Origin of the sequence: Ketobacter sp. MCCC 1A13808 (genome assembly GCF_009746715.1) — a bacterium.
Lineage (GTDB): Bacteria > Pseudomonadota > Gammaproteobacteria > Pseudomonadales > Ketobacteraceae > Ketobacter.
In genome coordinates this window covers 403701-461371 of sequence record NZ_VRKW01000002.1, presented here as the reverse complement: position 1 = coordinate 461371, position 57671 = coordinate 403701, and the positions used below count along the sequence as shown (strand labels likewise).

General features: G+C 50.9%; 51 protein-coding genes (2 of these 51 cut by a window edge). 26 read left to right on the top strand and 25 right to left on the bottom strand.

Features of this window, described 5'->3' with window-relative positions:
• From FT643_RS05950 to sufB, 9 genes are all read right to left on the bottom strand, one after another.
• Positions 1–341, bottom strand: the 5' portion of a protein-coding gene (locus FT643_RS05950; RefSeq protein WP_198043351.1) for an EAL domain-containing protein. The gene continues 2287 nt to the left of window position 1, outside the view; 341 of the gene's 2628 nt are visible here — the first part of the coding sequence; its start codon is at positions 339–341; the stop codon falls past the left edge of the window.
• Between the two features lie 265 nt (positions 342–606).
• Entirely contained in the window at positions 607–1152 is a 546-nt protein-coding gene (locus FT643_RS05945) for a hypothetical protein (protein WP_156870162.1), read from the bottom strand.
• Between the two features lie 172 nt (positions 1153–1324).
• Complete coding sequence (locus FT643_RS05940) at positions 1325–1759, bottom strand: SufE family protein (RefSeq protein ID WP_156870160.1); 435 nt, start codon at positions 1757–1759, stop codon at positions 1325–1327.
• A 2-nt stretch (positions 1760–1761) separates the two neighbouring features.
• The gene (gene sufT, locus FT643_RS05935) at positions 1762–2313 is read right to left on the bottom strand and encodes a putative Fe-S cluster assembly protein SufT (RefSeq protein ID WP_156870158.1); all 552 of its coding nucleotides are present in this window, start codon (positions 2311–2313) and stop codon (positions 1762–1764) included.
• Positions 2313–2672, bottom strand: coding sequence for a HesB/IscA family protein (locus FT643_RS05930; protein ID WP_156870156.1), 360 nt, complete (start codon positions 2670–2672; stop codon positions 2313–2315). Before FT643_RS05930 ends, sufT begins: the two co-directional genes overlap by 1 nt.
• 18 nt (positions 2673–2690) lie before the next feature.
• Positions 2691–3941: an aminotransferase class V-fold PLP-dependent enzyme gene (locus FT643_RS05925; protein ID WP_156870154.1), complete on the bottom strand. Its 1251-nt coding sequence runs from the start codon at positions 3939–3941 to the stop codon at positions 2691–2693.
• Between the two features lie 5 nt (positions 3942–3946).
• Positions 3947–5275, bottom strand: a complete 1329-nt coding sequence (gene sufD / locus FT643_RS05920) for a Fe-S cluster assembly protein SufD (protein WP_156870152.1) — start codon at positions 5273–5275, stop codon at positions 3947–3949.
• 12 nt (positions 5276–5287) lie between these two features.
• Positions 5288–6025 (bottom strand): Fe-S cluster assembly ATPase SufC, encoded by a 738-nt coding sequence (gene sufC, locus FT643_RS05915; protein WP_156870574.1) that lies wholly within the window; start codon positions 6023–6025, stop codon positions 5288–5290.
• Positions 6026–6045: 20 nt separating this feature from the next.
• Positions 6046–7491 carry a Fe-S cluster assembly protein SufB gene (sufB, locus tag FT643_RS05910; protein ID WP_156870150.1) on the bottom strand — a complete coding sequence of 482 codons (1446 nt, stop codon included), beginning with the start codon at positions 7489–7491 and terminating at the stop codon, positions 6046–6048.
• Between the two features lie 115 nt (positions 7492–7606).
• Here sufB and FT643_RS05905 point away from each other — a divergent pair, with 115 nt between their 5' ends.
• Positions 7607–8164 carry an SUF system Fe-S cluster assembly regulator gene (locus FT643_RS05905; protein WP_156870148.1) on the top strand — a complete coding sequence of 186 codons (558 nt, stop codon included), beginning with the start codon at positions 7607–7609 and terminating at the stop codon, positions 8162–8164.
• 164 nt (positions 8165–8328) lie between these two features.
• Positions 8329–9081 (top strand): M48 family metallopeptidase, encoded by a 753-nt coding sequence (locus FT643_RS05900; protein ID WP_156870146.1) that lies wholly within the window; start codon positions 8329–8331, stop codon positions 9079–9081.
• Positions 9082–9163: 82 nt separating this feature from the next.
• Here the strand turns inward: FT643_RS05900 and FT643_RS05895 are convergent, their stop codons facing one another.
• Positions 9164–9463 (bottom strand): hypothetical protein, encoded by a 300-nt coding sequence (locus tag FT643_RS05895; RefSeq protein ID WP_156870144.1) that lies wholly within the window; start codon positions 9461–9463, stop codon positions 9164–9166.
• Positions 9464–9677: 214 nt separating this feature from the next.
• Here FT643_RS05895 and FT643_RS05890 point away from each other — a divergent pair, with 214 nt between their 5' ends.
• The 6 genes from FT643_RS05890 to FT643_RS05865 all read left to right on the top strand — a co-directional run bounded on the left by FT643_RS05890 (position 9678) and on the right by FT643_RS05865 (position 18138).
• Positions 9678–10217, top strand: coding sequence for a YfiR family protein (locus FT643_RS05890; RefSeq protein ID WP_156870142.1), 540 nt, complete (start codon positions 9678–9680; stop codon positions 10215–10217).
• 2 nt (positions 10218–10219) lie between these two features.
• Complete coding sequence (locus FT643_RS05885) at positions 10220–11653, top strand: sensor histidine kinase (protein ID WP_156870140.1); 1434 nt, start codon at positions 10220–10222, stop codon at positions 11651–11653.
• A 129-nt stretch (positions 11654–11782) separates the two neighbouring features.
• Positions 11783–12223, top strand: coding sequence for a response regulator (locus tag FT643_RS05880; protein ID WP_156870138.1), 441 nt, complete (start codon positions 11783–11785; stop codon positions 12221–12223).
• Between the two features lie 23 nt (positions 12224–12246).
• Complete coding sequence (locus FT643_RS05875) at positions 12247–13941, top strand: GGDEF domain-containing response regulator (protein ID WP_317621952.1); 1695 nt, start codon at positions 12247–12249, stop codon at positions 13939–13941.
• An 80-nt stretch (positions 13942–14021) separates the two neighbouring features.
• Positions 14022–15122 (top strand): hypothetical protein, encoded by a 1101-nt coding sequence (locus FT643_RS05870; RefSeq protein ID WP_156870136.1) that lies wholly within the window; start codon positions 14022–14024, stop codon positions 15120–15122.
• A gap of 154 nt (positions 15123–15276) precedes the next feature.
• On the top strand, positions 15277–18138 hold the full coding sequence (locus tag FT643_RS05865; RefSeq protein WP_156870134.1) for an EAL domain-containing protein: 2862 nt from the start codon (positions 15277–15279) through the stop codon (positions 18136–18138).
• Between the two features lie 14 nt (positions 18139–18152).
• Here the strand turns inward: FT643_RS05865 and FT643_RS05860 are convergent, their stop codons facing one another.
• From FT643_RS05860 to FT643_RS05850, 3 genes are all read right to left on the bottom strand, one after another.
• Positions 18153–18905 (bottom strand): DUF4126 family protein, encoded by a 753-nt coding sequence (locus tag FT643_RS05860; RefSeq protein WP_317621951.1) that lies wholly within the window; start codon positions 18903–18905, stop codon positions 18153–18155.
• A 93-nt stretch (positions 18906–18998) separates the two neighbouring features.
• On the bottom strand, positions 18999–20042 hold the full coding sequence (locus tag FT643_RS05855; protein WP_156870132.1) for a M14 family metallopeptidase: 1044 nt from the start codon (positions 20040–20042) through the stop codon (positions 18999–19001).
• Complete coding sequence (locus tag FT643_RS05850) at positions 20039–21523, bottom strand: hypothetical protein (protein WP_156870130.1); 1485 nt, start codon at positions 21521–21523, stop codon at positions 20039–20041. Before FT643_RS05850 ends, FT643_RS05855 begins: the two co-directional genes overlap by 4 nt.
• Before the next feature lie 197 nt (positions 21524–21720).
• Between FT643_RS05850 and FT643_RS05845 the strand changes: the two genes are divergently transcribed.
• Both FT643_RS05845 and FT643_RS05840 read left to right on the top strand, forming a co-directional pair.
• Positions 21721–23766, top strand: coding sequence for a neutral/alkaline non-lysosomal ceramidase N-terminal domain-containing protein (locus FT643_RS05845; RefSeq protein WP_156870128.1), 2046 nt, complete (start codon positions 21721–21723; stop codon positions 23764–23766).
• Between the two features lie 73 nt (positions 23767–23839).
• Positions 23840–24709 (top strand): DMT family transporter, encoded by an 870-nt coding sequence (locus tag FT643_RS05840; protein WP_156870568.1) that lies wholly within the window; start codon positions 23840–23842, stop codon positions 24707–24709.
• Here FT643_RS05840 and FT643_RS05835 read toward each other — a convergent pair whose 3' ends face one another.
• Both FT643_RS05835 and FT643_RS05830 read right to left on the bottom strand, forming a co-directional pair.
• Entirely contained in the window at positions 24710–25624 is a 915-nt protein-coding gene (locus FT643_RS05835) for a bile acid:sodium symporter family protein (protein WP_156870126.1), read from the bottom strand. It abuts the gene before it with no gap.
• A 135-nt stretch (positions 25625–25759) separates the two neighbouring features.
• A complete protein-coding gene (locus tag FT643_RS05830; protein WP_156870124.1) occupies positions 25760–26956 on the bottom strand; it encodes a flavin-containing monooxygenase in 1197 nt (398 codons plus the stop codon).
• A 240-nt stretch (positions 26957–27196) separates the two neighbouring features.
• On the opposite strand from FT643_RS05830, the gene FT643_RS05825 reads away from it, so the two are divergent.
• The 3 genes from FT643_RS05825 (at position 27197) to FT643_RS05815 (ending at position 30497) form a co-directional block, all read left to right on the top strand.
• Positions 27197–27748 carry an MliC family protein gene (locus FT643_RS05825; RefSeq protein WP_198043349.1) on the top strand — a complete coding sequence of 184 codons (552 nt, stop codon included), beginning with the start codon at positions 27197–27199 and terminating at the stop codon, positions 27746–27748.
• An 87-nt stretch (positions 27749–27835) separates the two neighbouring features.
• Positions 27836–30079, top strand: a complete 2244-nt coding sequence (gene parC, locus FT643_RS05820) for a DNA topoisomerase IV subunit A (protein ID WP_156870120.1) — start codon at positions 27836–27838, stop codon at positions 30077–30079.
• A 25-nt stretch (positions 30080–30104) separates the two neighbouring features.
• Positions 30105–30497, top strand: coding sequence for a putative signal transducing protein (locus FT643_RS05815; protein ID WP_198043348.1), 393 nt, complete (start codon positions 30105–30107; stop codon positions 30495–30497).
• 1 nt (position 30498) lies between these two features.
• On the opposite strand, the gene FT643_RS05810 is transcribed toward FT643_RS05815, so the two are convergent.
• From FT643_RS05810 to FT643_RS05800, 3 genes are all read right to left on the bottom strand, one after another.
• Positions 30499–30792: a PA4642 family protein gene (locus FT643_RS05810; protein ID WP_156870118.1), complete on the bottom strand. Its 294-nt coding sequence runs from the start codon at positions 30790–30792 to the stop codon at positions 30499–30501.
• Positions 30793–30875: 83 nt separating this feature from the next.
• The gene (locus tag FT643_RS05805) at positions 30876–31898 is read right to left on the bottom strand and encodes an AI-2E family transporter (RefSeq protein WP_156870116.1); all 1023 of its coding nucleotides are present in this window, start codon (positions 31896–31898) and stop codon (positions 30876–30878) included.
• A 12-nt stretch (positions 31899–31910) separates the two neighbouring features.
• Positions 31911–32876: a glucosaminidase domain-containing protein gene (locus FT643_RS05800; RefSeq protein ID WP_156870114.1), complete on the bottom strand. Its 966-nt coding sequence runs from the start codon at positions 32874–32876 to the stop codon at positions 31911–31913.
• Between the two features lie 151 nt (positions 32877–33027).
• Here FT643_RS05800 and serB point away from each other — a divergent pair, with 151 nt between their 5' ends.
• On the top strand, positions 33028–34257 hold the full coding sequence (serB, locus tag FT643_RS05795) for a phosphoserine phosphatase SerB (protein WP_317621950.1): 1230 nt from the start codon (positions 33028–33030) through the stop codon (positions 34255–34257).
• Between the two features lie 92 nt (positions 34258–34349).
• Here the strand turns inward: serB and FT643_RS05790 are convergent, their stop codons facing one another.
• Both FT643_RS05790 and FT643_RS05785 read right to left on the bottom strand, forming a co-directional pair.
• A complete protein-coding gene (locus FT643_RS05790) occupies positions 34350–35312 on the bottom strand; it encodes a glycosyltransferase (protein WP_156870112.1) in 963 nt (320 codons plus the stop codon).
• A complete protein-coding gene (locus FT643_RS05785; RefSeq protein ID WP_156870110.1) occupies positions 35296–36282 on the bottom strand; it encodes a glycosyltransferase family 2 protein in 987 nt (328 codons plus the stop codon). Before FT643_RS05785 ends, FT643_RS05790 begins: the two co-directional genes overlap by 17 nt.
• Positions 36283–36827: 545 nt before the next feature.
• Between FT643_RS05785 and FT643_RS05780 the strand changes: the two genes are divergently transcribed.
• From FT643_RS05780 to FT643_RS05765, 4 genes are all read left to right on the top strand, one after another.
• The gene (locus FT643_RS05780) at positions 36828–38489 is read left to right on the top strand and encodes a glycerol-3-phosphate dehydrogenase/oxidase (protein WP_156870108.1); all 1662 of its coding nucleotides are present in this window, start codon (positions 36828–36830) and stop codon (positions 38487–38489) included.
• Between the two features lie 12 nt (positions 38490–38501).
• Positions 38502–39476 (top strand): NAD-dependent epimerase/dehydratase family protein, encoded by a 975-nt coding sequence (locus FT643_RS05775; protein ID WP_156870106.1) that lies wholly within the window; start codon positions 38502–38504, stop codon positions 39474–39476.
• On the top strand, positions 39476–40084 hold the full coding sequence (locus tag FT643_RS23775) for an acyltransferase (RefSeq protein ID WP_156870104.1): 609 nt from the start codon (positions 39476–39478) through the stop codon (positions 40082–40084). The genes FT643_RS05775 and FT643_RS23775 overlap by 1 nt, the downstream gene beginning before the upstream one ends.
• 119 nt (positions 40085–40203) lie before the next feature.
• The gene (locus FT643_RS05765; protein ID WP_156870102.1) at positions 40204–41157 is read left to right on the top strand and encodes a lysylphosphatidylglycerol synthase transmembrane domain-containing protein; all 954 of its coding nucleotides are present in this window, start codon (positions 40204–40206) and stop codon (positions 41155–41157) included.
• A gap of 61 nt (positions 41158–41218) precedes the next feature.
• On the opposite strand, the gene FT643_RS05760 is transcribed toward FT643_RS05765, so the two are convergent.
• Positions 41219–42400, bottom strand: coding sequence for a glycosyltransferase family 4 protein (locus FT643_RS05760; protein ID WP_156870100.1), 1182 nt, complete (start codon positions 42398–42400; stop codon positions 41219–41221).
• A gap of 369 nt (positions 42401–42769) precedes the next feature.
• On the opposite strand from FT643_RS05760, the gene FT643_RS05755 reads away from it, so the two are divergent.
• The gene (locus tag FT643_RS05755; protein WP_156870098.1) at positions 42770–43507 is read left to right on the top strand and encodes a class I SAM-dependent methyltransferase; all 738 of its coding nucleotides are present in this window, start codon (positions 42770–42772) and stop codon (positions 43505–43507) included.
• A 135-nt stretch (positions 43508–43642) separates the two neighbouring features.
• Here the strand turns inward: FT643_RS05755 and FT643_RS05750 are convergent, their stop codons facing one another.
• Positions 43643–45169 carry an immunoglobulin domain-containing protein gene (locus tag FT643_RS05750; protein WP_156870096.1) on the bottom strand — a complete coding sequence of 509 codons (1527 nt, stop codon included), beginning with the start codon at positions 45167–45169 and terminating at the stop codon, positions 43643–43645.
• Positions 45170–45884: 715 nt separating this feature from the next.
• Here FT643_RS05750 and FT643_RS05745 point away from each other — a divergent pair.
• Positions 45885–46865, top strand: a complete 981-nt coding sequence (locus FT643_RS05745) for an immunoglobulin domain-containing protein (RefSeq protein ID WP_156870094.1) — start codon at positions 45885–45887, stop codon at positions 46863–46865.
• Here the strand turns inward: FT643_RS05745 and epmA are convergent.
• Positions 46862–47821 carry an EF-P lysine aminoacylase EpmA gene (epmA, locus tag FT643_RS05740; protein ID WP_156870092.1) on the bottom strand — a complete coding sequence of 320 codons (960 nt, stop codon included), beginning with the start codon at positions 47819–47821 and terminating at the stop codon, positions 46862–46864. The genes FT643_RS05745 and epmA overlap by 4 nt on opposite strands.
• A 97-nt stretch (positions 47822–47918) precedes the next feature.
• Positions 47919–48482, bottom strand: a complete 564-nt coding sequence (gene efp, locus FT643_RS05735; RefSeq protein WP_156870090.1) for an elongation factor P — start codon at positions 48480–48482, stop codon at positions 47919–47921.
• 52 nt (positions 48483–48534) lie between these two features.
• Here efp and epmB point away from each other — a divergent pair, with 52 nt between their 5' ends.
• The 6 genes from epmB (at position 48535) to FT643_RS05705 (ending at position 56821) form a co-directional block, all read left to right on the top strand.
• Positions 48535–49560: an EF-P beta-lysylation protein EpmB gene (gene epmB / locus FT643_RS05730; RefSeq protein ID WP_156870088.1), complete on the top strand. Its 1026-nt coding sequence runs from the start codon at positions 48535–48537 to the stop codon at positions 49558–49560.
• 143 nt (positions 49561–49703) lie between these two features.
• Complete coding sequence (locus FT643_RS05725) at positions 49704–51551, top strand: hypothetical protein (protein ID WP_156870086.1); 1848 nt, start codon at positions 49704–49706, stop codon at positions 51549–51551.
• A gap of 55 nt (positions 51552–51606) precedes the next feature.
• On the top strand, positions 51607–53685 hold the full coding sequence (locus FT643_RS05720) for an EAL domain-containing response regulator (RefSeq protein WP_156870084.1): 2079 nt from the start codon (positions 51607–51609) through the stop codon (positions 53683–53685).
• A gap of 193 nt (positions 53686–53878) precedes the next feature.
• Positions 53879–54952 (top strand): hypothetical protein, encoded by a 1074-nt coding sequence (locus FT643_RS05715; RefSeq protein ID WP_156870082.1) that lies wholly within the window; start codon positions 53879–53881, stop codon positions 54950–54952.
• 91 nt (positions 54953–55043) lie between these two features.
• Complete coding sequence (locus FT643_RS05710; protein ID WP_156870080.1) at positions 55044–55355, top strand: hypothetical protein; 312 nt, start codon at positions 55044–55046, stop codon at positions 55353–55355.
• A gap of 128 nt (positions 55356–55483) precedes the next feature.
• Entirely contained in the window at positions 55484–56821 is a 1338-nt protein-coding gene (locus FT643_RS05705; RefSeq protein ID WP_156870078.1) for a UDP-glucose dehydrogenase family protein, read from the top strand.
• A gap of 102 nt (positions 56822–56923) precedes the next feature.
• Here FT643_RS05705 and asd read toward each other — a convergent pair whose 3' ends face one another.
• Positions 56924–57671, bottom strand: the 3' portion of a protein-coding gene (asd, locus tag FT643_RS05700; RefSeq protein ID WP_156870076.1) for an archaetidylserine decarboxylase. Its footprint extends 113 nt past the window's final position; only the last 748 of its 861 coding nucleotides appear in the window; its start codon lies beyond the right edge, outside the window — the gene reads right to left on this strand; it ends in the stop codon at positions 56924–56926.

Below are 57671 nucleotides of genomic sequence, written 5' to 3'. Positions count from 1 at the left end.
AGTAGCGGGAAAGCCGATTCCAGCATCCAGGTTGAATCGTTAGCATCGACGCTTTTGTCAACAAGCCGGAAGCGAATCCAGATGGAATCGGCAGTGTGACCGAAGTTCAGAATATTCTGGTCCGCATCTGTAAACGAGCTATGGCTATTTGTAGTTATTTCGTTAATGGTTAACTGATCCGGAGAATCACGCAGGACTTGCAGCTGATCCTGCCCCAAATGAAACTCGTTGACCTGATCGTCCAGGACTACTGTAGACGCCGCCCGGACCGGTTGTCCGGTAAGCAGCAATAAACCGATAATGATCGGATAAAGCGATCTATATCTCTGAAAAATGACCAAATTATTTTCCAATTCTCAGTAAGCCGGATCTACCGATCCGTCTGTTAAACAACGAATAAAAGTGCAACAGCTCTCTGAAACCCTGCACAGAAAATGAGCATACACTGAAGTATAGATCACGGTTTAGTGAGAGCTTGGAAGAGAAGTGTGAGTGTGTCGCAAGAAGGGAAAGGGAAGCAAAAACAGTGTCAAATGGTTGACATTAACGGCCGCCGTTATGGGCCACCGTTAATTATTGACGGGATTGTTGACAGATGCAACGGCGCTATTTAATGTCGAACGCTTTTTCAAGCAGAGCACGGTTACGTTTTACTGCTGCTTTGTCTGAGTCGGGCACACCCGAAGCGCTTTCCATGGCCTGGGTACTTTGTTTCAGCATGCCTTCCATCATGGCGCGTTGTTCCGGGGGTAAATCCTTCATCATGTTTTTGGCTTCTTGCAGCTGCTTCTGGATGTCCACCTTGCTGGTATCCATTTCATTCGCCATAAAGGCCATCAGAATACGATCGCCCTGTTGCCCCCAGAGTTGCTCATCGCTATATCCATTCTTTTTAAGAATAGCGGCCAAGTCTTTATAGAAGTCCTCGCCTTTGCTGGTTTCCAGCATCTGGGAATAGACTTTGCTTATATCCATATTTTCTTTGTTGATTTTGGGTGGGTTCTTGAATTCCGTTTTTTCTGACCACTCAACCACGGCTTGGTAGGCTGTCGCCCATTTTTTTATGTCAGCATCCGACAATGTTTCCCCCGCGAAAGAAAGCGAAGAAAACAGATAGAGTAGGCAAAAGCCAAAAAGTCGAGCAGATCGCATGGTGGAATCCTTTTACGAAAGAACGGTTTGTTAATAAGGGTTGATTATTGTGCCGATTATGGCGCATCCCGCCGGGCACGCAAAGTGACAAAATAACCAATCAGTTTGTGATTGTTTCTTCGGCCGGCAGCGGTACATAGGCGGCTGAATACCCGGGTTGCGGCACGGACGTCTATCGGTGTGCGCTGGCAGCTTCGCGGATTTTGTTGACCATGGATTTCAAACCATTGCCTCTGGTCGGGCTCAGATGCTGAATCAGCTGGGTTTTCCCGAAGTACCCCTCAATGTCGAAATCAAGAATGTCTCGGGGTGGTTTTTGATTAAAAGCGGCCATCACCATAGCCGCCAGACCACGAACAATATGAGCGTCGCTATCCACCAGGAAGTGCAGAGTATTGCTGTCCGGTTGAAATTGATGACTGATCCAAACCTGGCTCTGACAACCGTGAACAAAGTTGAGGTCGGTTTTTAGTTCGTCGGGCATGGTGGGGAGCTTTTTACCCAGATCGATTATATAACGATAGCGATCTTCCCAATCGTCGAAGAACTCCAGGTCTTCCAGAATGTCTGTCCCGGTAATTTCACTGCCAAACGGGTTGCTGCTCATAATTAGAAAATCCCCAATTCTAATTGCGCTTCTTCCGAGATATTGTCGCGGTTCCAGGGTGGATCAAATACAATGTCCACAAAGACTTCATCGACATTAGGCACTTTTTGCAGGCGATAACGCACGTCACCAGCCAGCACCTGGCCCATTCCGCAAGTAGGGGAGGTCAGCGTCATGGTGACTTTTACAACGTCGTGACCGCGGGATTTTTCCTCTATCGCTACTCCGTAGACCAAACCCAGATCAACGATATTGACCGGAATTTCCGGGTCGTAAATGGTGCGCAGCGTTGCCCAGACATGTTCTTCCAGGGGCGCGCCTTCAGCAATGTCTCCAAACTCCAGCTCTTCCGTTTCCAGCCCCAGGGCATCGGCGTCGGTGCCGTCAACGCGAGCCAGATTGCCGCGATGACTGATGGTGTAATTTCCGCCGCGGGCCTGGGTAATGGTAACAAACGTATTCTTGGGTATGGTCATGGGCGTACCGGAAGGCACGGCGCGTGCGGGGCAATCACGTACCACGGCCACCATGCGTTGTTCGGCGCTAATAGCCATTATTTGGTGACCGAGAAGCTTTCGCCGCATCCGCATTCGGAGGTGGCGTTCGGGTTGCGGAATTGCAACACCGAATTAAGTCCCTGGGTAACGTAGTCCAGTTCCGTGCCTTGCAGGACTTCCAGGCTATCTTTAGCCAGGTATACCGTCAGGTTTTGTCCGGCGTTTAATTCAATGTCGTCTGCTTCGGGGGCAGAAACCAATTCCATTTCATACATATAACCGGAGCATCCGCTGGGCTTGACCGCGATACGTACAGCGGTAGCATCCTCACGCTTGGCGATTTCGGATGCCATATGTTTGATTGCGGAAGCCGTCAGGCTTATGGCTTGGTCGGGAACGAATGTTTGAACAGTCATATTGCTCTCACTGTATTCCTACAATAAAAATGTTTTTGCTTTTTCTAACGCAACAAAGAAGCGATCCACTTCCTGCAATGTATTATAGAAAGCAAAGGAGGCACGCACTGTACCGGGAATCGCGAACTGATCCATAATGGGCATCGCACAATGGTGGCCGGTGCGAACCGCAACGCCTTGCTGATCGAGCAGCGTACCGAGATCGTGGGGGTGTGCGCCTTTCAGTAAAAAAGAGAACACCCCGGCCTTGTCGCGGGCTTTACCGATTAATTGGATGGTGGGGTCAGCGGCGGCGCGTTCAAGGGTGGCCTGCAATAAATTTTGTTCGTGGGCAACCAGGAGATTACGGTCAAACTGTTTGAGGTAATCAATCGCAGAGGCCAGCGCGATGGCGCCGCCAATGTTGGGTGTGCCGGCTTCAAACTTATAGGGCAGCGTATTGAACGTGGTTTTTTCAAATGTAACCCGCTCAATCATTTCACCACCGCCTTGATACGGTGTCATTTTTTCGAGCAAGGTTGTTTTGCCATAGAGCACGCCGATGCCGGTGGGGCCAAATACTTTATGCCCGGAGAAGGCATAAAAATCGCAATCCAGATCCTGAACATCGACATCCCAGTGTGGTGTCGCTTGGGCGCCGTCAAGTAATACCACGGCACCGGCCTGATGCGCTTTTTGGGTGATTGTCTTGACCGGGTTGATGGTACCCAACGCGTTGGAAACGTGTACAACGGAAACTAATTTAGTATTTTCACTCAGGCGTTTTTCGAAGGCATCCATATCCAGTTCAGCATCGCTGGTGACCGGAATGACTTTTAAGGTGGCGCCGGTTTGCTGTGCCAATAACTGCCAGGGCACAATATTGGAATGGTGCTCCATGGCGGTAATCAGAATCTCATCGCCTTTTCCCAGTTGGCTCAGTCCAAAACTGTGTGCGACCAGATTGATGCTTTCGGTGGTGCCACGGGTCCAGATGATTTCGTGACTGTGGGCCGCATTAAGAAACCGTTGCACTGTCTCACGCGCACTTTCAAATTCCCGTGTAGCCAGATCACTCAGGGTGTGGGCTCCGCGATGCACATTGGAATTGATGGTGCTGTAGTATCGATTGAGCGTTTCAATGACGCAGCGCGGTTTCTGAGTGGTGGCGGCATTGTCCAGATAAACCAGAGGCTTGCTTTTGACTTGTTGATGCAGAATAGGAAAATCCGCCCGCACCTCGGCCAGATCGAAACGTCGTTGGTTGATTGCCGCTTTGCGCTCATCCATCTGAATTACTCCATCGACCACAGGCTATTTAGTTTATCGACATCATTAAAAAAGCCTGCCAGACGTTCAGTGATCACCGAACGCACTTGTTCGTTCGGAAATAAATCCACCATCTCGTTCACGAAACCCAGACACAGCATGGCTTCGGCAACAGTTCGATCGATACCTCGGGACTGGAAGTAGAATAGCGATTTCTCATCCAATTGACCGATGCTGGCCCCGTGAGAACATTTCACATCATCGGCGTAAATTTCCAACTCCGGCTTCGCATTCAATTCGGCTTGATTGGAGAGCAGTAAATTATTGGTATTCAGATGAGCTTCGGTTTTCTGGGCATCTTTATGGATGTGGATGCGACCGTTAAAAACCGCCCGGCTCTTGTCGGTGATAAAGCCTTTGTATACCGTGTCGCTGTTGCAATGGGGGCTGCCATGCTCCAGATTCAGGTGATTATCAATATGTTGTTGGTGCTTACTCAGAAACACACCGTTTAATCGGCTGTAGGAATTGCTGCCGTTAAAGTTGATGCAGACGTCGTTGCGTTTCAGCTTGCTGCCCAGGGCAATGGCATGCTGCTCGTAATGGCTGCCTTCCGCGAGTTGTACGTGCAAGCCGTTAACGTGGGCGGCGTCTTCCTGCTGCATCTGCATGCGCTGGTGGACCAGCTTTGCGTTACCTGCCAACACCATTTCAGACATATGATTATGGAATATATTGCTGATACCCATGCTCTCATGCTGTTCTATCAGTTGGGTGCTTGAGCCTGAATCGGCGAGCAATAGTAATCGCGACTGGCCAAAACCGGGTGCGCTCTCTTCAGTGCTGATATAAACCACATGAATGGGTTGTTCTACTTTGTATTCTTTCGGAACATGAATCAACACGCCTTCATTGATATCGCTGTAATTCAGTGTGGCGAATATGTGTTGCTCGGGTTCGAAAGTGCTACCCAGGTGTCGGTTGATGATTTCCCGCTGCGCGTCATTGGCATTGCTGAATAAAGTAATGATGCCCTGGTTCTCCAGGTCACTGAAGTTCGACAGGTCGTGATGAAAGCCGCCGTTCACGAACACCAGCCTGCTTACCTCTTCGATGGGTTCGAATAAGGCGCGCGCTTTTGATTCATCAATCTGTGTCGAGGCAACCCGATTGAAATAGTCCTGGGTAAAGAGCGTTGTTAGTGGCGTGTATTTCCAGCTTTCGGTTTTGCGGGTGGGGATATCCAGTTCAGCAAAGGTGGCCTGTGCTTTTTCCGGCAGGGTCAACCATTCCAGCAATGTACTTTGCTGGAGTTGTGATTGCGCCTGTAATTTAAATTCGTTAGGTGTAATCATGACTGCCTGCCGTTATTGAATCCAGCTATAACCTTTGTCTTCCAATTCCAGCGCTAATTCGCGACCACCGGATTTTACAATTTTGCCTTCCGACAGAACATGAACAAAGTCGGGCACAATGTAGTTCAGAAGGCGTTGATAATGGGTGACGACAATAAAGCTGCGTTCACCGTTGCGAAGTGCGTTAACCCCTTCTGCGGCAACTTGTAACGCATCGATATCCAGACCGGAATCGGTTTCGTCCAGTAGTGCCAGTTTGGGTTCCAGTAACGCCATCTGCAGTATTTCATTCCGCTTCTTTTCGCCGCCGGAAAAGCCCTCATTAACACCGCGCTTTAAAAACTCAGTTTTCAATTTAAGCTCTTTGCACTTTTCACGTGCCAGCTTCATAAAGGTTGGTGCGTCCAGTTCCTCTTGTTCGCGGTGTTTCCGGATCGCGTCTACTGACGCTTTAAGGAACTGCATATTGCTGACGCCGGGTATCTCTACAGGATATTGGAACGCCAGAAATAGCCCTGCTCGGGCGCGCTCTTCCGGTGCCAGTTCCAGCAAGTCCTGGCCCTGGAAAGTGACGCTGCCGCTCAGGACCTCATAACCTTCACGACCCGATAACACGTTGGCCAGTGTGCTTTTGCCGGAGCCATTGGGGCCCATGATGGCGTGCACCTCGCCCGGGCGTACGGTCAATGTAATGCCATTTAAAATGGTTTTGCCGTCGATTTCAGCGACCAGATCTTTCACTTCTAACATGGGTTGTGCTTCGCTCATAATTAACCTACTGCGCCTTCCAAACTGACTTCCAGCAACTTGCCGGCTTCCACCGCAAATTCCATGGGTAACTCTTTAAATACTTCCCGGCAGAATCCATTCACAATCATGGATACCGCCTTTTCCTCATCAATGCCGCGCTGACGGCACAAGAACAGTTGATCGTCACTGACCTTGGAGGTTGTTGCCTCGTGTTCCAGGATGCTGTCCGGATTTTTGGTTTCGATATAGGGGAAAGTATGCGCACCACAATGGGAGCCAATCAGCAGCGAGTCGCATTGTGTGTGATTGCGGGCGCCGCTGGCGCGCGGCGAGATCCGGACCAGACCCCGATAGGCGTTTTGGCTTTTACCGGCAGAGATTCCCTTGGACACGATGGTGCTCTTCGTGTTTTTGCCCAGGTGAATCATTTTCGTGCCGGTGTCCGCTTGTTGATGTCCGTTAGTCAGGGCAACCGAATAGAATTCGCCGACGCTGTTGTCGCCGCGCAAGATTACGCTGGGGTATTTCCAGGTGATTGCGGAGCCGGTCTCTACCTGCGTCCAGGAAATCTTGGAGTTGGCACCATCACACACACCACGTTTGGTGACGAAGTTATATATGCCGCCCTTGCCGTTTTCGTCACCGGGGTACCAGTTCTGTACAGTAGAATATTTGATGTTTGCATCGCCCAGAGCCACCAGTTCAACCACGGCGGCGTGCAATTGGTTTTCATCGCGCATGGGGGCAGTGCAACCTTCCAGATAGGACACGGAACTGCCTTCGTCGGCTACGATCAAGGTGCGCTCGAATTGTCCGGTGTTGAGTTCATTGATACGGAAATAGGTGGATAACTCCATTGGGCAGCGTGTGTTTTTCGGTATGTATACAAATGACCCGTCGCTGAACACCGCTGAGTTCAACGCGGCGTAAAAGTTATCTTGCTGCGGTACTACACTGCCCAGATACTTGCGGATCAGATCCGGGTGATCCTGAATTGCTTCGGATATGGAACAGAAAATGACACCGGCCTTTGCCAGTTCGTCTTTGAATGTAGTGCCGATGGAAACGCTGTCGAACACGGCATCCACAGCGACCCCGGCCAGTTTGGCGCGTTCATGCAGGGGAATACCTAATTTTTCAAAGGTTTCCAGAATCTCGGGATCGACTTCATCCAGGCTCTTGGGGCCGTCTTTTTTTGATTTGGGGGAGGAGTAATAGCTAATGGTATTGAAGTCCACGGGCGGATGCTTCACATGAGCCCAGGTTGGCACACTCATTTCCTTCCATTTCCGGTACGACTGCAGGCGCCATTCCAGCATCCACTCAGGTTCATTCTTTTTGCCTGAAATGATGCGGACAACGTCTTCGCTGAGGCCCGGGGGAATGGTTTCCGACTCGATATTAGTGACGAATCCCGCTTCGTACTCGCGACGAATTAAAGCATCGATGTCATTAGCGTTGCTCATGGCGTTAATTCTCTTGCGCTTCTAGCGCCTACAGGAGCGCCTAGCCCTTTTAGGCCTGGCGATGGTGAATGATTCTTGGCTCTCTCTACTGCGCAACAGACTAAAATAATCCGCTATGAAAATCAATACCAATTTGGTATTCTTTCCCATCGCTGCAGCTCTGCAGCCCTCTCAAGTTGGGCAAAACGGTCGGCATTGTATGTTACGAATAGGAAAAATGACAGATTACGCGCTGGTGATTATGAATCGTATGGCGAAGCACCCGGCCGGGCTACAGCGTATGGAAGATTTGTCCGGTGCCACACAGCTGGCATTACCCACGGTACGCAAACTGATGAGGCAGTTGGTCGCAGCGGGCTTAGTGCGTTCAGAGCGCGGCGCCAAGGGCGGTTATCAGCTGGCCCGGCTGCCGGATATGATCAGTATCGCGCAAATTGTTTCGGCTGTGGAAGGGCCGCTTGCAATCACCGAATGTTGTGTAGATAACGGCGGTTGCGAATTATCAGGGGATTGCGAAGTGGAATCCCATATGCCCACTCTAAACGAGCTGATTGTGCAGATTCTCAGTACCATCTCTCTCACCGATATGCGAAACCTGGGCTCCGGAGTGGACCACAATATGGAGACCATTATCTCCCGCCTGACAGAGCGTACCGCTGTTCATCGCCTCTGATCAGGGTGTTTATTTAGGAATCGTTATCCTTTACCCTTCCGGTTCATATTTCTTGTTTCAATAGTTAGTAGCACTTAAGGGGGTTGTGTTGAACCTGGGCTCGGTTCGGATCACAGCCTTCAGATTCCCGTTTATCAGATACCAAGTGGTAGAGAGGCCGTAGTATGAAACTGAGTGCAAAGCTGGTGGTTTTGCTGTTGTCGTTAACCCTGTTTTCCTGTGCCAGCGATGGCAGCTTCGACGCCGGCAAGGCGGTAGCTGTGGGGGCGGGTGTAGCGCAGGCTGTCACACTGGATGAAAACAGTGTCAAACAGGCAGCGTCCCTGGCCGCCAAAGAGATGGACAGTAAGACTCAGGTGGCGGCGGACAGTAGCCCCTATGCCCAGCGATTGAACAAGCTTGTTGCAGGCGTACAGAGCTATCGTGGGCTGCAGCTGGATTTCAAAGTGTATATTGCACCGGACGTGAATGCTTTTGCCATGGCCGACGGTACCGTGCGGGTCTACTCGGGCTTGATGGACGCCATGCCGGACGATCAGGTATTGGCGGTGATTGGTCATGAAATTGGCCACGTTTATAATAAACACAGTTACGAGCAGATGCAGAAGCGGATTTTGACTGATTCCGCTTTTCAGGCGGTGGTTTCAGTGGGTGGAACCGTGGGCGATTTGACTGAGGGCCAGCTAGGGCAGATCGCATATACTGCGGTGAACGCCCAGTTCTCCCAGCGTGATGAGTTGGAGTCCGATACATTTGCCGTGCGCATGCTGCATGATCTGGGCAAAGACCCCTATGCTATGAAGCGTGCCATCGAAACGCTGCAGGCCAAATTTGGTTCCGGCGGCAGTTTCCTCAGCTCGCACCCCTCCAACGCCGCCCGCGTGGAGCGCATCCAATCCGCGATCAACAAGCTGTAATCCAGGCTTGCTGGCTCCTCTGAGCCCGCTTTTACAACGAAGACCGGGCAAAGGGCGTATGGGAAGCCTCACCGTAAGTTGGTTAAAAGGCGAATCGGGATTTTGCTTTTAGTAGAGGGCTGGCAATGGCTTTAGGTGCTTTCGCCAGCCATTCGTCGGCCTGTAGGCTCACATCATCACGCAGTTGTTCCAGTTGGTGTTTGCGGATCTTGGTTTTCATTTCCAGGCGTGACAGTTCCGCCATGAGGTGTTGCTTTTCAGTGACGGCGATGGCAATCAGGTTGTGGCGGTTGACATCGTGACTGATACCGTAACGGCTTAGGTAATAACCTGCATTATCCAGTTGTTTGAGTGCAAAGTCGGTGACTTGTTGCAATTTCATAAGGTGCCTCCTTCGTTATCAATTAGGCTGGGTTGTGCCGCGAAGTTTTACTATCCGGAATGGGTAAACTTATCCGGGAAATCGGTCTATTGAGCAGAATCGTAATCAGGATTATTAGAGTAAACAACCTAACGCTTGAAGTGGCGAAGCAGATTAGGGAAAAGTCACTATACTGGTTTAATTGAGCATAGGGACATGGGGCGGGTGAACACCATTGAAACGAAGTATCTCAAAAGGAATTGTTAACAGTCTTGGCTGGCTTTTATTGCTAGCGACAGGGCTCAGTTACGCTGCCGTCACGATCGCCAGCGATGATACAAAATTGAAGGCTGCATTCATATTCAATTTCACCAAATACGTGACCTGGCCCCCGGAGGTGGAGCAATCGAATGCGGGGCTGAAGATTTGCTTTCTGGGAGCGGACGGTATTGACGAGGACTTGGGGAGACTGAGCCAACGGCAGGTGCGGTCGATGAATTTATCGCTCATTGAATTGAAGTCGACCCATGAGATTGACCGTTGTCAGCTGGTTTATGTGATGTCGCCGGAACTGGCAAAAGGTGTCATCAATCTGGCAGAGAAAAAGGCCATCCTGACCATAGGGGACGGCGAGGAATTTGCTGATAGGGGAGGGGTCATCGCCTTGGTGCGGGAGGGCGACCGGATACGGTTCGATATCAATCTAACCCGGGCCAAACAGTCTCGCCTTCAGATCAGTTCAAAATTGTTACAGCTTGGTAGAAAGGTATTGTAACGATGCCGCTTTCGCTGCGCACGCTTAACATCAAACAAAAACTAACCCTCGTTATGATGCTCACCATTTGTGCCGTGGTGGTGTTGATCGGCGTGTTTTTCCTGGCCTACGAGCGCATACAGACCCGTGATCAAATGGAACATGAAATCAAAGTGGTCACCAAGGTAGCTTATTCTCAAATTGTGGCTGCTCTGGATTTTAATGATCTGAGTACCCTAAGTGAAAGCGCAAACAGCCTGGATTACGATGACACCATCGACATGGTGTGCTTGTATAGCGCCAGTATGGCGTTAATCGTTCGTTCTCGGCCTTCGGAGTTGGACTTGGAGCCCTGTCCTGAGCAACCCGGTGCTGTCGAGCGCGGCTTTCATGGTGATAAGTATTATTTTATGGATGAGGTCGTATCGGATGCGTCGCAGGTAGGAGTGATTTTTATCCGAGCTAATACGGATTACATGGAAAGCTTGATTCAGCAATATTTTTATATGATGTTAACGGCGCTGGTTGTCATTGCCGTAGCGTCAATCGGGATCGCAATGATTCTGCAAAAAGCCGTGACGAGACCTATCTCGGAGCTGGCTGATACGGCTGCGAACATAACCGCCAATAGTGATTATTCAGTGCGTGCAGCCAAGCACAGCGACGATGAGTTAGGTCAGATGGTGGATGGTTTTAATGCCATGCTGAATGCTATTGAACTGCGTGATCTTGAACTCCGTAACCATAAAGCACACCTTGAAACCAAGGTGGAAGAGCGTACTGCAGAATTAAAATCGGCGAACCAGGAACTGGAAGCGTTCAGTTATTCGGTGTCTCATGACCTGCGTTCCCCGTTACGGGCAATCGATGGATTTAGCCAGGCTTTGCTTGAGGATTACGCCGAGTCATTGGATCCCATGGCCATGAGTTATCTTGAGCGGGTTCGCATGGCGAGTCAGCGAATGGGGGGGTTGATTGACAGTATGCTGCGCTTGTCCAGAGTCTCGCGCCACGAATTAGTGTTACAACCAACGGATATAGCAAAACAGTGTCTTGAAATTATTGAAGAGTTGCGGGAAAGAGATCCGGCGCGCAAGGTCACGGTAGAGGTTCAGGACGATATGCTGGCTCAATGTGATTCCACTCTGATGCGGATCGTGCTGACCAACTTGATCGATAATGCCTGGAAATATTCGCATAAACATTCAGCTCCGGAAATAGCCATAGGTAAAAAGCAGAACGCGTTTTTTGTAAGGGATAATGGGGCTGGTTTTGATATGCGGTATGCCGATAAATTGTTCGGTGCTTTTCAGCGCCTGCACGGCAAAGATGAATTTGAAGGAACCGGAATCGGATTGGCAACCGTCGCCAGAATTATACACCGTCACGGAGGCGATATCTGGGCTGAAAGTGCGGTAGATCATGGCGCCACGTTTTATTTCACCCTGCCAGTTTGATATACAGAGCAAGCAGATTTAAGTTTTTGTTTTATCGTGATTTCTTGATGGTTTGACTGTTAAATGATCTAGCGGTAATGTCAACGTACACACCACCTTTCTGATATAGCCTGTCGGAATAAAGATAGCATGGATAATATGACTATTTTATTGGTAGAAGATAACCCTGATGATGAGTTGCTTGCGCTGCGTGCGCTGAAGAAATCCAGTGTGCCAAACCAGGTTGTCGTGGTAAAAGACGGCCAGGAGGCGCTTGATTATGTTTTCGGAACCGGAAAATACCAGGATCGTGACGTTCGTGCACTGCCCAAAGTGGTGTTTCTGGACCTGCAGTTACCCAAGTTGAATGGCATTGAAGTATTGCGCTCAATTCGCGGAGATGAACGTACCAAGCGGATCCCGGTGGTGCTGCTGACGTCGTCGGATGAAATACAGGATATGGTTGATTGTTATGAAAGCGGAGCTAATAGTTATATAAATAAACCGGTCGATTTTAACGAATTTGTTGATCAGGTGAGGTTGCTTGGTCAATATTGGCTAGGTGTGAACCGGACTCCCGCTCTATACTGACAAAAAACAATACAGAGGTGGGTGTGGATCGTGATCTTAACGTTTTGATTGCAGATGACTCGGAAGATGATGCGTTATTGTTGATAAGAGAACTCAGAAAAGGCGGTTTGCTGTGCCAGTTCGAACGCGTTGACGACCCCGAGGCGATGCGCAGGGCCCTGAATTTGAGTAAGTGGGACCTGGTAGTGACCGATCATAACATGCCTTCTTTCAGTTCAGCTGATGCACTGCAGTTGGTGAAGCTGGCTCAGCCTGAAACGCCCGTGATTGTGGTGTCCGGCACGATTAGCGATGACGTGGCGGTACACTCCATGAAATCGGGGGCTCAGGATTACATTATGAAAGACAACCTGTCGCGCCTGGTCCCCGTAGTGGAACGGGAACTTCGGGAAGTAGCGCAACGCGATGCTCATCTGCAGGCGCAACAGAAAATAGCCTATCTTTCCCATCACGACACCCTTACAAACTTAATTAATCGGGAACAATTCAAGAACTACCTTCAGACCGCACTGGATAGTGCGCACCAGACCCAGGCTCAGCATGCATTGCTGTACGTAGACCTGGATCAATTCAAGATTATTAACGACGCCTGTGGGCATCAGGCGGGGGATGAACTATTAAAACAAATCGGTGAGTTGATCAAAGGGGTGATAGGTGAGCGGGATTGTGTGTCGCGCATGGGGGGGGACGAGTTCGGCGTATTGTTGACAGACTGTAACCCCCAAGAAGCCTGTGCGATGGCGGCGAAGCTGCACAAGTCCATTGAGCAGCATCGTTTTGTCTGGAGTGAGCAACCGTTTATGGTATCAGCGTGTACCGGAATTGTACTCATCGATAACAGCAGTATGGACGTTGAAGAAGTCTTGTCCAGTGCTGATATGGCCAGTTATGCAGCCAAAGACAAGGGGCAAAGTTTCATTCAGGTGTATGATCTGAACAATCAGGATCTGACTTTGCGTAAGGAGCAAATGCGTTGGGCATCCAAAATCAGACGTGCTCTGGACGAAAACGCGTTCGTACTATACAAGCAGCCTATCGTCGGTCTGAAAAGCGATGCAGTGCACTATGAGTTTTTGGTGCGTATGCTGGATGAAGGGGAGTTGGTGGCACCGGGATTATTTATTCCGGCTGCGGAACGTTTTAACCTGATGACCTCTATTGATCGCTGGGTGGTGGACAGTGCGTTCTCTTTTGTACGCCGCTGTATCGACAAAAAAGCCAATTTTAAGGGCGTGTACTTCATTAATCTGTCCGGCTCTTCGCTCAATGACGAAACATTTTTCGAAAGCGTTAGGGAGTGCAAGCGTCGTTACGATATCCCCGCCAATCAAATATGTTTTGAAATTACGGAAACTACGGCGATTTCAAACATTGAAGCCACCTCGGCCTTTATTTCCGATATTCGGGAGCTGGGCTTCTTGTTTGCATTGGACGATTTTGGGGTGGGTATGAGTTCCTTTGCTTATTTGAAAGCGATTCCGGTCGATGTGTTGAAAATAGACGGGGGTTTTGTTCGCAGTATGCTAAGTGATCCTATGGATCTGGCGATAGTAGACGCTTGTAATACCATAGCGCATTCCGCTGGCTTGAAAACGGTAGCGGAATTTGTGGAAAATAGCGAAATAGAAGATAAATTGAGAATACTTGGAGTTGACTTTGCCCAGGGATACGGAATATCCAAACCAGGACCCATAGAAGACGAGTTGCTAGAAAACTAACACACTTTCCCTATTCAGTAACTGATCTCGCAGCATTAATGACAATTAAAAAAAGAGTATGCATAGCATTACCTATGGTGATGAGTTCTGTTGTAATGGCGGAAGACCAATCGTTGCTGCAAGGCGCCGATCCTGCAGCCGGATTACCCTATCTCGCTGCAGTATTGGAACCACATCAGGGCAAGTTGAACGTTTATCCGAAGCAATTTGATCCCCCCTTCGAAGAGCGAACTATACCTGACGCAAGCCAGAATCCATTTGTAGATTATCCCAGCCTGGAAGATTTTTATGTTCCTTATGATGAACCTGGGTATGTGGATCGCAGTGTTGAGTATTTGGTCGAATCCCGGGAAAAACTATCGGATGCTCTGGAAAATATGGGGCGCAGAATGGACGCCTATTTTGCAGGTGAGAAATTCCAGACGTATAACAATGATTCCTATGCCATTTTACGATTGGGGGGAAAATGGTACGAGGGGGCAGAATTCGATCCGGATTTCAACGTGAAGTTCAGGTTGGATATGCCGGGTACCAAAGAGCGGTATAGGTTGGTTCTGCAGTATGGCGATGATAATGACCGGTCACTGGAAGAACGTAACCGGCCGAGTGAAGCTGCATCAACTTCCGATCAAAATTCCTTGTTTGCCGGTTTGTTAAGAACGTTGGATGGCGGCACCGGGGAATGGGAAACGAAGCTGTCGGCCGGGGTCAAAGTCAAGGCTCCGCCGGATCCGTTCGTGAGAAGTACCGGATTGCGCCAATTTAAACTGTCACCGGACTGGAATCTTCAATTGCGGGGTCAGGCTGAATGGTTTAACTCGGACGGCTTTCATGGCGACGTTGATATTATTCTGGACAACCTGGTGGCAGAAAATTTCCTTTTCCGTTCGAATACCCTTCTGGATTGGAGGGAAGAATTGGACACACTGGAATTCGGACAGGTGTTCAGTTTGTACCAGCAATTACCCGGCACCCGGGCTATTGAATATCAACTGGGGGCATTCGGCACCGGCTATGATTACTCCGAAGTGGATATCGTGTATTTGAGTGCGGCCTATCGCAGTCAGCCTTATAAAGATTGGTTATATCTCAGTGTGATTCCCGAGGTGGCTTTCCCCCGGGAGGAAAATTTTCATCAAACTTTCTCTATCACCGTGTTACTTGAAGTCCATTTCCGCTGAATCGCCCCCTCCTGGATGTACATCCCTTTGATTTCCGGCATTTTGCAGACTTCGTTGCTATAGTGAAACTATCTGAAACATAAAGAATTGCCCCAACTGATTTAGCTTTTAACCCGCTACTGATTCAGAATTGTGATTCAAGGAAGTCCCCTCAGTGATACGCGCTAAAGCCTCGTTGTCTCTTGTTATTGCCCTGGTCGCACTGGTGTTGTGCGGGTTGGCAGGCTTTTACGCGTATTATCACTATTCGAATCAGGTGAACCGGCAGCTGGAAGTCAGCTCCACGCATTTGCGTCAGGTTTTGAGTTTAGCCAGTGCGCGCATTGAGAGTGATGTTGGTAAACAAAACGAGCACGGTGTTGAGCGTGAAATTTTGAACCTGAAACAGTTTAGCGAGGTAGAACTGAGCGCCCTGATTGGAGCTGACGGCATGGTACGATACAGCTCCAGCTATATCGTTTGGAATTTGCCGGCATTTGCTCATTTGCCGATGCTGGATCAGGCCACTTTTATTCGCGCACAGGCCGCGCGGCAGCCGGTACTCATGACGAATCCACAGCATGATGTGTTGCATGCCTATTTCCCTGTTGTTATGCATCGGTCGGCTGGGCCATCCGCGGTGGAGGAAACCGGTGTATTGTTCGTAGAATGGGATATAAAACCCCGGATCGACCAACTGCGACATTCGGCCATCGCAGATATGCTGGCGATGTGGTTGATGGTGTTGCTCACACTCACGCTGATTTGGTTCGTACTGCATCAGCAGTTACTCCAGCCCCTGGCCAAACTACGTAAAAAAGTAGTTGCGGCCAGCCGCGGTCGCGAACCGGTGAAGTTCGAAAGTAATGGTGATGCGTCTTTGGTAGCCCTGGCAGACAGTCTCAATAAAATGGTTTCCCGCCAAAATAAAAGTCTGGCTGATAGTCAGCGCGATAAGCAACGCTGGCAATTTGCGTTGGAGAGTGGGGGGGACTGCGTGTTGGATTGGAATATCACCAACGGTGAGTGTTTTTTCTCACCCGGCTTTGGTGCTCTGCTGGGTCTGGCTGCAGACCAGAAACCGGATCTTACTATCTGGAAAGAAAAAATCGATGAAGACTGGGACTTTGTAGATCGGAAAATAAAGCGGCACCTGCAAGGCTTGTCGGATTTATGTCAGGTGGAATATGCCATTCGTCTACCGGGCGGGCGTAAGCGTTTTATTATTATGCGCGGGAAGGTGGTGGAACGGAATGCGCAAGGTGACGCACTTCGAATGGTGTCGACCCATAGGGACATTACCCCACGACGTCGTATGGAGGATGCGCTGCGAGGCAGTGAGGAACGTTACCGGAAACTTTTTGAAATGGCCCAGGAGGGGATCTGGCAAATTGATAGAGAGGGCAAAACTATATTAGTCAATGAATCCATGGCCACAATCCTTGGCTACCATAGTCAGGAGTTGCTGGATTGTCCGATAGTGGACTTTATGGCGGAGACTAGCCGAGTGCATGCCCTGGAGAAATTAAGCAGGAAAGGTCAGGGTGCTGATAGCAGGCAGGAATACGAGTTTGTTTCCAAGGCCGGCTTGCGCATATTCACCACAATGCATTGGACGCCGATCTATGACCTTGAGGGTGATTTTAACGGCATGATAGCCGGTGTGATGGATATTAGTGAGCGCAAGCGGGCAGAGGAACGCATCCGGCAACAGGCGTTATTCGATGATTTAACCAAATTACCGAATCGCCGCATGCTGAATGAGACGCTCACCCAGGAGCAGGCCCGCGCATTGCGCCACGGTCATACGGGCGCGTTACTGTTTATAGATTTGGATCATTTTAAAAACGTAAACGATTCGCTGGGGCATCCGGTAGGGGATAGTTTACTCATCACCATCGCCAGCCGGTTAAATCAGGTATTGCGTTCTGAAGATACGTTGGCAAGGCTGGGAGGGGATGAGTTTGTCGTGTTACTGCCGGAGCTAAATGATGACGCTGCCCAGGCGGCTACGCTGGCACGTAATGTGGCATTAAAAATTCAGGACAGCCTAAGTGAAACCCTTGAAGTCTATGGTCATCGCTTGAATATTGGCTGCAGTATCGGCATTGCATTGTATCCACTGGACCAGGACTCCATTCACGATATTGTGAAACAGGCCGATGCCGCTATGTATCGTGCGAAAGAAGATGGCCGCAATGCGGTGTGTCTATTTAGTAAAGATATGCATCAAAAAATCGAGGACAACTTGCGTCTGCAAATGTTATTGCCCGGTGCAATGGAAGATGAACAGTTTATGTTGTATTTTCAGCCTCAATTTGATCAACACCGGAATTTGATTGGCGCTGAGGTACTGTTGCGGTGGGAGGAGCCGCAGCAAGGGTTTGTCTCCCCGGATTTATTTATCCGGGCAGCGGAGGAATCCGGCCAGATCGTGCCGTTGGGTGATTGGGTTTTGCGGAAAGCTTGTGCGCAGTTAAGTAAATGGCGTCAGCAGGGATTACCCACCAGTTTCGAGCGTCTGGCTATTAATATCAGCGCGCGGCAGTTTTCCCTGGATGATTTTCCCTTTCGGGTTAAAGCGTTTGTGGAAGAAGCCGGTTTGCAGCCTGCTGATATTGAGTTAGAAATTACTGAAAGTATGTTGCTTAATAAACGGGACCAAGTGATCGAAAAAATGCACCTGCTGCACGATATGGGCTTTCATATCGCGTTAGACGATTTTGGTACGGGGTATTCTTCGCTGTCGTATTTGCACACCCTGCCCTTGGATAAACTTAAGATTGATCAGGCGTTTATCCGGGATGTTGGCGAAGATAAAGCAGACAGGGCGATCGTGGAGACCATTATTACAATGGCGAATTTGATGGAGCTGGATGTCATCGCCGAAGGGGTGGAAGAAGAGTACCAGCTTAAATATTTGATCAGTAAGGGGTGTATAAAATATCAGGGATATTATTTCGCTAAACCGATGCCTGCGGATGTATTCGCCTCTAGCTATATATACGACGCTGCCGAAAGTAGAAGCGCAAAATAAGCGATGGTATTTTTTCAGCTAATACCGGGCTTAAGCAGCAGTTTTTTTTCTCGCCGGAATTCTTCTTCTGTCAATGCGCCTTGATCCAAAAGTTGTTTGAGCCGAGCCAGCTTGTCCAGATAGTGCTCTTGGCCTGATCTGTCCGGGGTTTCCGGTTGGGCAAGAATACCCAGCCACTGGCCGATTTTTGTGATCATCAATTTTAATGCACGATATATTTTGGGTAATAGCCAGATCACCATCAGGACAAAGCACAGAAGAAATACTAAGAAAGCAACGGGGTGATTTAGCGCGGTCCACAGCCCTGCGATGACCAGAAAATCCTCGCTGAAAGACGCGATCCAGTTGGTGACCGGTTCAGGGGATGTATTAATCAACAGCCGGGTGCCGGCTTTGGTTGCGTGGGAGGTAGCGGCTATGCCACCGCCCATTATACCGGCTGCAATTTCCAGTCCGGGGGTGACGTCACCTACGGCACCTGCTGCGAGCATGGCGCCTGCGGGTATGCGGATAAAGGTATGCAAAGTATCCCACCCTGAATCGACCCCGGGCGTTTTGTCGGCGAAGAATTCCACAGCGTACATAGCGCCCGCTGCCATAATCACTAAGGGATCCTGCAACACTTGCAGGTCGGCTGGCAGGTCTATATTACCGGTGGAACCGCCGAGGCCCAGCACCAGCAAGGCAGCGTAAAGGTTGATGCCGCTGGCCCAGGATAAGCCCATGGTTAGGGCAAGGGTGCTTAGCAGGGTCTGGTATTCTTCCACAGGCAGGTCTCAAATCTCGGGCGATTAATGACGATTAGACCGGTTCATTATCCTAAGACCAAACTTAACCCAGGCTGAATGTGCAAGCCTCTACTAATCGATATCGCTGCCACTATCCCTTACGGCATAGAATACACAATCGCTCAGGGCGATCGCCGGATTGGTGGTGATCATAAACAGCTTTAGTGCCTGTGCCGGGAACAAGCTGCGACCTTCCAGACGCAGCAATTTATCTTTCACGTCCTTGCCGTCAGGCGCATTCATCTTCAGCTTGTGCCAGCTTAGCGGGTTAACCCAGCCGAGCTGCACTTCCCGGCTGACCCGGCCAAAATTGTGATTTTCAACATCCGGCGGCAGTGTGATGTCCGCCTGTGCGTCTTCCTGGTTGCCATAACTGATGCGGGTATCGCCTGTCAGTTCCAGCCTCACCGGTTCAAGTAGCACTTCCAGATCCCAATCTGCCGGTTTAGGGTCAAGTACGTCTTCCTCGGTCACAAAGCGCATTATTCCCTGATAGGCGATCTGGTCTGCTCTCGGGTCCTGTGAACCGCCACATTCTATGGTGACCGTGGCGACATTGCGTTCGCTGTATTCAAAAAGGGCACCCAATTTTAATCCGGTCACCAGCATACGCTTTGTGAACAAACCCGCCAATGCTTTGTGGGTGCGGTCCTGGTTCATGGATACCGCAAAGGAGGGCCCCATCCCGGACGTATTATGAATATCAATCAAAGCTTCGGGATGCATCTCGATCAGCGTGTCCAATATTGCTTTTGCGGTAGAACCCTGATGAGTGTCGAACGGCGGCTTGAAACAGCGATTCAGGTCCGGTTCGCCGGGCAGCTGGCGGTAGTGAAACAGGGGCTCGGTGAGCGCGGTTTTGACTGAGCCGAAAAAACATAAGACGTCAACGGCGGGTGCAACGGCTTGCTTTAACCAGCGCAGGATTGCCCGGGTGCCGGACGGTTCGTTTCCATGCAGTAGGGTGCAGATGGCACGGTTACGGCTGCGGTCTTTACCCGGAATATGCAGTACCGCGGGGCCACCCAGTGCACGCAAAAACTGCTCCTCGGATTCTCCCAAATCAGCCGGCGCCGGGTTGAACCAATAGCGAATGTGCGGGTTGCCGAAACTCATAACTGGGTATCCCATTGGCTGATGGATTTTCCGGAGTAAAAATGCTGCCGGTAGCGTTGAAACATGCTGCTGAGAGCGTCTTGTTGTGAACATCCCTGTTGCCGAAATTGGCGGGTGATGTTTTTTTGCCAGCGTGCACCGTTGACTTTCATGTCAATGCGCTGCTGTATATTTTCGATCATGCGCTGACATTCTGCGGTCTCCAACCCGGCTTCGAGCAAGCTGTCTCTTGCCAGCGGCAGCAGACGCCGGGCCAATTTCAGTAGATCGTATTCAACGACTTTGACCTGGCTGGAAGAGGGCCAAAGCAAGCTGGTATCCAGTCCTAGTTGCGCGGCCCGATAGAAATTGTGTTCGGCGTATTTAAAGGGCAACAGGTTAATGCGCTGTGGCATGGAATCCTGTAATGCCATGGCGCTCCCTAATAGGAACGCACTGTTGGCACTCATGTCTTCAAGGCTGGGACCGGCGGGCAATGCTCGCATTTCAATGCGGATATGGCCGTCGTTATGGTGGTCGTAGATAACCCGGTTCCAGGGCCAGGTGCTCCCCTGATGCAGTTGCAGTTCATGCAGGTGTGGCAGTTCTTGTCTGGCTATTTTGGCCAGCGGGTCTTCATCACTGACCACCGGCATGATTGGAGGGAAGAGCGCAACAGTGGAGGCAAATAACTCCTCCGCTCCCTGTCGTATCCAGCCGTTACCGAAATAGACTCTGGCGGGGTACTTTGCGTGGTCTGAATCACGGCAATCAATTGATTGTTTAAATAACGCAATCCGGGTTTCTTCCCATAACTCGTGCCCGAACAGATAGGGTGAGTTAGCGGCCAGCCCCAATACCACGGGGGTTACTAATTGCACGGCATTAAACGCATTTGAAAATTGCTGCGGGGTCACCCGCCAATGGAGCTGGAAAGAAGTGTTGGCACCCTCCAGAGTAACGTCGTTCCAGGTTAAGTCCAAGGGCGGGTTACCATCGATGTTTATTTTGAACGGGCCGCCGCGGAGGGTGCGCAAAGCATTGTCCATGGCACGGTAGCGGGGCAGGTCTGTCATCATCTGCGGGCCGAAGTGATCAATGGTCAAGGTCGGTAAAATGCCGATTGGAACCAATTCTGTCTGGTATTGCTGAGCCAGTTGATTGACGTGTTGAATAGCATTGAGGAGTTCATGTTCAAACGCGGCAAACGGAGCCCCTTTGAATGGCTGTGGGGATAAATTGTATTCCAGGTTAAAGCGGTTCAGTTCCGGTGTCAGTTGCGGGAGATTTGCCGCCTTGAGCAAGCGTTGATTGCAGGGGGAGGGGTTGCCCTGAGGGTCCACAAGATAAAATTCCAGTTCTGCACCCAAAGTGGTCTCCCCGATCCCGAAACCCGGAGTGACTAGCAATTGATTCACTGCCTTCAGATTGTCACGGATTTTCTGATTGAAACGTTCGTAATCAGCCTGACTGAAGGTATCCTGTTCTATGTCCTTGCCCATGGTGCAATGTCCGCAGGGAGTTTTTTTTAAGATGAAGCGATTTAGGTGATTAGTCCAGTTTTAGTGTACTTATTTTGCGGCGTTATTGGCGCGTTATTATAGCGGGCTGAGTGCATAATCCGGCAACCGCCGGTGGGGATTCGGGGCGCTATCTTTAGTACCCTCGTGCATGGCATGGGGCGGGAGTCGTTGGCTTTATGAAGAAACCGATAAAAATAATCATCTGGGGGCTGTCAGCCGGTTTGGTGTTGGCGTTGGCTGCGGGTCTGGGAGTGATGTGGCCATTTCTCACCTATCCCCAGACTACCGTTAGTATTGATCGGTTAGCACCGTTGCAAGTACCCGCCCAGGAGCAATTTATGGCGGGCATAGGGGTGCGGGACATCACCACCCCCATCGGGATTCCTAAAATGGGGTATTCAGCCTGGGCCCGACAGGCTGATGGTTTTCGTACCCGCCTGAAAGCCCGTGCGTTTTACTTAAAGCCGGTGGCGGGGGAGCCGATGGTGGTGATCCAGGCGGATTTACCGGCCAGTTCGTTATTGCTGCTGCGTAAAGTATCCGAAGCCGTTGCCCGGCAAACCGATGTCGCCTTCCATAACATCAGCTTGCATGCCACTCATACTCACAGCGGCCCAGGACAGTATTTGTCCAGCGATTTTTACAACATCTTCGGTTCCGACAATCCGGGTTTTGATCCGGATGTGTTTGAGTTTCTGGTGTCGCAAATAGCCGATGCGGTGATCGCCGCTTTTCAGCAGCAGCGGCCAGCGAAAGTGGCTATCGGCACCCAGTCTATTTACGGCGTTACCAAAAACAGGGCTATGGGGGCGTACGTAAAGAATAATAATGTGGCTGGTAAGCAGCAGAATGACGCCGCTGCCTTACGCGCAGTGAATCCGCAACTAACCTTGGTGCGGATAGACGGCCAGACTGATTCTGGTGAATTCAAACCTATGGGTGCGTTTTCCACTTTCGCCATTCATGGTACCGGTATACCCCCGTTTACCCATCCCTATCACGGTGATGTCTGGGCCTTCTTCGAGCGGGATCTGGAACAGCGTATAGCGAGCCATTATCAACCACCTTGGCAACCGGTACACGGTCCGTTCGAAGCCAACCATGCAGATAATAATCCTAATTACCGGAAGGGAATGCGCGGTGACAGTGAAACCCGCCGTATTGGCTTGGCGTTGTCAGACCAGGCCTGGCAGATTTTTTCGAGTCTGGATTCGCAGCTCACAGATCAGGTGCGGATCACAACGGCTCAGCGCGAGCTGGACTTGCTTGATCCGGTTTCCGATCCGGATAAACTGTTGTGCGAGCGGGCCATTGCCGGCACTGCAATTGTGGGGGCTGCCAAAGACGATGAAGTGTTCCCGGTTTCTTATATTCCATGGTTTCAGCGCGGCTGGCCGGACAGTGGTGAACGGGATTGTCACCGTGAGAAACGCTGGATGTTATCCGGGCTGCAGCAATGGGCATTGGCACCGTCCCGTTATCCGCATAAATTGGTTTTGCATGTGTTTCAGTTGAACGAATTACTGCTGGTGGGGTTGCCCTTTGAAATCACCCTGGAGGCCGGAAACCGAATCGGGAAGGCCGTCACGAAGGTGGCACCGGAGTCGGTCGAACAGGTGGTGGTGAGCAGCCATAGTAACGGCTTTTTCGGATATAGCGTGACAGATGAGGAATATTCAGCGCAGTGGTACGAGGGTGGCCATACCTTGTATGGGCCTCGAACTACGGAGTTTTTAGCCCGACAATCGGCGCGCTTAGTGAAGGATATGTCGTTACAGCCGGGCTTGTCAGAAATGCCGGAAAGCTGGGCCTTTAGTCTGGTCAGTCGCCATTTTTTTCCCCAAGAGCGCAAACCGGAGGGCCAGCGAATGCAGGTGCGGGTACCCCGATTTGTGGCAGGGACTGTGGATACTGAACCCTACTGGCAGTGGGATTATGTGGATGTGGCAACCTCGGATATGGAGTTGCACCAGCCGTTGATGCAGATCGAAGCCAGTGCCGACGGCGAGCACTTTACGCCGCTCATGAGCGGTGCGTTTCAGCCGGTCAGTGATGAAGGTTATGATATGCAAATTCGTTATCTGGAAGATTTGCAGCACGGCATGTCCCGCTATCAGTTACGCTGGTACAACCCTCAGGTTGCCATTCCCGGTCAATGGTTCCGCTTTCAGGTGGCACCGCGCAGCGGATTGGCAGAGATTACTTCTTCTGCCTTCCGGTAGCCATTTATTCTCAACAAGGTGATGTATCCGGTTGGATTCCGAACGTTCGTTTTCGCGTACTTTACTGCTGACGATGTTGGCCATGCTGGCGTTTGCGGGTAATTCCGTCATCGGCCGTTTAGCATTGCGCGATGGGGCCCTGGACGCCACTTCTTTCACCGTTCTGCGGCTGTTGGCGGGCGCAGTTGTGTTGACGGCGCTGGTGGGCTTGCGCTCCTCCGGGCGGCGCGGGCGTGCATTCGCATGGATCCGGCAGGGTGGTTGGATGCCTGCTTTGGCGTTATTTATCTACGCGATAACCTTTTCTTTCGCTTATCGAAACCTGACTGCAGCCACCGGGGCATTATTGTTGTTCGGTGCCGTGCAGGTCAGTATGATTTTGATTGGACTCCGGCGGGGCGAGCGATTGAGGCCGGTCGCCGTTGCCGGGTTTTTGCTGGCAGTAGCCGGGCTGATTGCTTTGTTGTTGCCGGGGTTGGCAGCGCCTCCGGTGGTGCCGGCCGCTCTCATGCTGATCTCCGGAACTGCGTGGGGTGTGTATTCTATTTTAGGGCGGGGTGTCGCGGATCCTTTGGTAGCAACCGCCGCCAATTTCCTGCGGGCGTTTCCCCTTTCTGTATTGATATTAATGGTGGTGTTGGTCGCGCCGGCCGATTTTAGCGGAGACACTCGCTTTTTGCGCATTTCAGACCTGAATTGGAACAGTTTCGCGACAGTCTACGCGATATTATCCGGCGGCCTGACTTCCGGGTTGGGGTATGCGATCTGGTATGCGGCGTTGCCGGGATTGAAATCGGCCCAAGCTGCGAGCGTCCAGCTCAGTGTGCCAGTGATTACGGCGCTGGCGGGTGTAGTGTTGCTGGGCGAAGCGATTAGTCTGCGTTTGCTCATTTGCAGCGTGGTCATACTCGGAGGCATCGGTCTGATTATTTCGGACCGCTAACTAACGGGTGAGATCAGAGCTCACTGCCCGAGCCGTTTGCACGGAATTCTCGCGCCGTCCGATTAGGATCATCACGATAGCGGGGCCATACATGATCAACCCGTAGACTGCGCAAGGCACCAGCATCAGTTCGCCACTTAAACCATTGACACCATCCAGCATCGCGGCCACGGCCATTCCCAATACGGTATTCTGGATTCCGATTTCGATGGCCAGCGTAATCGCCTGTTGCTTTGGCATCGCCAATAAGTGGGCTAACAGAAACCCGATTCCGGTCATCACCAGGCTCAGGGTGATGGTTATGCCGCCGACCATTGGCAAAATGGTCATCAGGCTGTCCTGGCTGCTCCATACAATCAACAGGACAATCAGGGTAAATGCAATCGCAGCTATTTTGTCGTAAAAGGGGCCGACGCCGCGGGCGAACCCGGGTGCCAAGCGCCGCACCAGCATACCCAGGCTCACGGGAATCACGGTATAAGCGAACACACTGAACATCAATTGGGCGGTGGGAATTTTAATGGTGGTGTCGGTTGCGCCGGCAAAATACTGTATCGCCAAGGCCGTGTATAAGGGGATGGTAAAAACCACAACGAAACTATTCACTGCGGTTAATGTGATGGAAAGTGGCCGGTCCCCCTTGGCAAGAAAGGACACCACGTTGGAGGTGGTGCCACCGGGGCAGGCCGCCAGAATAACCATGCCAATGGCAAACTCGGGTGTCAGTCCCCAGAATACGGCCAGGAATCCGCCCATCAGGGGCAATAACAGCAGCTGCCCACCGAGCCCGGCGGCGATGGCGTTGGGGTATTCTTTCAGACGAACGAAGTCGGCGATTGTGAGCGTCATGCCCATCCCGAACATAATGAATATCAACGTCAGGGGTAACGCGGTGGACAGCAGCAAGTCAGACATGGGGAATCTCCCGTAGACAGATTCCGGCACTTCATCATGATGATTTGCTCAATTCAATTTAATAAATAACCGAATGAGCAGTTGAACGTGCTTTTTTGCCGATTGAACTGAAAAGCTGATTAAGGGCAAAAAATACTAATGTTGTATTGCCGGTTCCAGACGGGGACTGCTTTGGTCTTTACGGATTTGGCGGGCCATTTTACGTGCCTCTTTCTGGCGGGCCAGAAAATTGCCTTCCACTTTATTTTGCATGCCGAATAACCATAAACCCGGGTTGCTGGCGTCCGCCTCCGGTGCATGCACCAGCGGCCGGCCCTCGCTATCGACTGCATCAAAGGGTTTGAGCAAGCTTTCCAACCCCGAGCGGTAGCCGGTGGCAAAGATAACGTTATCAAACGCCTGGGTTTCACCGTTGGTGAACTGCACATCCTGCTGATTAAATTGTTCAATACCTGGCAGAATTTTTATCTCACCGGATTTTATCGCGGCTACGCAGCCTTCATCGAACCCCGGGGTCAACCCCTGTCGGGCCAGTCGCGAACAGACTCCCTCAAGCGGGGAATTGAAGTTCCACTTTGTCAGGTCGCCTAAACAGAAGGTGGAAATCAGGCTAACCAGACGATCCTGCATTTTCAGCGGCAAGCGAACTAACAGCGGTGTCATCAGCTGCAGTGGAAAACCGAGAAACCGGGTGGGTAGAATATGGCCTCCGCTGCGGGTGGATACAGAAATAGATTTGCACTGCCCGGAGCGAACCAGATGGTTGGCGATATCCATCGCAGAGTTGCCAGCGCCGACAATAAGCACTCTTCGATCACGGTACTGTGCCACCGAACCGAAATCCGCTGCATGTTTATGCTCGTTCAGATAGCCGGAAAGCCCGGGCCAATGTGGTGTATAAGGAATTCGATCGGCTCCGGTAGCGATCACCAGGTTCTGCGCAAGCCAGGTGCCATTGTTGGTGTCCACCTGCCATGCGTCTGTGGTGCGCCGGACACGTTGCACCCGGGTGTTAAATTGAATATCAATATCCTGCTCTTGTTGTAGCCAGTCACTGTAGCGTTCCAGGTATCGAGCATAATGGTCGCGCTTGATAAACCCGCCATGGCGTAGTGACAAGGATTTGCCCGGTAAAGAAGACAACAAACGGTGGGTGTTGAGTGCCAGTTGAGGATGGCGCTCACGCCAGGAGGTGGCGACCTGATCACGGGCTTCCAAAACAACGGGGGCGATACCCTGCTGATTAAGGTAGAAGGCGGCGGTCAATCCGGAAGTGCCGCCACCGATGACTAACGCATCGAGAATGTGGGCTGCAGTTCGGTGCTTGATCATGATAGGTCCATGTCTTTTGTTGGCTCTGTTTGTTGAAGCAGCTGGGTAAGGTGGCCATGATACAGCGCTAATAGTCCGAATTCTTGTCTCTGTTCACCAAAGGAATGTGCATTTGTACCGTTTGTGGAAATTGGTTGTCATAGAAATCGGCTGGGCTTGCCTATTCCCATGTCCATCCGGTTTGTGGCATGGTTGGCAGCTCTGATTCCATCCGGAACGCGCCACCAAGGATTTGTCACCATGACCAACCAGATGAAATGGGTTTTGCTGTTGTGCGGCTGTTGCATCATGGCTGCCTGTGCGCTCAAGCAGCCTGAACCAGGGGCACAAACCGCGCTACCGACGGCCCCGGCCTCTGATGTTCTGTACGATGCCAGCAGTTGGAAGGCGCTCATTGCAGACAGTTGCCGGCATTTCACGGATGGTTGTAATACCTGTACTCGCGCGACTTCTGTAGACAGCGCAGTTTGCACGCGCAAGGCGTGCCTGCAGTATAAAAAGCCGCAATGCCTCGATAACAAACCGACTCAGGCGGTCTACGTTTGTAGTGGCAGCAAGATCTTCACGGTGTTTTACAAAGAGTACCGGTCGGGCGATCAGAAAGTCGCACTGAAAGCCGATCAGGTGATGCTGGTGGACGCGCAGGCCCGCACCGGCTACTCACTCACACGGCAGCCCAGCGCCTCCGGCAGTCGGTATTCAGGCGGCGGCCTGACATTCTGGGAACAAGGCGATCAAGCGACGTTGGAGCAACGGGGCAACCCTTTGTATGGTGCCTGCAGAAAACGCTAAGCCTCTGAATCATTTCTGTATTTTTCAGATTCATGAATTAGAATGAATGCATCAAAAGCCAATGGTTGGAGCCAATAACCAAGCAATATGACACAACCTATCGATTTCGAAGGCATTGAACGCCTTCCCCTTAAAGAGTATACCGAACGCGCCTATCTTGATTATTCCATGTACGTCATCCTGGATCGGGCGCTGCCCTCGCTGGGTGACGGCTTAAAACCGGTTCAGCGGCGTATCGTTTATGCCATGTCCGAGTTGGGGCTGAAGGCCAGTTCCAAACATAAAAAATCAGCTCGCACCGTGGGTGACGTGTTAGGGAAGTATCACCCGCACGGTGATAGCGCCTGTTACGAAGCCATGGTGTTGATGGCGCAGCCGTTTTCTTACCGCTATCCGTTGGTAGACGGGCAGGGTAACTGGGGTTCACAGGACGATCCTAAATCCTTCGCTGCGATGCGCTATACGGAATCGCGGTTGGCACCCTATGCTGACGTATTGCTGGGCGAGCTGGGTCAGGGCACCGTGGATTGGTCACCCAATTTCGATGGCTCTCTGGATGAGCCGGTTATGCTGCCCGCCCGCCTGCCCAATGTGTTGTTGAACGGCGCAATGGGGATAGCGGTCGGCATGTCCACGGATATTCCTCCGCACAATTTGCGGGAAGTGGGCTCCGCCTGCATTCGGTTGCTGGAAGATCCCGGTTGTTCGCTGGATGATCTTTGTGAAGATATACAGGGGCCGGATTTCCCTACCCACGCCGAAATCATTACCCCGCGCAACGATATTATTAAAATGTACGTGACCGGTCGGGGCTCGTTGCGCATGCGGGCCCGCTTCAGCCAGGAAGATGGCGACATCATTATTACCGCGTTACCGCATCAGGTTTCCGGCGGCAAGATTCTGGAGCAGATTGCCGACCAGATGAATAAGAAAAAATTGCCGATGGTGAGTGATCTGCGGGACGAATCGGATCACGAGAATCCGACCCGACTGGTGATTTCACCGCGCTCAAACCGGATTGATATTGAGCAGCTCATGGGGCACCTGTTCGCCACCACCGATCTGGAACGGACCTATCGCGTTAATATGAATGTGATCGGTAACGATGGCCGGCCCGGGGTGAAAGGCTTGCATGACATGCTCAGCGAGTGGCTTGAGTACCGCATCACGACTGTGCGCCGCCGTTTGCAATACCGTCTCGACAAGGTGCTGGACCGGTTGCACATCCTGGAAGGTTTGCTGATCGCCTATCTGAATATCGACGAAGTGATCCATATCATCCGCACCGAGGACGAACCCAAACCGGTTATGATGGAACGCTTTGGGATCAGTGAATTGCAGGCAGAAGCGATTCTGAATATCCGCTTACGCAATCTGGCGAAGCTGGAAGAATTTAAAATTCGTGGTGAGCAGGATGAATTGGAAAAAGAACGGAAGAAGCTGGAAGCGATTCTGAATTCCAATGCCAAACTTAAAAAGCTGATCGTAAGTGAAATCCGTGAAGACATGGAGAAACACGGTGACGACCGCAAGTCCCCTATCGTGATGCGGGAAGAAGCCAAGGCGTTGGACGAAACCGAGTTGATGTCGGCTGACCCTGTCACTGTGGTGTTGTCGAAGAAAGGTTGGGTGCGTGCTGCCAAAGGCCATGAAGTGGATGTAGCGGGCTTAAGTTATAAAGCGGGTGATGAATACCTGACGTGCGCTTTGGGCAAGTCGAATCAGAACGCGATATTTATTGATAGCACCGGGCGCAGTTATGCGGTTCCTGCGCATACCCTGCCTTCCGCACGAGGGCAGGGCGAACCCTTATCCGCCCGCGTTTCACCTCCCTCCGGAGCGACGTTCGAAGGTGTCTTGATGGGTGCGGACACTCAATTATATTTGATGGCCAGCGATGCAGGTTACGGTTTTATCGGTAAATTAGGCGATGCGCAAACCCGTAATAAAAACGGGAAAGCGTTTTTGAATCTGCCGAAAGGGGCGAAAGTATTACCCCCTAAAGTTGTGGCCGACACTGACAGTCAATATGTGGTGGCGGTGACCAACGAGGGCCGTATGCTGATGTTCCCGTTGGCGGAGCTGCCGGAGCTGGCCAAAGGTAAAGGCAATAAGATCATCGGTATCCCCGGGGCACGGGTGGAAAGCCGCGAAGAATTTGTGATTGATATTGTGGTGCTGGGCGAAGATAACCAACTTAAGATTTTCGCCGGAAAGCGGCATATCGGCCTGAAGTTTTCCGATCTTGAACACTATCTGGGTGAGCGCGGCCGCAGGGGTAACAAATTACCCAGAGGTTTCCAGAAAGTGGATGGGATTGAGGTGGTTTAGGTGATGGCTGTTTGGGTAACAGAATGTGCGAATAGTCTATAAAGCCCGTGACATTGCGGAAGCCCATATTGTTTCCGGGCTTTTGCACTCTCAAGACATTGACAATCATGTCAACGGGTTTTATTTGCAAGGTGCGATCGGTGATATCGGTGCATCTGATTTCGCCAATGTGCAGGTTCTGGATGCTGACTTTGTTGAGGCCCGGCAGGTGGTGACAGAATATGAGCGGGGACTTTACGATGGCCGAATGGCAGAGGGGGCTCAGCCTTCTCCGTCAGCTCAGGAAGTGGAATCGGGTCCGATGGAGAAGGGCCATAGCGAACAAAACAGCCTCACCAATGTTGCCGCAAGTGGCGTCCGCATAGCCGTTCTGGTGAGCGGTATTATCCTATTGGCTATGTATCTATTACTAGTCTGAGTTATTGAGCACCGTGTTTTTTCAGTACGTCGACGTAACCGGGCTGGCTGTTGTGCTGTTGTGCGATGTGCAGCAGGGTGCGGCCTTCGCCACCGGTTGCATTGATGTCCCGCCCTTGTGCTACAAACATCTCCAGAAAGCGGTCGAAAGCGTCGGCAGGTAAGCCGCGATAAGCTTTTAATAATACGTGAAAGTCTGCGTTCTCATCGCCTTCGGGCTGCATATCCAGAAATCGGGCAACCTTGCCTTCATCCAGTTCTTCGCCGATTACTTTCTGTTTGTCTTTCGTTGACATGCTGTTCCCCTCTACGGAAATTAAGGCACCATCGTCAGTGGCGCGCAATAGTATCACTCCCAGGAATTCTGATCGACCCCTGATTATTTATTATCCAGCAGGACGCCAATCCAGCGGGTTTCCTGGTTGGCTTCCAGGGCTAACTTCACGATCATCGTTAATGGAATTGACAGGAGCATGCCGACCGGACCCAAGACCCATCCCCAAAACAGTAACGACAAAAATACCACCAGGGTCGACAGGCCGAGTCCTTTGCCCATGTAGCGGGGCTCAATGATATTGCCCATCACGATATTGACGATAAAGAATCCCAGGGCGGTGATGCCGGCTCCGGTAAATCCAAACTGCACGAACGACAGCAACACCGCAGGAATCGCAGCGATAATCGAGCCGATATTGGGGATGAAATTCAGCAAAAATGCCAGCAACGCCCACAGCACCAGGTAATCCACGCCCTGAATACCGAGCCACAACGCAATAAACGCACCCGTAGCCAAGCTTACCAGGGATTTAATAATCAAATAGCGTTTAACCGACGTGTTGAACTTTTCGAAGGTGCTGATGGATTGATGTTGATCGCCCATGGCACGACGAAATTTGGCGGGAAAGCTGGATGCTTCAAACAGAATAAACAGCACGGTCAAAAAGATCAGAAAAAAATCCGCCAATGCATTGCCAAAACCGGTCAATGTTTTGCTAACCAACTCCATAATGCGACCGGGATTAACCTGATCCCTGACTAGCTGTTGCGATAGTTCAATGCCGTGATTAGCCAGCCAGGCAGTAACAAGTTGAATCTCATCCTGCAGGCTGGCCTGATAGGCCGGGACCTGTTTTGCAAAATTGTTAATGGAGGTGGCCACTAACATGGAAACGCCGCTGATGGAGACGACCACCACTAAAACCACGATGGTGACCGCGAGCGGTGAGGGCACTTTGCGTGCCTCCAACCAGAGCAGGGCGGGGGCGCAAAGTATCGCAATAAACACCGAGAGTAAAAATGGCACCAGGATTTCAACAGCGGATTTCATGCCGGCAACGAGCACAATGAAACAAGCCACCCCGAGCAAAAAACGCAAGGCTGGACTAAGAGCTTGGTACGGCATTGAGACTCCTGATTAACTGGACGGGTGAGTTACTTTATCAGTGGGCGGTAATGCGCTTTGACTGTCGTCTGTCGCAATATCGGTATCGTTTGTTTTATTTTTACTGCTTGGAGCGGGCTTTTCTTCACCGGGCTGGTTTATTGAATGGCCTTTGGCATCCGCGGGCAACGGCAGTTCCGTGGACCGGGCGGGCGGGCTTTTTTCCTCTGCAATCATTACGGCTGCGCAGTAATTGTGAGGGTCCTGTTCCAGTTTATTAGCCCGGATTAGTGTTTTCAGGCTTTCAACGTAGGCATCGCCTTTTTCAGAGTAGTGGGTCAGTCCACCGGCAAGATAGCAGCCGTTATACGAATCACCTTGTTGCCTTAAAGTGGAGCGGGTAGCACGCAAGTCCCGATAGGCCGGGTGGCTGTTGAGATTGCGCATGTAGCTGATCACAGAATCCATGGGTGATTCAAATACCCGGACTTCGTGTTTTTTTCCTTCACCGCGGCTTTCCGGCACCAGGCCGCAACCGGATGTAAAGCACCATTGTCCGAAATAGTTATTGCCGTCTCGGGCGAAACGGGATGTACCCCAGGCGCTTTCCATTGCCCCTTGCGCCAGCACCAGCGATGCAGGAAGGGCATCCACTTTAATCAGCAGTTGTTCCTGTATGATGGCCGGGTCTTTGCTTTTTATCCGGTAGCGTTTTGCCAGTGCAGTTAACTCATCACCTTTTATCTGGCCGGATTCGATTCGTTTGCGCAGCGTAAGAATTTCCTGATTGCGCTCTTTAACATACGGCTTCAAGAACCCGAAAAAAGCCGCTTTGCGCTTGCTGACCGACTTGTAAGCCGTGAAATCCGGCTTTTCGGGGGCCGGCGTCGTGGTTTCACTGATCACGACGGGCGTTGAGTCATAGGGCTGTGAAAAATGCAATGTGATTACAATTGCAGCAAGCGCTGTCACTAATATGAGGGGTAAGTGCCTTAACATGGCGTCTCCTTGGCAGGCTCTTAGTGGCCGATTACGCCACGTTCGCGGGTGATTTGCAATTACAGGTTGGCTACTTCGGCTTTTTCTTCCGTGCAGCGTTAAGTGTAGAATATGTGTCAAAGGTTTCCTTCCTGATTAATAAGGGCTACGAGTGCACGAAATTTTGTTGATCAACATCTCCGGCGCAGACAAGCCGGGGGTCACCTCGACCATTACGGATCTGTTATCCCGCTATGATGTAAACGTTTTGGATATTGGTCAGGCGGTGATACATGACACCCTGACTCTGGGGATGGTTATCGAGGTGCCCCAGGAGTTAGAGGCCTCTCCGGTCTTGAAGGACGTTTTGTTCGCCTGTCATAGTATGGATATGGCTGTACGCTTTATTCCCATTGACGACACAGAATACGAGGAGTGGGTGTGCAGCCAGGGTCGCGATCGCTATATTGTGACTCTGCTGGCCCGCAAGATTACGGCGCTGCACATTGCAGCCGTAACCCGCGTAGTGGCTCAGCACGATTTGAATATTGATAACCTCACCCGGCTGTCCGAGCGGATTTCGCTGTCTGATCAGCCGCGGGATCAAAAAGCCTGTGTTGAGCTGTCGGTGCGTGGAACTCCACGGGATATATCCCAGATGCGGGCGCAGTTTCTGGCGGTGGCAGGTGAGATGGGGGTCGATATCGCTTTTCAGAAAGACAATGCATATCGTCGCAATCGCCGTCTGGTTTGTTTCGATATGGACTCCACTTTAATTGAAGCGGAGGTGATTGACGAGCTGGCGAAAGCGGCGGGGGTGGGTGAACAGGTTGCCGAGATCACGGAGCAGGCCATGCGGGGTGAGCTCGATTTCACGCAAAGCTTTAAGCGCAGGGTAAGTTTGCTGAAGGGGCTCAGTGAGTCGGTGTTGGTGGACATAGCGGAAACGTTGCCCATTACGGAAGGAGCCGAAAACCTGATCAAGGCGCTCAAGGCGTTGGGCTATAAAACGGCGATCTTGTCCGGCGGATTCACCTATTTCGGAAAACACCTTCAGAGAAAGCTGGGCATTGATTATGTTTATGCGAATGATCTTGCCGTGGAAGATGGAAAAGTTACCGGCGAAGTCGTCGGGCAGGTGGTGGACGGCAAGCGGAAAGCGGAATTGCTCAAGCAGCTGGCAGAAAAAGAGGGCTTGGACTTGCAGCAGGTCATTGCGGTCGGCGATGGCGCTAATGATTTACCGATGCTGAACCTTGCCGGGTTGGGGATCGCATTTCGCGCCAAACCGGTGGTAAAAGAAAATGCGGAGCACTCTATTTCCGAGTTGGGGTTAGATGGGATTTTGTATTTGCTGGGCGTCCGGGATCGGGATAGCGAAGAGCTGTTGAAGCGGCTTTAGCCGGAGGAAGTTGTTCAGATATTAAAAAGCCCGCTGCAATTTTATCTGCAGCGGGCTTTTTATTTTTTCCTGGAACTGAGCCGGAGATTGAATTAATCCGGTGAATCCTGGTCATGGATTTTTTTAATGCGATACTCTTTCTGGTCACCGGCGTGCGTGAATATGATAATTTCACCAATCAAACCGATTGCGAGCAGTTGAAACCCTAATACAAAGAATAAGCAAAACATAACCAGTAATGGTCGGTCGGAAAGGGGGATTCCCCAGGCAAAGCGCTCCAAAGCCAAGTAGAGCAAACCCAGAGCACCTATGCCGATGCTTCCGCTGCCCAGTAATCCGAAAAAGCGTAGTGGCTTTTTGTTGAACTTGGTCAGGAACACAACGGTAAGCAAATCCAGTAACCGACGCAGATAGACTTGGGGTGTGTATAAGCGAGTGCCAGCGTCATCTTTTGCCTGAGGCAGTTCGATTTCAGTAAAGCTGTACCCGATTTGATGAACAAGCAGGGGTAAAAATCGGTGCTGATCGCCGTACAAATTCAGTTCTTTTGCCGCAACGGATTTCAGCAACCGCACACCACAGCCGATATCAGTAAAGTTCTGACCTGAGAACTTTCTTAAAAGGTAGTTGAAGGTTTTGGTCTGAATCTGGTTGCCAGCGGTATCAATCCGGGGCCAGCGTTTTGCTAACACCAGGTCGTATTCTTCAATGTGTTCGAAAAGTTTGCCAAGGCTGCTGGTTTCAACTTGCTTGTACGTCGGCAATATTAGAATGAGTTCGCCAGTGGCCTTGCTCATACCGGCCTGTATGGCAGTTGCTTCGCCGAAATCACGGGACATATACATCACGGTGATATTTTTAGCGTCTTTAGCGTGATCAACCAGCTGATCACCAATATGATGATTGCCTTTGCTGACGACAAAAATATATTCAGGTTGCGTGAACTTAGCGCCCAGGTATTCCTGATATTCTTTGAAGGTTGCTAGTGTGTTTTCGGTTCTTTCGCATACGGGAATAATTACGCTTAGAGGCGTCGAACTATCTGCTTGGCTCATCGTTAATCCTAGATTCGGGCTCAATTACTTTTTCACTATTCAATTGCGCTGTTAAGAGTGCAAGCTTTCCAATTGCGATATTGCCTTTGGCGAATATGAGTTCGGAAAGAAAGCCCAGACTGATCAGAAAAATTGCGGTAGAGAAAAATAGAATCGCTAATGTCGTTTCGACTACTAGATTGCTTTCGTTTACGTCCAATGCCAACAATATAGTACAAATTAAAGCAACCAGAAGCGGTATTCCGGATAGCTTGGTAAACCACCTCATGGGGTGGCTGGCAACGGATAATATCGTCTTTATGGTGAGCAAATCTAACAGTACTTTGTAAACACGTGAAAGCCCGTATTTGGATTCGCCGAATTGCCGGGCGTGGTGTTTAACTTTAACTTCTGCTACGCGTGCGCCGGAGACAGACAGCAATGCCGGAATAAACCGGTGCAATTCATTATAAAACGGCAGACTCTGCATTACCTCCGCGCGATAGACCTTCAGGGAGCAGCCGTTGTCCTTAATGGGGACGCCGGTGACTTTGCCGATCAGCCGATTGGCAATCATGGACGGAATTTTACGGGTAATCAGTTTGTCCTGCCGATTGTGGCGCCAGCCGACGACGATATCGTAACCTTCGCGGAGCGTCTTCACCATCATCGGAATATCAGAAGGATCATTCTGCAAATCGCCGTCCATGGTAACAATAATATCACCGCGAGCGTTATCGATGCCGGCGGCCATTGCGGGCGTTTGGCCATAATTCTTACGGAAATTAACCACTCTAAGGTGGTGATCAGCCTTTGCCAAAGCAATGGCGTTATCCAGAGTCTTGTCCTTGCTGCCGTCATTAACGAAAAGAATCTCATACTCCAGCCCCATAGGGCTGACCGCATCAGTAATGGCCTTGTAAAGGTGACCGACACTTTCTTCTTCGTTATATAAAGGCGCAACAATGGATAGCTCGATGGTTCGTGTCATCCGGAGTGTCCTACAACAGATTTTCGATTTTAACAGTGGAGCATAATTTAACACTTATGCTTATAATAGGCCATGTTTTGGCACTGAATGAGAATAAGTACAGAATTCAAATTAATAATTTATCACCTTGTTAGCATTCTGCCATGTGGATCGGGTAATTGCTGTTATGATTAATGCCATTATCTGAGTTTTCGGGTGTCTTGATAACAGTTTGGTTGCTCAACGGATACCCTGCTTTAATTATTGTTTGTATTTGTAAAATGCTCGCTCCGGGGCGCTATCATTATTAAGACATCCTTATTATAGATCCATATTCCGGCTTCGGGGTTCGCATCCGATTTGTCTTAAATTTGTTATAACGTGCCGGGGTGGGTGACGCGGAAGGTAATATGCGAAGACCTATCTATTTTGCTTGTTTGAATTTAATGTTAAATCAAAGGTTTAGCGCAGCTAGTCAGTAATTACACAGTACCAGGAGGTCCGCGCCAGATCATGATTTGGTTGCGGTGAACGCCTCGCAAACCGTTCCAGGGTATAAAACGAATATGAAACGAAGTGAATCTTTGCAGGCTCTTGAGACAACCGAATTCGATGTGCTGGTGATAGGGGGCGGGATTTTCGGTGCCTGTGCCGCCCGCGAGGCAAGTAAGCGCGGCCTGAAAGTGGCCTTGATAGAAAAGCGCGATTTTGCCAGTGGTTCCTCTTCCCAACACTTTAAAATGCTGCACGGCGGAATCCGCTATCTGCAGCACGGCGATCTTGTCCGGGTCCGTGAATCTATTGATGCCCGTCGTTTCTTTTTTAAAACACTACCGCACCTGGTTGACCCGCTGCCGATCATAATTCCTACTTATAATGTTGGTACCCCGCGCTGGATGCTGGCTGCCGGTGTGTTTGTCTATGACGCGGTGGCACTGGACCGCAATTGGGGTGTGCAGGCAAGCGAAAAGCACATACCGGGTGGCAAAGTGCTATCCAAAGCGGATGTGGTTGAAGCGTTTCCCGAAATCGATCAGCAAGGGCTCACCGGGGGGGTGCTTTTCTATGACGGGCAAATGTACAACCCCTGCCGGATCGTGGTCTCTTATGTGCGTGACGCCGATGAAAACGGCGCTGTAATTTGTAACTATTTGAATGCGACGAAAATTTTAGAAGAAAACGGTCTGGTTCAGGGGGCTGAGGTATTGGATGAACTCAGTGGCAAGCGTTTCACGATCCGCAGCAAAAGTGTGCTCAATGCCGCTGGTGGCTGGGCGCACCGCCTGATCAATGAATCCCTGGGCAGCGCCCACAGTCCAAACGTTAATTTTTCCCGTGACGCCTGCTTTTTGGTGAAGCGTCAAATATCCAAGCGCAATGCCGTTGCCGTGTTGGGGCAAAGTAAAGATCCCGATGCGCTGGTAAGCCGGGGCGCCCGCCATCTTTTTGTCGTGCCCTGGCGGGATTATTCGCTGGTGGGTGTCTGGCATGTGGTGAAAAAAGAGAAACCCGAAGATGTGTATATTACGCGACAAGAAATCGAAACCTTTATTGAAGAGGTTAACGCGGGCTATAAAGGCTTAAATATACAGTTTGAGGATGTCACCATCAGCAACTGGGGGCTCACCCTATTCGGCGAGAACACCGAAGACAGCAAGGATCTGAGCTATGGAAAACGATCGGTGTTAATCAATCATGCCAAGGAGCAGGGCTTAAAGGGGTTGGTGACATTGATCGGCGTTCGGGCCACTACTTCCGGCGTAATGGCCGTTCAAGCGGTTAATGAGGTGGAAGCTGCGCTGAATATTAGCAAGAGCAAGGCCGTTTTCGATAGCACACCAGCCTGGGGCGGAACGGCAATCGATAAATCCGTCATTCTGTCACAACTGGATGGCAACGCGGTGGTAGCGGACACGTTGTATCGCAATTACGGTGCGGGTGCGCAGGATGTATTGGCAATCGCTGGCCGCCGTCCCGAGCTGAAAAAGACAATCGATGGTACCCATGTACTGGCCGCTGAAATTGTTCACGCGATCGAAACAGAGTTGGCGGTTAAGCTGGTCGATGTGGTGCTGCGGCGTACGGAAATTGGCAACGCAGGTTGCCCATCGGAGCAGGCAATTACGCAATGCGCCGATGTAATGGCGCAGGTACTGAACTGGACCGAAGAAGAGAAACTTAGCAATATCAAGGAGTTGAAAGATGCGTACCCAAATATCAGACTGTAAAGGGAGTCATTCATGAAGATTGCTGTAACCGGCGCTGCCGGATTTGTCGGACAGAACGTATGTCGATATTTGGATCAACAGGGGCATACCGTGATTCCGCTGTTACGGGTGGCTGCTCCAATGGCGGGAGAACTGTCTCACCTTACCCCGGTGCAGGCCGACGTTACCTCTAAAGACAGCCTGCTGAAGGCGCTGCAAGGAGTGGATGTCTGTATTAACCTGGCGGCGCTGTTTAATCATCCGGATAAATCCATGGAAGATTATTTCGCTGTGAATGTGACGGGTGTCCGTAACGTGCTGGAGGCGGCAAAAGAAGCCGGCGTAAAACGGGTCGTGCACTGCAGCACCGTGGGTGTGGCCGCCGGTGGGCGTATGCCGTTCTCTGAGCAATCCCCGTACTGCCCTCCCGAGTGGGACAAGTATGAAACCTCCAAAACCGAAGGCGAGAAGATGGCCGTAGCGTTTTGCGAAGAACACAATTATCCGGTCATCGTAATACGACCCGCACAAGTCTATGGTCCGGGCGATGTGAGCAAATTGAAATTTTATAAAATGGTGAAAAAGGGCGTGATAGTCAGCCCCGGTAAAACCCTGAAGCATCTTATTTATATTGACGATCTGAGCCGGGCCTTTGAAGCGGCACTGACTAACGAAACGCTGATCGGGAAGCCGGTTATTATCGCCAGTAAAACCGTCACTCCGCTGAAAGAGTTGGTGCAGATTGTAGCCGGCGAACTCCGGGTGAGCCCGCCCAAAGTGGTTATTCCAGCAGTACCCATGACGTTATTCGCAACGGCGGTTGAAATTGCGTTTAATTTAATCAACAAGAAACCCCCTATCTTCAGACGCAGTATGGATTTCTTCACCAAATCCGTCAGCTTCAAGACTGAACGTATGGAGCGGGATTTGAAAATCGAACCTGAGATCAGTGCGCAAGAAGGTGTCCGGCGTACTGCAGAGTGGTATAAAAAAGAAGGATTAATCTAATGTCTGCGGACGACAATGCAGAAGCGAAGCATATTGATAAAATGAGCCGCATCAAAGGGTTGATCTTTTCCAATCCGGTAGAGTGGATTCATTTGTTTAAGGTCGCTATCAATACTTTCTGGTGCCGGTATGTTCTGCGTTGCGTCGGGGCGGGGTCCATTGTGGGCGGCAAGGTTAACATGATTAACCCGTCCAATATCCGCATTGGCCGGGATTGTCTGATACTGGATCAGGTCTATATGCGCGCGGGCTCGGATGGTTATATCCATGTGGGCCGCGATTGTGCTATTAACAGCTACGCCAAGATTTTCGGTCATGGCGGTGTGGTAATAGGCAATAACGCGCAGGTCGGTCCGGGCGCGTTAATTACGACCACAAGCCACGATATCCGTAAGGCGATGAAGGCGGAATTTAAAACCGTCACGATTGGTGACTGGGCCTGGGTGGGTGCGAATGCCACCGTATTGCCTGGGATTACCATAGGCCGTTATGCCGTGGTGGGTGCCGGTTCCATTGTCACAAAAGATGTCCCTGATTTTGCCATTGTGGTGGGTAACCCGGGTAAAATTATAGGTGAGAATGAAGTGGCGAAAGCTCAACACGGCTGATTGGCCGCGGGATTGGTTCAACCCACGGAGCGGGGCCGGATACTCTTTTTACTTCAACGCAGGAGCGGGTTTGTCGAGATAATGCATTAAGCCACTATCGCTTCTGTAGCCCCGATTTTATGAAGAAAAAAATTCTATTGTGCGTAAAGCTTTTGGTGACCAGTCTAGTGGTGTACTGGATTGTGGTAAGTGTCGACTGGAAGCAAGCGCTGCATTACATCGAAGATCTGCCGTTTCATGTGTTCGCTATTGCCGTGTTTGCTATGTTGGGCGGATGGTTCGTGAGCGCGATAAAGTGGGGCCAGCTTTTAAAGATACACGAACAACGATATGGTTTGCCGGATTTAACCCGTTGGTATGGTATTGCATTCTTTATCAGCCAGTTTCTCCCTTCGGCGATCGGTGGTGATGCCTACCGTATCTACAAAACATTCGGCAAAGACGGCGACCAGAAAACAGTGGCGTTCCTGTCGGTTTTTATTGAGCGCTTAACGGGTTTCGCTGCCCTGGTTATGATTGGTGGTTGCGTTGCAATCTACCTTTGGTTGACGCGAGATGACAAGCTTTCCGCCTATTACCTGATGATCCTGGTGCCGGTAGGTGTGGCGTCGATTCTTGGGGTGGTTTTGGTGTATGCGTTTAACCTTTCGGAAAAAATCCTCAACAGTAAATACTGCCCCAAAGTGCTGGCCTATTTGGTTAAACATATGGGGGCGTACAAATACCATCTTGGCCGTTGTGTGAACGTGATGCTGTTTTCGTTCTTATTCCATGGGCTGATGATTTTAGCTTACGCTGTATTGGTGCATGCGCTGGTTGGCGAGTATAAGGTCATGGAAATTGCGATCGTTTTGAGCATCACGGTCTTCGTTAGTATGCTACCGATCAGTATAGGTGGTTATGGTGTAGTTGACGGTGCCTTTATGTATTTCATGGAGAGCTACGGGCTGGACGACTCAGTTGGGATTGTCGTGGCACTGTTAATCCGCCTGGCTGCGCTGCCCATTTCGCTGATCGGAAGTGTTTTGTATTTGCTGGAAGGCAAGCCGAAGATTCCGCCTGGTGGCGTTTAGTTGCTGACAGCATAAGGGTGGGGGGGCGCAACGCTACCTTATGCAGCGCCGCGCCGTCAGCTTAACTTCTGCTGCTGCCTGCAGCCACGCCTTTCGAATCCTTCAGCAGGCTTTCGAACAGGGTTTCATACTCTTTCGCGCAGTTCTCGATAAAGTATTGTTCTACTTTCTGCTTGTTGTATTCACCTATCTGTTGCGCCAGTGATGGGTCGGATAGCAGCCGGTTTAACTCATTCAGGAACGCGGTTTCGTCGTTTAATTCGAGCAGCGCTCCGGTCTTGCCGTGTTCCAGGAAATCAGTTTGGCCGCCGTGGTTGTAACACATGACTGGCAAATTCGCCGCCATGGCTTCCAAAAAGACCAAGCCAAAACCTTCATGCTGACTGGTGGATACATAGAGGTCGGCATTGGCCAGCAGTGCGTATTTCTTTTCTTCGCTGACAAAACCTGCGAAGACCACCTTGTCTGCGACATTGAGCTGGTTGGCCAGGGCTTGCAGGGATTCTTGTTGCGGGCCACTCCCGATCAGTACCAGCTTGCAATTGTCCTGTTTCAGGCGGCTGAACACGGTGATCAAACGATCGTTTGCTTTGCGCGATACTTGCCTGCCAACAGTGACTAAAATCTTTTCCTGGTCGGTAAAGCCGAGCTCCTGGCGCGTGGTGGACGGAAAGTGAGGCCGATTGATACCCAGCGGAATCAGCGCTGGCTTGAGTCCGGCATCATAGAACGTCGTGACGTTTTCATTGGTGTTGCGTGACTGGCCGACCACGGCGTCCGCTTTATGCAGCAGGCTGTTTACCCACATGCGTAGCAGGAAATGCCGGTGTGGTGAGGTAAATTTGCTCGGGTCGTACAGATCTCCGCCGTGTACAGAGAGCACATTCGGTACATTGAAATTTTTGGCCAGGCTGTGGCCGACTGGCCCGGAGGGCAGGGCAAAGTGGGTATTGATAATATCAAACTGTTCTTTTTGCAGCAGTTTGGTGCCGTAGCGCAGCCCGTTCATGATGTAGGCCGCCATCGAGGGGAAGTTAGCCGCTGCCATTTGCCGCCGGGTATAGACCGGTACCCGTATGATACGTACATTGTTCAATGTTTCTTCGGCCGCGAGATTGGGGCCGCAAGAGGTCAGAACGGTGACCTGATGACGGTGTGCCAGTTCTTCCGCCAGCATGGCGTTGACGACGCCTCCGCCCCCGCCCAAAGGGGGGTATTCGTAATTGCAGAAGAGTATCCGCATAGTGTGATCCTGTATTGGGGATGCGATGTAAAACCCTGAGCGTTACCGTGATATGCCAGCAAGGCAAATGCGTAGGCTAATCCATTAAGGTGTTAACCAGGCGTCACATTGTAAGTCGAACGGCCAGCTGTTTTGTGAATAAGATAAGTATAAGCCGATGATTTTAAAAGGCCAGTACGGGGGGGTATTGTGTGGATGCCAGGCCTAAAATCCAGTGACTTTTGGCAGCTTTTATTATCAAAATTGTAATAGATTAAAACATTTCAAAGATGCACAATATTGCTCGATCCATTTACTCAAAGTTTGCGTGCTCCCGATTCACGGGCGTGTGCGGCATGTTTTATTGGCGAATATTGCAAGGCGGATAGTATGTTAACCAGCGATCAACTCGCAGCAAAAATTGAACCGTTCGATTCATTCTGGGAAGGCCCTTCCGATGTTGAGGGTGGCTATGACAAATTTAACGCGTTCTATAAGGATAATTACCTGAGCCATATGCCATCCAATAAGGATGCGAAAATATTGGCCATCAGCTGTGGTCCGGGTTATTTCGTCCGCATGATGAATTTACAGGGCTATACCAATGTGCTGGGTATCGATTCCCGGTCGTGCCAAATCCAGTATGCGGCGAACAAGCAACTGAATTGTAAGCAGATCCGGGCATTTGAATATGTATCTGAGCTGGAAGATAACAGCATGGATGCGATTTTCTGTGAGCAGGAAATTAACCATCTGACCAAAGATGAGATTATGGTTTTTCTGCCTCTGTGTCTGAAAAAGCTCAAACCCAGTGGCCGTATTGTTTGTCATGTGCTGAACGGGGCAAACCCTGTGACCGGTTCGGAATCTTTGGCGCAAAATTTTGATCATTACAATACGTTCACCGAGTACACCTTGACTCAGGTTCTTGAGCATTGTGGCTACGATAATATTAAGGTGTTTCCGTTGAATCTGTACGTGTTCTGGAAGAACCCCTTAAACTATGTGTTATTGGCTGCGTCCACTGTGCTGCATGGTGTGTTTCGCGCGCTATTCATTATGTACGGCAAGCACAACAAGCTGTTCACGAAAAAGATTGCTGCATCAGCGCAAAAGCCCCAGCCTTAAACCGGGTGTGATCGCAGTTCTTCCTGCTTTTGTTAAGAATATAAAAAAGGCCAGCGCTTCAAAACGCTGGCCTTTTTTAATAGATCACTTTCACCAGGTTGCTTTTGAGTCTATTACTTCCTGACGAAGGTGCGTTTAGTCGATATCAATCCTTGCGACACCGGACTTTTCGCTTTCCATGCCCAGTTTGTCCACCGTGCTCATAGCCAAGTAATAATCACCTGAATGTAACCCGGTTAATTCGGCGGAGGTGCTTGAAGCATTCACTGTTTTTGCGACTTCAAACGGCCCGTCCCGCTGGTCTGCCAAGTAGATAATGTATTTATCCAATTCGACCTTTCTAAGGCTGGCTCCGTTTTCGCGTTCGGTCGGGGCTGCCCAGCGCAAAGTGATTTTGCGGGTGGTGTCTTCCAGCACGGTAATCTTCGCGGTGGCGGAAGTGGCGCTGGAACCGCTGTTACTGATGTCGCAGTAGTAATTGCCGGAATCAGACCCTTTACTGTTCGAGATGACCAGCCCGTTGCTGCTGGTGGCGCTGACCGCGAGCTTGCCATCGCGATAGCATTTATACTGGATCGGGCCTGCGCCAGTTGCAGCGATATCCAGCTTGATATTTTCCCCGGCGTTCAGAATCTGATTGGTCAGGTTTTTTGTGATCTGGACTTTTTTCTTCACCACCACGTTGGCAGCTGCGCAATCCAGCTTGTTCACACTGTTTCGGACTACGCACTTATAGCTGCCGGCTTGCGCGGTTTTGAGAGGGCTGAGCGACAGGGTGTTGGTATTCTGCTTAACGCGTTTGCCTTTGAAGTACCAGTCTACGACAGGGGCCGGAGTGCCAGTGGCGGCTACTGAAAGAGTGATGTTGTCGCCTTCGTATGCAGTCACATTTCTGGGTTGTTCTGTGATCGCGACCTTCTGGTTTACCGTCAGGGTAAACGTACCGCAATTCACACTGTTGTTTTCGTTCCAAACCCGACAGCTATAGGATGCCTGGTCAATAGCGCGGGCCGAAGCAAACTGCAGTGTCGAGGAGGTAACGGGAAGAACCTGACCGCCTTTTTTCCACTCGTAGCTCAGGTTGCTGCCTTTAGCTGAAACGGTAAAGCTAACCGACGCACCTTCGTTGATCGCTTGGCTTTTAGGCGCGGACGTAATGGTGGCGGGGCTAACGTTACTGGTTGAGAATGTTTGTTCGGAAACAGTGAGCTGGGCGGAAGCGGACTGTGATTCGTGCTGATTGGATATGACGACTTTATAGGTGCCGGCGTCTTTTGCCGAGTTGACCTGTTGCACTAACCTGGGTGCCGTGGCCCCTTCGATCGCTGTACCGTTGCGGTACCACTGATAGTGGAGTGTAACATCGCTGGATGCTTCCACCTTAAAAGTGGCTTTTTCACCGGGACTCAAATAGGCATCAGTCGGTGTGGAGGTGACCGCGATCACGCCGGTGACTTCGGGTTGCTCGCTTTCTGGCGGGCTGTGCTCCGTATCAGTATTTCCATTAACGAGAATATCGTTACTGAACCCGCGGTCGAGTGTCCCGCTGGTGTTGGCGGATTGATTGGGAGCCGAGCTGCCGCCGCCGATTTGACAAGCTGGCAGTGCCGGAAGCGTGAGCATTAAAAATAATGCCGGATATATTTTATTTATAGACGTCATAACTCTTTACTGGTCAGGTGCAAATTACTGGTCAAATACGAAAGTGTTGCAAATGTTTCTAAATTTTATTGTCCGATGATCTTCTCACAATAACCCCGCAAGGTTGGTGAATGTCATCACACTTTAATAGTGGGCAGGACTTTAATTTTGAGAGGTTTGCCGTATCCATGACATTCGGCCATAACGCGGCGCACTTTGTCCTTGTTTCCCCGATTGATCTAAACAGACAACTGAACAAACTCGTATTAATAACGCTAACAGTATGGGTCCAATGGCGGGCTACCCGGTCGGTTTGTTTTGTTATCGATCCTATAGCCAGTCAATATTGCTGACGAATTGGTTGTCGTTGTTTCTGCTTTGAAACGATTTTGGCAGGATCAAAAATCCTTGCAACCTATTTGTCAGCTTAAATTCTGTATCGCCTACTTTTTAAGTGTGACTTGCGTCACAAAAAATAGGTGAAAAAACTATCGTGTCCCCTGCACCGCATTTTGTGGCCGGATTTTTCTGTTTCTGGTAGAGCGACGCAGTACCGTTTAAAAATGGACCCGGTCGAATGAGTGGGTGTGATCGTCTACTCAAAAAATAACCGCAGTCGGGCGTTTACGTTATTGTGTGAACCAGCCCGCAAGCAGTTTGTAATGCTTACAACTACCCTTCACTGCAATTGGCCATGGAGGCCGCCAAGTGAAATGCTGTATAGGGTCTGTTTGTGATGTCAGTTTCTAATGTTTCCACCAAAAATGTAATCCGGGCTGCGTTGGTCCTTTGTTCTGCGGTAATCCTGCCTGCTTGTGGCGGGGGCGGAGTGGAGCAGCTCGGTGCGATAGAACAACATCAGTCGGCGGACAACGTTGTCGCGAATGTCGTTGATATGGATGACGCAGGAACCGGGGATATCCGCAATCTCGTGCTGGCCGGTCAGCCTGTTGATGTCGCGGTTGCTGCCGGGCAAAGCCATACCTTTTCAGTGAATGTGGAACACACTCATCCGATTACGGTGATGTGGTACAAAAACGATAGTTTGATCACCACCTCGAACACCGGCTCTTACGGGCTGTCTTCAGTTGACGTGTCATCTGCCGGAGAATACAGCTGTGTCGTAACCGACGGTGTAATGACCGTGGATTGCATGCCCTTTGAATTGTCGGTAACCGCTACGCAGCAGATCAGTATTACCGAGCAGCCTGACAATCAAATGGTAAGCGAAGGTATGAATGTGGCGTTGAACGTGAGTGCGCAGGGCAGCGATCAAATTGATTATCAGTGGTATTTTAATGGGCAGGCCATTGCCGGCGCGACCAGCAGGGAGCTGATGCTCAACAGCGTAACTGCCGAAGCCGGGGGTGACTATTATGTGGTGGTAACCGGCTCCGGCGCCAGCGTGCAATCGTCCAATGCCCGGCTCACCGTGGCGGCTGTCGCGGCCCGTGCCAGCGCCCTGATTCAATGGGAAAAGCCAACCGAGCGCGAGAACGGTTCGGAGCTGGATGCGGCTGAAATAGCGGGTTATGAGATTTTTTACGCAGAAAGTGCGGAAGCTGACATGGAGCCCTTGGCAAGCATGGATGCAGACAGCCAAAGCTACCTGGCCAAAGATTTAACACAGGGCACGCATTATTTTGCGCTCCAGACCATTGATGAATCCGGTCTGAAAAGCGAACGCTCTGCGCCGCTTGTGGTGACCATTAACTAAGCTTGCTCCCAATCAAAGCTTAATACCGAATCGATACTACTGGCTGTTGTGATGACCATCATCAGGCGGTCGACCCCCAAAGCCACGCCAGCACATTCCGGGAACCCGTGCTGCAGGGCGCCAAGCAAGGACACGGGCATCGGCAATTCATCAAGCTGGTGTGCTGTGCGGAACTGGAGGTCTGCCTTTAAGCGGGCTTCCTGCACGGCTGCATCAGTCAGCTCCTGATAGCCATTAGCGATTTCAACGCCTCTAATGTAAAGCTCTGCCCGCCGTGCCACGCAATGACCGTCTGCATTGTGCTCTGTTTTGGCCAGCGATGCCTGGCTGGCCGGGAAGTCGGTTAGAAAAATACCGTCTACTGGCAGGCCGGGCTCCACCAGATGACTCATCAATAAATCCAGTAGCGTGTTGCGGTCAAAACTGGCGAAATCGCCGTTGATGTGTTGTTTGGCGGTGTCTCGTAATTCCGATTCGCTGCATAGGTGTGGATTGAGCCCCAGTACTTTTTCAAAAGCCTGTTGATAGGTCCAGCGCGGAAAATCAGGGAATTCTGTGCCGAATGCGGCAGCGGCCTGTTTTACCAAAACTTCAATTTCATCAATCAGTTGGTCCAGTTTCCAGCCGGGGCGGTACCACTCCAGCAGTGTGAACTCCGGGTTGTGCTGGCGGCCAGACTCTTCGTGGCGAAACGCTTTGCATAGCTGATAGATAGAGCCGCAGCCTGCGGCGATCAGTCGCTTCATGCAGAATTCCGGGGAGGTTTGCAGGTAATGACGGGTGTGCTCGGTGGCCACGCTAAAGCTGCGCAAGTGGGGGTCTGTTGCGGCCGAGCTGCAAAGCAATGGAGTCTCTACTTCCATTACCTCGCGGCGGGCGAAGAAATCCCGGATCAGGCGGTTCAGGCGGGCACGAGCAACGAGGGCATTTAGGGGGGCGGAAGGTTGCCAGGACATAGTGAGAGATCGGCTAGAGTAGGGGCTGTAGGCTAACAGTCGCGAGCAAAGGCCCGCATACAGCGGGCTCTGGGCGGGTATGTCAGCGAATTACGGGTTAGGCACGGGATACATAATCGCCGGAGCGGGTATCCACTTTAATAACGTCACCCTGGTTTACGAATAAGGGGACCCGTACCACCGCACCGGTGGTCAGGGTAGCCGGTTTCGAGCCGCCGTTGGCCGTGTCGCCTTTTAGTCCGGGGTCCGTTTCAATAATTTCCAGTTCGACAAAATTTGGCGGGGTGACCGCCAGCGGCGTTCCGTTCCACAGGGTAACGGTGCATATGTCTTCTTCTTTCATCCATTTAGCCGCGTCACCCATGGCATTGGCGTCCGCCGCTTGCTGTTCGAAGGACTGCTGATCCATGAAATGATAAAACTCGCCGTCGTTGTAGAGGTATTGAAGATCTACGTCCATAATGTCGGCGGCTTCGACGGATTCACCGGATTTGAATGTGCGTTCCCAGGATTTGCCGGTTTTCAGGTTTCTGAGTTTCACTCGATTAAAGGCCTGACCTTTGCCGGGCTTCACCACTTCGTTTTCGACGATGGAGCATGGGTCTCCATCCAACATCACTTTAAGACCCAAGCGGAATTCGTTGGTAGAATAGTTGGCCATTGATAACACCTGTAAAAATTGTAATAGCAGTACCCGTAAGGGAAAGGCGCTAATGATAACGCGAACCGCACCAAGTTGGCATACTGAAGACTGGCAATTTCTGCTATCTGATAGTATTCGTACCGTTGAAAGCCTCTGGAGCGCGTTAAATTTGCCCTCCGAAGGGATTCCTGCCGCATTATCGGCACATCGCGAGTTTCAGGTACGGGTACCTAAGCCCTTTCTGGATAAAATCGAGCGCGGTAATCCCGACGATCCGTTGTTGAAACAGATCCTGCCGGTCGCTGCCGAGCTGGAAGCTCATGCCGGTTTTTTGAAAGACCCGCTGGCCGAGCGCACCACCAATCCGGCCAGCGGCCTGCTGCACAAGTACAAAAGCCGGGTTTTGTTGGTGATGAGCGGCGCTTGTGCGGTCAATTGCCGTTATTGCTTCAGACGTTATTTCCCTTATTCCGACAATCGCATGGGCAGCGAGGAGCTGGACTATATTGCCGGCTATCTGCAGCACCACAACGAGGTGAACGAAGTCATTCTGAGTGGCGGGGATCCGTTGGTGATCAGTAATGGCCGCCTGGCTAAGCTGCTGAATTTACTGGAATCTATTTCTCATATTAGTCGGGTACGCATCCACACCCGCCTGCCGGTGGTGATCCCCCAACGCATTGATGCCGAGTTGCTGGATGTAGTGTCCCGCAGCCGGTTAAACGTGGTGATGGTGACCCATAGCAATCATGCCCGCGAGCTGGATGCCGTGTTTGATCAGGCTATGCTGGGTTTGCGAAAGGTGGGGGTGACTCTTCTGAACCAAGCAGTCTTATTGCGCGGTATTAATGATTCGGTGGCGTCTTTGGTGGATCTGAGTGAGCGGCTTTTCGAGTCCGGCGTGTTGCCTTATTACCTGCATTTGCTGGATCCGGTCGCGGGGGCGCAGCACTTTGATGTGAGCGAATCCACTGCCAGAACACTCATGCAGCAGCTGCATGCCGAGCTCCCTGGCTTCCTTATACCTCGATTAGTCAGAGAGATTCCGCAAAAGCCCAGCAAGACTCTGATAGATTTACACTTATCTGAGGTCTGATGTTCCCTCCCGGTTGCGCAAGCTGGCCAAACTCTGCCTATACTTACTAGTAAGGGATTTTGCCCGGTGCTTTTGTGGTCTAACCTGGATCGCACTGAATGAAGCAGTTGTAGTTGACGCAGTAGTTGATATGGGAACCTTAAATGTCGAATCCAGCTGAGCAAGCAAGCTTTAAGCTGCCTCCACACGATCTGGAAGTACTGTCATTTAGCTCGCCGCAGCCGAAGAAGGTGCGTGAGTGGGTTGATAGTTTGCCCCAAATGAACGTGGGGGAAAGCGCAAAGCGGCTCTATTCTGCTATTCAGGAATTAAATCGCCTGAAGACGGACGCCGAAACGCGCTTCCAGTTAATGGAGATTATGCGTGTTCCCATCCATTACATCTGCGTTAGCCTGGAAAAACATTTTCTTAATAAATCCGTGGTGTTACCGCCCAAAGAAGCCAAAATCGCCAGCCTTGCGCAAGCGCTCCAAAATCATTTGGCGACCGGCTATAAAGCCGTGACCCTGCAAACCCTGGCACGGGTGAAGAGTGCAGATAAAGAAGCCAAAAAGCTATGCCTGCTGGCAATTCATCGCGCCATGTCTGAGCAAAACTATGTTTTGCTGCGCAGTTTTAAATTGTATTACCCGGCGCCCGCCAACTTTTGGCGCGAGATGCATTTGCTCTATTTGCTGGCCCAGCGCTTTGGCATGCTGGAGCAGCCGGTGAGTGATCCGGAAGATGATGATGTAAGTTCGAGTACGTACGATATGTACTTGCGGGCGTTGCTGCTTGCAACCGCCAAGCCGAACCAATTGCGCCAGCAACAAATTCAACAAGTTTATGAGGCTGCGCGCCATTGGGCTAAGTTCGCCTCGATTACCGATGCGCAAACCGTAGCGGGTTTGTTCGTTATCGATACCATGTCAGATTACCAGCCAATTTATCAGGCTTTAATGCGGCGCAGTACCCTGCCTCATAATATCCGTTACTTTGATGCTTCGGGTATTTCAGATCATTTGCGTGTGCTATTGCAAACGCCCCAAGGGCAACCACACCCGGTAGCGACTTTTCATGTTCCGCAAAAGCTGGCACCGGATTTAGCCCGCATACTGATTCAGGCCTGGGGTGTTCTGGCTGAGCGGGCGTTCACCCGTATTGATGAGCAAGGCGAATTGAATCTGTGCATCGGATTGAGTGCTACCCATTATTTTGTTTCCGGCAAAATGGATTTCAATCGCATGATTGCCGGCGGCCACGAGGTGTTGGATAAAAGTGTTCATAATCCGTTTCTGAGCCCGGGTGGTTCGCGTCGCCAGGACGGTTATGAGCACCACGACGTGTGGGGTCTGAATGTGGATGCAGAAAAACTCAAGGTCTACGACAAGAGCAGCATCGACAGCAGTATCGACAGCTATAATGAGCAACGCCATGCAGATGAACAGGATAAGTATCCCCAGTTTCGCTGTGAAATTGTTAATACCAGCCCCGGCGGCTTTTGTTTGTGCTGGCATCAGGACGTGCCACCGCAAGTCAAAACCGGTGAGATAGTCGGTATTCTGGAAAGAGAAAAAACGCTCTGGAGTATCGGGGTTATTCGATGGGTAAAACAATTCCGCGATGAAGGTGTACGCATGGGCGTGGAACTGATTGCGCCCAAAGCGGAGGCTTGCGGCACTCAGGCGATTCATAAAAAAGGCGGCGCGACCGAATACATGCGCACGTTGATGTTGCCGGAGTTAAGGGCGATAGGCCAGCCGGCCACGCTCATTACACCGAATATCACGTTTCATATCGGATACAAAGTTAACATAAACGAAAACGGGCATATTTCAAAAGGGCAACTGATAAAGCAGGTGACCTCAACAGCAAGCTTCGCCCAGTTCCAATTTAAAATGCTGGTCCCTGCGCCGGGGCGGGGTGCCGAAGCCGAGCACAAACTAGCGGGCATGGATCAGTCTAAATCAGGTCCGGAAGACGACTTTGATTCTATTTGGTCTAGCCTGTAGAGGTCACGCGTGGTCGTTATTTTTCTCACGAATTCAATATTGAGCGGTTGATTGAATGACAAAGAAAACCGAGACAATAAAACTATTGGTTTTGCACGAATCTCCGGATGATGCAGAACAATTGATGAACCTGATTCGTAATTCGGGGCGGGCCACCCGTGGCCAGATGATTGAGGATCTGGAGGGCTTTGTGCAAGCCTTAAATAGCAGCACCTGGGATCTGATGCTATTGCGACCTGAAGCGAATGACGTGTTTGCGATGGAATGTTTAAAGGAAGTCAAAAAGAACGCGAAAGATATTCCTGCCATTCTGCTGCTGGATGACAACGATCCGGAAGAAATCGTTGACGGTCTGCGCGATGGTTATGAAGATGTGGTGCAGAAAGACGACCAGGCGCGATTGGTGTTGGTAATACAGCGAGAGTTACGGAATCTATCTGAGCGTCGTGCGCGGCGTACCGCTGAAATACATTTGAAAGAAGCGGAAAAGCGGTGCGCAAGCTTGCTCGATAGTTCACGAGATGCCATTACCTATATAACCGATGGTATGCATACCTACGCCAACGAGGCTTACCTTGAATTGTTCGGCTACGAGGATGCGGACGACTTGGAAGGCATGCCCATTATGGACATGGTCTCGCCCAAAGATCATGAGGAGTTCAAGCAGTTTTTGCGTGCTTACAGTGCCGGAGAAAGTGATACCAATGAGTTTTTATGTCACGGGCTTTGCACCGATGGCACAGAAATCCAAGCGCGAATGATCTTTTCCAGCGCGACCTATGATGGTGAGCCCTGCACTCAAATACTGATCCGGACCAATCAGGCAGATGCAGAATTGCAGGAACGGCTGAAAGAAATTTCCAGTCAGGATCTGTTGACCGGGTTGTACAACAGGAATCATTTTACGCAGGAACTGGACGCCTCAATTCAGTGGGCGATTACCAGCAATCACAGCGCCGTTCTGCTTTATATTCAGTTGGATAATTTTGCTTCGGTACAATCGGACATCGGTATAGCCGCGGCGGATATGGTGTTGGCGGATGTCGCTACCCTGTTACGTGAACAATTGCCGGGCGGTGAGGTGTTGGCGCGCTTTGGTGATGACATTTTTACTGTCCTGATCAAAGAGAAAAACCTGGAAGAGGGCCGACTATTAGCGGAAAAACTTCGCAGTGGAGTGGAGGATCACCTGTCTGAAGTACAGGATCGCACGGTACAGGTGACAGCCAGTATTGGTGTGACCCTGATCAGCGAGAACACGGAGGATGGTGAAGAAGTCATCACCCGCGCGCACCAGGCCAGCGAGCAAGTATACGAAGATAAACCACTGGGTAATGGTGTTTCAGTCTTTGATCCGGCTGAAGCAAAGAAAGTGGATCCGAGCGATACCGGGGCGGTGCTACAAGACGCTATAGACAAGGGCAAGTTCAAATTGTTGTTCCAGCCGGTAATCGATTTGCGCGGCGGCAGCGGCGAGCTGTATGAAGCGTTTCTGAGGATGGTGGATGATGAGGGCAATGAAGTGCCGCCAAACGACTTTCTGGCGGTGGCATCGGCGCAGGACCTGGCGGAAAAAATAGATCGCTGGGTTATTCTGCAATCCATAAAGTTACTGTCCGAACACCGTAATGACGGTCACGATTCCAAGTTGATTATCAATCTGACCGGAGAATCGCTGAAAGATCAAACGCTATTACCTTGGTTAAGTGTGGCATTAAAGGCAGCCCGCATGCCCAGCGATGCCATTGTGTTTCAGTTTAGTGAAAGCGATGCGACAACCTATCTGAAACAAGCCAAAGATTTTACCAAGGGGTTGAAGGAACTGCATTGTAAGGTGTCTATATCGCGCTTTGGTTGTGCCCTGAATCCCTTTAACAATCTGAAACACCTGGAAGTGGACTATCTGAAAATGGATGGTTCCTTTATGAAGGATATCGGCTCTGAGGAAAACAAAGAAGCCCTGAAAGAAATGGTCGCAGCAGCTCATGCCCAGGGTAAGCTCACCATCGCGCCATTCGTTGAAAGCGCATCCACCTTATCGACACTTTGGCAGATTGGTGTCAATTATATCCAAGGCTACTATCTGCAGGCGCCGGCTGAAAATATGAACTACGACTTCTCAAGTGAGGAGTAGTGTTGGGCGAATTTTGTGCGTTAACTGGAACCACTCACAATGAGTACTGGTTCAAATTATTCTGTCCCCTTATGGGTTTAGAAGTGGCTATAATCTAGCTTGCATGTATTTCATTATTGGTTAGTTGCATGTGATCTGGGGGCTGGAAACCCGGAATTAAACAAGGACTGAACAACCACTAAAGGAAACGGACATGGACGAAGCTCGCCGCATCAAAAGTATTCTTTACCCGCTCGCCAGAGACCTGCGCAACCTGCACACGTTCGTGGCAAACATTCAGAACATTTTGCACGCAAAACCGGATCGTTTTGCGGTAGGCGTTCCACCCGGACTGACCTCCATTCGCGATACCCTGCGCAGCCTGTCCAAATCCGCAAAAGCCATGCAGGAAGTGAATGACATCACGATTCGTGAATGCGATTTGGCTGAGCAATTGACCGGAGACTCCGTTGTACTGATGTTGCGTTCGGCTGCCGATCTGCGCTTAACAGCGCGGTCGTTAAAGAACCCGATCGACCAGGTATATAGGATGGTCATGCGGCTCTGTGGCTATCTCAGTCCCACCTTTGTCTTCACCGTCGCGACCTCTTCCTTGATCGACATGATGATGAAAGACGTCGAGGCGGTAAGCCAGCGTATGATCACGATCAAGAAAGCAGTGAACCGGCTCACGGATTATGAAATGACGGCGGGGTTACCCGATCACGTTGAACGGCGCTTGAGCCTGCTATCGCCGCAACTGGGTGTGATTGAAAAAGAGGCGGGAGATATTGCGGACCAGATGTCGCAGCTGATGGGTAAAATGAACCAGATGATGGAGCTAAGTGCTCGTCTGGAATCCCTGATGCGCATGGGCGCGGCACTGGACCATGCGATTCAGGATTTAATCCCTTCGATGTCCATATTGAAGCAGTTAGGGCAAGTGATGGCGGAGTTTCCGCTTGACCCCCATGAGCCTGAGCTTCAGGCCATGCAGCTGAGCGCGGCACTGACCCGTTTGGATCTGCCGCCGGATGCGCTAACCCAGCTAGAGCAGCGGCTTAAACATCACGCGGATCAATATGTATTCCCGATAATTGTACCTTTGTCCGAGATAACGGAGAAAATTAAGGGGATATCCCCGAACAACCGTCTGCTCAGTGGTATCGAGAGTAATCTGCAGGTTCAGCAGGGGCGCTTTTCGAATATGGATCGGTTGATGAAAACCGTGTTTGATAGTTTCGAAGAATTGTTCGAAGACTACAAAAAGCTTACACATGCTGCCTGAAAGACGCTTTGAATCAGGGGGGTGACAACATACAATAGCCAGCTTGGTTGTTGTATTCAGCCCCCCTCATTAGAAACGGAATAAGCCCGCTATGGAGTTAACGGAACAATTGCTGGGGGACTGCTCCCCCTATATTGGAAATTTAATTTACGATATTGATGTTCGGATGCTGTTCGTTGAGCTTATGGACGGGCCTGAGACGCAGAATTTGGTGCGCCGGGTCGTATTCCCTTCGGTGGTAACTTTCCACGAGACCAATCTGCAAAATGAACCGGACGACGACGCTCTGGATGATGTGGTGAGTATTCAGCGGCTCGATCAGAACCGCATTATTATTACCACCTTCAAGAAGGAAATATTGTTGAGCCTGACAGAGGAGCCATTCGTTGAGGATATGGATTAGAGGCCAAATTGGGCGAGCTGATCCGCGATGAACGGCGATAGGCTTGGGGATTGCCTGTCTCCAAGTTACTATTGACGCGATTTTTCAACTATGGTTTGGATAATGCACACAGAAAGTAGCGAGGATGTATGAACATTACTGTGTTTGGTACGGGGTATGTTGGTTTAGTGACTGGGGCGAGTTTGGCGGATGTGGGCCACAACGTACTGTGTATGGATGTGGATGTTGCCAAAATCGAGTCGTTAAAAAAAGGGATTGTGACCATTCATGAGCCCGGCCTGGACGTGGTTGTGCAGCGTTGTTTTGAAGACGGAACCCTGAATTTTTCAAGCTCCACGGAAGAAGCGGTCGCACACGGCGAATTGATTTTCATCGCGGTGGGCACGCCTCCGGATGAAGATGGTTCTGCAGATTTGCAATACGTATTGCAAGTGGCGGCTAACATTGGCCGTAACATGCAGGACTACAAAGTGATTGTGAACAAGTCCACTGTGCCGGTAGGTACAGCGGATAAAGTGAAAGCTGCAGTAGCCGCAGAATTGGAGGCCCGCTCTTCACCGTTGGAATTCGATGTGTGCTCCAACCCCGAGTTCCTTAAAGAAGGCAGCGCGCTGGAAGATTTCAACAAAGGCGCCCGTATTGTGGTGGGAACGGACTCTGACCGTGTCGTGAATATTATGCGGGTGTGTTATGGCCCTTATATTCGCAACCACGACAAATTAATGTTTATGGATGTGCGGGCAGCAGAACTGACCAAATACGCAGCCAATGCCATGTTGGCCACTAAAATCAGCTTTATGAACGAAATGTCGCAGCTGGCCGAGCGTTTGGGTGTGGATATCGAGCAAGTACGAAAAGGGATTGGTTCAGATCCCCGCATCGGTTATCAGTTCATCTATCCCGGTTGTGGTTACGGCGGATCGTGCTTCCCGAAAGACGTAAAAGCCCTGGCGCAAACGGCCCGGACGGTAGGTTATGTTCCGGAGTTGCTGGACGCGGTGGAAAACGTAAACACCCGTCAAAAAGGCAGCATGTTCGAAAAACTGAGCAAACACTTTAACGGTGATCTGAACGGTAAAACCATCGCTCTTTGGGGGCTGTCGTTCAAGCCGGATACCGACGATATGCGCGAAGCCCCCAGCCGAGATTTAATGGAAGCATTGTGGGCGGCCGGGGCGAAAATCCAGGCTTTCGATCCAGTCGCTTCAAAAGAGTGTCGTCGTATATATGGTGATCGGCCTGATCTGGTGTTGTGCGAGCAGCGTAATGATGCCGTGAGTGGCGCCGATGCGCTGGCGATTTGCACCGAATGGAAAGCGTTCCGTTTTGTGGATCTGAAATGGCTGAAGTCGGAATTGAAAAATCCGGTGATAGTTGATGGGCGAAACCTTTACAGTCCGGCGGACACCAAGGAGTTCGGCTTTAAATATTACGCTATTGGACGTAGTGATTCTCTGGCAATTTAGGCTGCCGAAGCGGAAGTAACGTATCGGAGCGGCAAGTTTGTTGACCAATCCGATACGTTTAACACAGGCCTGTGCAGTGCGGAACGGAGCCCGGCTCAAGTACTAAACCAGGGTTCCGATTTGCTCTCCCATACACACCCGTGCCTGCTCCCCTAAGGACGCGTTCCATTTCACAACCCCCGGCCCGAACAACACAATCGCGGTTGATCCCAGCTTGAAACGGCCCATTTCTTCACCGGTTTTTATCGTAACGGGCACCCTTTCACCGGTATATTCAAAGGTTTGAATCCGGCGCTTTGGCGGTGTGACCAGACCTGCCCAGGTGGTTTCAATACTGGCAACAATCATCGCTCCCACCAGCACCACAGCCATGGGGCCGATTTCCGTATCGAAGAAGGCGACTACACGCTCATTGCGTGCGAACAGGGCAGGTACCTGCTGAGCCGTAATGGTGTTCACTGAAAACAGTTTTCCCGGCACATAAATCATTTTGGTGAGGGTGCCGGAGTAGGGCATATGAACCCGGTGATAATCCTTTGGTGAAAGATAAACAGTAGCAAATTCACCGTTGCGGAACGGCGCCGCCGCAGCGGGGTCCCCGCCTAGTAATTGGGTCAGCGTATAGTGGTGCCCCTTGGCCTGAAAAATCATTTCGTCTTCGATGGTGCCCAGTTGGCTAAAAGCGCCGTCGGCAGGGCTGGCGATGCCGTTCGTGGCGATCGGGCGCACGCCGTCTCTCAACGCGCGGGTAAAAAAGTCGTTGAATGTGGCGTAGGCGTGAGGGTCCGTCTCCGCCGCCAAGCTCATATCAATATCGTACTGGTTCAGAAAAAAATCGATAAAGGTATTC

Excerpts from the sequence above, each read along its gene's own strand:
- FT643_RS05745 (WP_156870094.1), top strand. The coding sequence starts at position 45,885 with ATGTCAGTTTCTAATGTTTCCACCAAAAATGTAATCCGGGCTGCGTTG.
- FT643_RS05835 (WP_156870126.1), bottom strand. The coding sequence starts at position 25,624 with ATGTCTGACTTGCTGCTGTCCACCGCGTTACCCCTGACGTTGATATTC.
- FT643_RS05810 (WP_156870118.1), bottom strand. The coding sequence starts at position 30,792 with ATGTCAACGAAAGACAAACAGAAAGTAATCGGCGAAGAACTGGATGAA.
- epmB (WP_156870088.1), top strand. The coding sequence starts at position 48,535 with ATGATAACGCGAACCGCACCAAGTTGGCATACTGAAGACTGGCAATTT.
- FT643_RS05775 (WP_156870106.1), top strand. The coding sequence starts at position 38,502 with ATGAAGATTGCTGTAACCGGCGCTGCCGGATTTGTCGGACAGAACGTA.
- FT643_RS05900 (WP_156870146.1), top strand. The coding sequence starts at position 8,329 with ATGAAACTGAGTGCAAAGCTGGTGGTTTTGCTGTTGTCGTTAACCCTG.
- FT643_RS05760 (WP_156870100.1), bottom strand. The coding sequence starts at position 42,400 with ATGCGGATACTCTTCTGCAATTACGAATACCCCCCTTTGGGCGGGGGC.
- FT643_RS05840 (WP_156870568.1), top strand. The coding sequence starts at position 23,840 with ATGTTGGCCATGCTGGCGTTTGCGGGTAATTCCGTCATCGGCCGTTTA.
- FT643_RS05870 (WP_156870136.1), top strand. The coding sequence starts at position 14,022 with ATGAGTTCTGTTGTAATGGCGGAAGACCAATCGTTGCTGCAAGGCGCC.
- FT643_RS05710 (WP_156870080.1), top strand. The coding sequence starts at position 55,044 with ATGGAGTTAACGGAACAATTGCTGGGGGACTGCTCCCCCTATATTGGA.
- FT643_RS05945 (WP_156870162.1), bottom strand. The coding sequence starts at position 1,152 with ATGCGATCTGCTCGACTTTTTGGCTTTTGCCTACTCTATCTGTTTTCT.
- FT643_RS05895 (WP_156870144.1), bottom strand. The coding sequence starts at position 9,463 with ATGAAATTGCAACAAGTCACCGACTTTGCACTCAAACAACTGGATAAT.
- FT643_RS23775 (WP_156870104.1), top strand. The coding sequence starts at position 39,476 with ATGTCTGCGGACGACAATGCAGAAGCGAAGCATATTGATAAAATGAGC.
- FT643_RS05705 (WP_156870078.1), top strand. The coding sequence starts at position 55,484 with ATGAACATTACTGTGTTTGGTACGGGGTATGTTGGTTTAGTGACTGGG.
- FT643_RS05880 (WP_156870138.1), top strand. The coding sequence starts at position 11,783 with ATGGATAATATGACTATTTTATTGGTAGAAGATAACCCTGATGATGAG.
- sufD (WP_156870152.1), bottom strand. The coding sequence starts at position 5,275 with ATGATTACACCTAACGAATTTAAATTACAGGCGCAATCACAACTCCAG.
- FT643_RS05780 (WP_156870108.1), top strand. The coding sequence starts at position 36,828 with ATGAAACGAAGTGAATCTTTGCAGGCTCTTGAGACAACCGAATTCGAT.
- FT643_RS05825 (WP_198043349.1), top strand. The coding sequence starts at position 27,197 with ATGACCAACCAGATGAAATGGGTTTTGCTGTTGTGCGGCTGTTGCATC.
- FT643_RS05930 (WP_156870156.1), bottom strand. The coding sequence starts at position 2,672 with ATGACTGTTCAAACATTCGTTCCCGACCAAGCCATAAGCCTGACGGCT.
- FT643_RS05830 (WP_156870124.1), bottom strand. The coding sequence starts at position 26,956 with ATGATCAAGCACCGAACTGCAGCCCACATTCTCGATGCGTTAGTCATC.
- FT643_RS05885 (WP_156870140.1), top strand. The coding sequence starts at position 10,220 with ATGCCGCTTTCGCTGCGCACGCTTAACATCAAACAAAAACTAACCCTC.
- FT643_RS05800 (WP_156870114.1), bottom strand. The coding sequence starts at position 32,876 with ATGTTAAGGCACTTACCCCTCATATTAGTGACAGCGCTTGCTGCAATT.
- FT643_RS05905 (WP_156870148.1), top strand. The coding sequence starts at position 7,607 with ATGAAAATCAATACCAATTTGGTATTCTTTCCCATCGCTGCAGCTCTG.
- FT643_RS05765 (WP_156870102.1), top strand. The coding sequence starts at position 40,204 with ATGAAGAAAAAAATTCTATTGTGCGTAAAGCTTTTGGTGACCAGTCTA.
- efp (WP_156870090.1), bottom strand. The coding sequence starts at position 48,482 with ATGGCCAACTATTCTACCAACGAATTCCGCTTGGGTCTTAAAGTGATG.
- FT643_RS05790 (WP_156870112.1), bottom strand. The coding sequence starts at position 35,312 with ATGAGCCAAGCAGATAGTTCGACGCCTCTAAGCGTAATTATTCCCGTA.
- FT643_RS05855 (WP_156870132.1), bottom strand. The coding sequence starts at position 20,042 with ATGAGTTTCGGCAACCCGCACATTCGCTATTGGTTCAACCCGGCGCCG.
- FT643_RS05785 (WP_156870110.1), bottom strand. The coding sequence starts at position 36,282 with ATGACACGAACCATCGAGCTATCCATTGTTGCGCCTTTATATAACGAA.
- FT643_RS05845 (WP_156870128.1), top strand. The coding sequence starts at position 21,721 with ATGAAGAAACCGATAAAAATAATCATCTGGGGGCTGTCAGCCGGTTTG.
- FT643_RS05725 (WP_156870086.1), top strand. The coding sequence starts at position 49,704 with ATGTCGAATCCAGCTGAGCAAGCAAGCTTTAAGCTGCCTCCACACGAT.
- FT643_RS05805 (WP_156870116.1), bottom strand. The coding sequence starts at position 31,898 with ATGCCGTACCAAGCTCTTAGTCCAGCCTTGCGTTTTTTGCTCGGGGTG.
- sufB (WP_156870150.1), bottom strand. The coding sequence starts at position 7,491 with ATGAGCAACGCTAATGACATCGATGCTTTAATTCGTCGCGAGTACGAA.
- parC (WP_156870120.1), top strand. The coding sequence starts at position 27,836 with ATGACACAACCTATCGATTTCGAAGGCATTGAACGCCTTCCCCTTAAA.
- epmA (WP_156870092.1), bottom strand. The coding sequence starts at position 47,821 with ATGTCCTGGCAACCTTCCGCCCCCCTAAATGCCCTCGTTGCTCGTGCC.
- FT643_RS05850 (WP_156870130.1), bottom strand. The coding sequence starts at position 21,523 with ATGGGCAAGGACATAGAACAGGATACCTTCAGTCAGGCTGATTACGAA.
- sufT (WP_156870158.1), bottom strand. The coding sequence starts at position 2,313 with ATGGCTATTAGCGCCGAACAACGCATGGTGGCCGTGGTACGTGATTGC.
- FT643_RS05720 (WP_156870084.1), top strand. The coding sequence starts at position 51,607 with ATGACAAAGAAAACCGAGACAATAAAACTATTGGTTTTGCACGAATCT.
- sufC (WP_156870574.1), bottom strand. The coding sequence starts at position 6,025 with ATGTTAGAAGTGAAAGATCTGGTCGCTGAAATCGACGGCAAAACCATT.
- FT643_RS05940 (WP_156870160.1), bottom strand. The coding sequence starts at position 1,759 with ATGAGCAGCAACCCGTTTGGCAGTGAAATTACCGGGACAGACATTCTG.
- FT643_RS05715 (WP_156870082.1), top strand. The coding sequence starts at position 53,879 with ATGGACGAAGCTCGCCGCATCAAAAGTATTCTTTACCCGCTCGCCAGA.
- FT643_RS05755 (WP_156870098.1), top strand. The coding sequence starts at position 42,770 with ATGTTAACCAGCGATCAACTCGCAGCAAAAATTGAACCGTTCGATTCA.
- FT643_RS05925 (WP_156870154.1), bottom strand. The coding sequence starts at position 3,941 with ATGGATGAGCGCAAAGCGGCAATCAACCAACGACGTTTCGATCTGGCC.
- FT643_RS05750 (WP_156870096.1), bottom strand. The coding sequence starts at position 45,169 with ATGACGTCTATAAATAAAATATATCCGGCATTATTTTTAATGCTCACG.